The organism is Kitasatospora sp. NPDC098652, from assembly GCF_044760155.1.
Taxonomy (GTDB): domain Bacteria; phylum Actinomycetota; class Actinomycetes; order Streptomycetales; family Streptomycetaceae; genus Kitasatospora.
In genome coordinates, this window is record NZ_JBIWAQ010000005.1 from 57,672 (window position 1) to 114,878 (window position 57,207).

47 protein-coding genes and 2 pseudogenes (1 of these 49 cut by a window edge) are annotated in these 57,207 nt (G+C 73.4%); 31 read left to right on the forward strand and 18 right to left on the reverse strand.

Features of this window, described 5'->3' with window-relative positions; translation table 11 throughout:
- Positions 1-102 precede the first annotated feature (102 nt).
- From ACIQWA_RS13270 to ACIQWA_RS13320, 11 genes are all read left to right on the forward strand, one after another.
- Entirely contained in the window at positions 103-921 is an 819-nt protein-coding gene (locus tag ACIQWA_RS13270; RefSeq protein ID WP_402481719.1) for a hypothetical protein, read from the forward strand.
- 180 nt (positions 922-1,101) lie between these two features.
- A complete protein-coding gene (locus ACIQWA_RS13275; protein ID WP_402481722.1) occupies positions 1,102-1,860 on the forward strand; it encodes a YcnI family protein in 759 nt (252 codons plus the stop codon).
- Between the two features lie 74 nt (positions 1,861-1,934).
- On the forward strand, positions 1,935-2,606 hold the full coding sequence (locus ACIQWA_RS13280; RefSeq protein WP_360239575.1) for an SCO family protein: 672 nt from the start codon (positions 1,935-1,937) through the stop codon (positions 2,604-2,606).
- Positions 2,606-3,103, forward strand: a complete 498-nt coding sequence (locus tag ACIQWA_RS13285; protein ID WP_402481726.1) for a copper chaperone PCu(A)C — start codon at positions 2,606-2,608, stop codon at positions 3,101-3,103. The genes ACIQWA_RS13280 and ACIQWA_RS13285 overlap by 1 nt, the downstream gene beginning before the upstream one ends.
- A gap of 13 nt (positions 3,104-3,116) precedes the next feature.
- Entirely contained in the window at positions 3,117-5,156 is a 2,040-nt protein-coding gene (locus ACIQWA_RS13290) for a FixH family protein (RefSeq protein ID WP_402481728.1), read from the forward strand.
- Complete coding sequence (gene efeB / locus ACIQWA_RS13295; protein WP_402481731.1) at positions 5,153-6,433, forward strand: iron uptake transporter deferrochelatase/peroxidase subunit; 1,281 nt, start codon at positions 5,153-5,155, stop codon at positions 6,431-6,433. Before ACIQWA_RS13290 ends, efeB begins: the two co-directional genes overlap by 4 nt.
- A 137-nt stretch (positions 6,434-6,570) precedes the next feature.
- Positions 6,571-7,506: a prephenate dehydratase gene (pheA, locus tag ACIQWA_RS13300; protein ID WP_360239564.1), complete on the forward strand. Its 936-nt coding sequence runs from the start codon at positions 6,571-6,573 to the stop codon at positions 7,504-7,506.
- Between the two features lie 575 nt (positions 7,507-8,081).
- Positions 8,082-9,356, forward strand: coding sequence for a serine--tRNA ligase (gene serS, locus ACIQWA_RS13305; RefSeq protein WP_360239561.1), 1,275 nt, complete (start codon positions 8,082-8,084; stop codon positions 9,354-9,356).
- Positions 9,353-10,186 (forward strand): HAD family hydrolase, encoded by an 834-nt coding sequence (locus ACIQWA_RS13310; RefSeq protein WP_402481736.1) that lies wholly within the window; start codon positions 9,353-9,355, stop codon positions 10,184-10,186. The genes serS and ACIQWA_RS13310 overlap by 4 nt, the downstream gene beginning before the upstream one ends.
- A gap of 109 nt (positions 10,187-10,295) precedes the next feature.
- Complete coding sequence (locus ACIQWA_RS13315; protein ID WP_402481738.1) at positions 10,296-11,027, forward strand: FadR/GntR family transcriptional regulator; 732 nt, start codon at positions 10,296-10,298, stop codon at positions 11,025-11,027.
- 136 nt (positions 11,028-11,163) lie between these two features.
- Positions 11,164-12,432, forward strand: coding sequence for a CynX/NimT family MFS transporter (locus ACIQWA_RS13320; RefSeq protein ID WP_402481741.1), 1,269 nt, complete (start codon positions 11,164-11,166; stop codon positions 12,430-12,432).
- A 67-nt stretch (positions 12,433-12,499) separates the two neighbouring features.
- Here the strand turns inward: ACIQWA_RS13320 and ACIQWA_RS13325 are convergent, their stop codons facing one another.
- Genes ACIQWA_RS13325 through ACIQWA_RS13340 form a run of 4 tightly spaced genes read right to left on the reverse strand, consistent with a single transcriptional unit; the run spans position 12,500 to position 16,095 of the window.
- On the reverse strand, positions 12,500-13,216 hold the full coding sequence (locus ACIQWA_RS13325; RefSeq protein WP_360239550.1) for an ABC transporter permease subunit: 717 nt from the start codon (positions 13,214-13,216) through the stop codon (positions 12,500-12,502).
- 52 nt (positions 13,217-13,268) lie between these two features.
- The gene (locus tag ACIQWA_RS13330; protein WP_360239547.1) at positions 13,269-14,186 is read right to left on the reverse strand and encodes an ABC transporter ATP-binding protein; all 918 of its coding nucleotides are present in this window, start codon (positions 14,184-14,186) and stop codon (positions 13,269-13,271) included.
- Between the two features lie 9 nt (positions 14,187-14,195).
- Positions 14,196-15,095, reverse strand: a complete 900-nt coding sequence (locus ACIQWA_RS13335) for an ABC transporter permease (protein WP_402481744.1) — start codon at positions 15,093-15,095, stop codon at positions 14,196-14,198.
- Positions 15,079-16,095: an ABC transporter ATP-binding protein gene (locus tag ACIQWA_RS13340; RefSeq protein ID WP_402481747.1), complete on the reverse strand. Its 1,017-nt coding sequence runs from the start codon at positions 16,093-16,095 to the stop codon at positions 15,079-15,081. Before ACIQWA_RS13340 ends, ACIQWA_RS13335 begins: the two co-directional genes overlap by 17 nt.
- 222 nt (positions 16,096-16,317) lie before the next feature.
- Between ACIQWA_RS13340 and ACIQWA_RS13345 the strand changes: the two genes are divergently transcribed.
- The 4 genes from ACIQWA_RS13345 to ACIQWA_RS13360 are packed head-to-tail and all read left to right on the forward strand — an operon-like array spanning position 16,318 to position 20,126.
- Positions 16,318-16,758 (forward strand): hypothetical protein, encoded by a 441-nt coding sequence (locus ACIQWA_RS13345; RefSeq protein ID WP_402481748.1) that lies wholly within the window; start codon positions 16,318-16,320, stop codon positions 16,756-16,758.
- 13 nt (positions 16,759-16,771) lie between these two features.
- Positions 16,772-19,060, forward strand: a complete 2,289-nt coding sequence (locus ACIQWA_RS13350; protein WP_402481751.1) for a hypothetical protein — start codon at positions 16,772-16,774, stop codon at positions 19,058-19,060.
- Complete coding sequence (locus ACIQWA_RS13355) at positions 19,057-19,611, forward strand: hypothetical protein (RefSeq protein ID WP_402481754.1); 555 nt, start codon at positions 19,057-19,059, stop codon at positions 19,609-19,611. The genes ACIQWA_RS13350 and ACIQWA_RS13355 overlap by 4 nt, the downstream gene beginning before the upstream one ends.
- Positions 19,608-20,126 (forward strand): hypothetical protein, encoded by a 519-nt coding sequence (locus tag ACIQWA_RS13360; protein WP_402481756.1) that lies wholly within the window; start codon positions 19,608-19,610, stop codon positions 20,124-20,126. Before ACIQWA_RS13355 ends, ACIQWA_RS13360 begins: the two co-directional genes overlap by 4 nt.
- A 28-nt stretch (positions 20,127-20,154) precedes the next feature.
- Here ACIQWA_RS13360 and ACIQWA_RS13365 read toward each other — a convergent pair whose 3' ends face one another.
- The 8 genes from ACIQWA_RS13365 to ACIQWA_RS13400 form a co-directional block, all read right to left on the reverse strand.
- Positions 20,155-20,751, reverse strand: coding sequence for a hypothetical protein (locus tag ACIQWA_RS13365; protein WP_402481759.1), 597 nt, complete (start codon positions 20,749-20,751; stop codon positions 20,155-20,157).
- 184 nt (positions 20,752-20,935) lie between these two features.
- Positions 20,936-21,682 carry a nucleotidyltransferase domain-containing protein gene (locus tag ACIQWA_RS13370; RefSeq protein ID WP_402481762.1) on the reverse strand — a complete coding sequence of 249 codons (747 nt, stop codon included), beginning with the start codon at positions 21,680-21,682 and terminating at the stop codon, positions 20,936-20,938.
- Positions 21,683-21,728: 46 nt separating this feature from the next.
- Positions 21,729-24,107 carry an LD-carboxypeptidase gene (locus tag ACIQWA_RS13375; protein WP_402481763.1) on the reverse strand — a complete coding sequence of 793 codons (2,379 nt, stop codon included), beginning with the start codon at positions 24,105-24,107 and terminating at the stop codon, positions 21,729-21,731.
- A 1-nt stretch (position 24,108) separates the two neighbouring features.
- Positions 24,109-26,133 (reverse strand): threonine--tRNA ligase, encoded by a 2,025-nt coding sequence (thrS, locus tag ACIQWA_RS13380; protein ID WP_402481766.1) that lies wholly within the window; start codon positions 26,131-26,133, stop codon positions 24,109-24,111.
- 64 nt (positions 26,134-26,197) lie between these two features.
- Complete coding sequence (locus ACIQWA_RS13385) at positions 26,198-27,025, reverse strand: class I SAM-dependent methyltransferase (RefSeq protein ID WP_402481768.1); 828 nt, start codon at positions 27,023-27,025, stop codon at positions 26,198-26,200.
- Positions 27,016-28,101, reverse strand: a complete 1,086-nt coding sequence (locus ACIQWA_RS13390) for a hypothetical protein (RefSeq protein ID WP_402481770.1) — start codon at positions 28,099-28,101, stop codon at positions 27,016-27,018. Before ACIQWA_RS13390 ends, ACIQWA_RS13385 begins: the two co-directional genes overlap by 10 nt.
- A gap of 2 nt (positions 28,102-28,103) precedes the next feature.
- On the reverse strand, positions 28,104-29,105 hold the full coding sequence (locus ACIQWA_RS13395) for an amino acid--tRNA ligase-related protein (RefSeq protein WP_402481773.1): 1,002 nt from the start codon (positions 29,103-29,105) through the stop codon (positions 28,104-28,106).
- Between the two features lie 70 nt (positions 29,106-29,175).
- Positions 29,176-31,530, reverse strand: coding sequence for a lantibiotic dehydratase (locus tag ACIQWA_RS13400; RefSeq protein WP_402481775.1), 2,355 nt, complete (start codon positions 31,528-31,530; stop codon positions 29,176-29,178).
- Between the two features lie 287 nt (positions 31,531-31,817).
- Between ACIQWA_RS13400 and ACIQWA_RS13405 the strand changes: the two genes are divergently transcribed.
- The 10 genes from ACIQWA_RS13405 to ACIQWA_RS13450 all read left to right on the forward strand — a co-directional run bounded on the left by ACIQWA_RS13405 (position 31,818) and on the right by ACIQWA_RS13450 (position 49,977).
- Positions 31,818-32,873, forward strand: a complete 1,056-nt coding sequence (locus ACIQWA_RS13405) for a serine hydrolase domain-containing protein (RefSeq protein WP_360239507.1) — start codon at positions 31,818-31,820, stop codon at positions 32,871-32,873.
- Positions 32,874-33,007: 134 nt separating this feature from the next.
- Positions 33,008-33,865 carry an SDR family oxidoreductase gene (locus ACIQWA_RS13410; RefSeq protein ID WP_360239504.1) on the forward strand — a complete coding sequence of 286 codons (858 nt, stop codon included), beginning with the start codon at positions 33,008-33,010 and terminating at the stop codon, positions 33,863-33,865.
- A complete protein-coding gene (locus ACIQWA_RS13415; protein ID WP_402481779.1) occupies positions 33,858-34,820 on the forward strand; it encodes an ABC transporter ATP-binding protein in 963 nt (320 codons plus the stop codon). Before ACIQWA_RS13410 ends, ACIQWA_RS13415 begins: the two co-directional genes overlap by 8 nt.
- Entirely contained in the window at positions 34,817-35,584 is a 768-nt protein-coding gene (locus ACIQWA_RS13420) for an ABC transporter permease (RefSeq protein WP_360239499.1), read from the forward strand. The genes ACIQWA_RS13415 and ACIQWA_RS13420 overlap by 4 nt, the downstream gene beginning before the upstream one ends.
- Positions 35,581-36,384 (forward strand): ABC transporter permease, encoded by an 804-nt coding sequence (locus tag ACIQWA_RS13425; RefSeq protein ID WP_402481782.1) that lies wholly within the window; start codon positions 35,581-35,583, stop codon positions 36,382-36,384. The genes ACIQWA_RS13420 and ACIQWA_RS13425 overlap by 4 nt, the downstream gene beginning before the upstream one ends.
- The gene (locus tag ACIQWA_RS13430; RefSeq protein ID WP_402481785.1) at positions 36,381-37,256 is read left to right on the forward strand and encodes a thioesterase II family protein; all 876 of its coding nucleotides are present in this window, start codon (positions 36,381-36,383) and stop codon (positions 37,254-37,256) included. The genes ACIQWA_RS13425 and ACIQWA_RS13430 overlap by 4 nt, the downstream gene beginning before the upstream one ends.
- Complete coding sequence (locus ACIQWA_RS13435; RefSeq protein ID WP_402481787.1) at positions 37,253-42,709, forward strand: SDR family NAD(P)-dependent oxidoreductase; 5,457 nt, start codon at positions 37,253-37,255, stop codon at positions 42,707-42,709. The genes ACIQWA_RS13430 and ACIQWA_RS13435 overlap by 4 nt, the downstream gene beginning before the upstream one ends.
- The gene (locus ACIQWA_RS13440) at positions 42,706-47,841 is read left to right on the forward strand and encodes an amino acid adenylation domain-containing protein (RefSeq protein WP_402481790.1); all 5,136 of its coding nucleotides are present in this window, start codon (positions 42,706-42,708) and stop codon (positions 47,839-47,841) included. The genes ACIQWA_RS13435 and ACIQWA_RS13440 overlap by 4 nt, the downstream gene beginning before the upstream one ends.
- A gap of 81 nt (positions 47,842-47,922) precedes the next feature.
- Positions 47,923-48,243 (forward strand): acyl carrier protein, encoded by a 321-nt coding sequence (locus tag ACIQWA_RS13445; protein ID WP_402481793.1) that lies wholly within the window; start codon positions 47,923-47,925, stop codon positions 48,241-48,243.
- Between the two features lie 402 nt (positions 48,244-48,645).
- Positions 48,646-49,977: a helix-turn-helix domain-containing protein gene (locus ACIQWA_RS13450; RefSeq protein WP_402481796.1), complete on the forward strand. Its 1,332-nt coding sequence runs from the start codon at positions 48,646-48,648 to the stop codon at positions 49,975-49,977.
- Positions 49,978-50,156: 179 nt separating this feature from the next.
- Here ACIQWA_RS13450 and ACIQWA_RS13455 read toward each other — a convergent pair whose 3' ends face one another.
- Positions 50,157-50,393 carry a hypothetical protein gene (locus ACIQWA_RS13455; protein WP_402481799.1) on the reverse strand — a complete coding sequence of 79 codons (237 nt, stop codon included), beginning with the start codon at positions 50,391-50,393 and terminating at the stop codon, positions 50,157-50,159.
- A 190-nt stretch (positions 50,394-50,583) separates the two neighbouring features.
- Between ACIQWA_RS13455 and ACIQWA_RS13460 the strand changes: the two genes are divergently transcribed.
- The gene (locus tag ACIQWA_RS13460; protein WP_402481802.1) at positions 50,584-51,972 is read left to right on the forward strand and encodes an alanine--tRNA ligase-related protein; all 1,389 of its coding nucleotides are present in this window, start codon (positions 50,584-50,586) and stop codon (positions 51,970-51,972) included.
- Positions 51,944-52,123, forward strand: a pseudogene (locus ACIQWA_RS13465) (hypothetical protein); the annotation flags it as partial. The gene ACIQWA_RS13460 and the pseudogene ACIQWA_RS13465, both read left to right, overlap by 29 nt.
- Before the next feature lie 17 nt (positions 52,124-52,140).
- On the opposite strand, the gene ACIQWA_RS13470 reads toward ACIQWA_RS13465, so the two are convergent.
- From ACIQWA_RS13470 to ACIQWA_RS13485, 4 genes are all read right to left on the reverse strand, one after another.
- A complete protein-coding gene (locus tag ACIQWA_RS13470) occupies positions 52,141-52,302 on the reverse strand; it encodes a hypothetical protein (protein WP_402482462.1) in 162 nt (53 codons plus the stop codon).
- Positions 52,299-52,517: a hypothetical protein gene (locus ACIQWA_RS13475; protein WP_402481804.1), complete on the reverse strand. Its 219-nt coding sequence runs from the start codon at positions 52,515-52,517 to the stop codon at positions 52,299-52,301. Before ACIQWA_RS13475 ends, ACIQWA_RS13470 begins: the two co-directional genes overlap by 4 nt.
- A gap of 69 nt (positions 52,518-52,586) precedes the next feature.
- Positions 52,587-53,942, reverse strand: coding sequence for a hypothetical protein (locus ACIQWA_RS13480; RefSeq protein ID WP_402481806.1), 1,356 nt, complete (start codon positions 53,940-53,942; stop codon positions 52,587-52,589).
- A 33-nt stretch (positions 53,943-53,975) separates the two neighbouring features.
- Entirely contained in the window at positions 53,976-54,290 is a 315-nt protein-coding gene (locus ACIQWA_RS13485; RefSeq protein ID WP_402481809.1) for a hypothetical protein, read from the reverse strand.
- Positions 54,291-54,370: 80 nt separating this feature from the next.
- Here ACIQWA_RS13485 and ACIQWA_RS13490 point away from each other — a divergent pair.
- From ACIQWA_RS13490 to ACIQWA_RS13500, 3 genes and pseudogenes are all read left to right on the forward strand, one after another.
- A pseudogene (locus ACIQWA_RS13490) lies at positions 54,371-54,613 on the forward strand (LLM class flavin-dependent oxidoreductase); the annotation flags it as partial.
- A 65-nt stretch (positions 54,614-54,678) separates the two neighbouring features.
- Positions 54,679-55,275 carry an ArsR family transcriptional regulator gene (locus ACIQWA_RS13495; RefSeq protein ID WP_402481812.1) on the forward strand — a complete coding sequence of 199 codons (597 nt, stop codon included), beginning with the start codon at positions 54,679-54,681 and terminating at the stop codon, positions 55,273-55,275.
- A complete protein-coding gene (locus ACIQWA_RS13500) occupies positions 55,272-55,739 on the forward strand; it encodes a hypothetical protein (RefSeq protein ID WP_402481815.1) in 468 nt (155 codons plus the stop codon). Before ACIQWA_RS13495 ends, ACIQWA_RS13500 begins: the two co-directional genes overlap by 4 nt.
- Here ACIQWA_RS13500 and ACIQWA_RS13505 read toward each other — a convergent pair.
- On the reverse strand, positions 55,733-56,014 hold the full coding sequence (locus tag ACIQWA_RS13505; RefSeq protein ID WP_402481818.1) for a hypothetical protein: 282 nt from the start codon (positions 56,012-56,014) through the stop codon (positions 55,733-55,735). The genes ACIQWA_RS13500 and ACIQWA_RS13505 overlap by 7 nt on opposite strands.
- 419 nt (positions 56,015-56,433) lie before the next feature.
- Here ACIQWA_RS13505 and ACIQWA_RS13510 point away from each other — a divergent pair, with 419 nt between their 5' ends.
- A protein-coding gene (locus ACIQWA_RS13510; protein ID WP_402481820.1) for a hypothetical protein crosses the window boundary here: on the forward strand, positions 56,434-57,207 show its 5' portion. 72 nt of this gene lie beyond the right edge of the window; only the first 774 of its 846 coding nucleotides appear in the window; it begins with the start codon at positions 56,434-56,436; its stop codon lies off the right edge, out of view.

A 57,207-nucleotide genomic window follows, 5' to 3' on the forward strand; every position in this document is an offset into this window, starting at 1 on the left:
GGCGCATGCGGTGGGGTGCACGCCGCGGCCGAACGGGGCATTCGTAGGGATTTCCCACCCTGCCCGTGTCGGCCGTGTACGCGATGAGATGATGGCCCGGCCATGACTGCCCTCCCCGCCGCCCCGTTCCAGGGCACCCCCGTCGTCGATTCGACGCAGCCGGCCCGGCCGGTGGGGGCCGCCTGGGACCTGCGGCTTGCCCGGGCCGTCCCGTTCGCCCTGGTGTGCACGCTGATAGCGGCCGCCGGGCACGCGCTGGCGGGTGGCGGGAACGTGCCGCCGGTCGCGCTGGCGACGGGCTTCGCCGCGGTGCTGGTGCTCGCGGTGGCGTGCGGCGGGCGGGAGCGCTCGCTGGCGGGCATCTCCGGTGCGCTGGGCGCGGGTCAGCTGGGGCTGCACCTTCTGTTCCACGGCCTCGGCGGCCACCGGATGCACGACGGCATGCCGATGAGCGTGCCGCAGGCGGCCGGGCGGCTGATCTGCAACGAGGCCCGGCCGGGCACCCTGGTGGGCCTGCCCGCCGGCACCTCGCCGGAGCAGCTGGTCTCCTCGGCGGGGCTGGATCCGCACGCGTACGCCGCCGCGCCCTGGTGGCAGCAGGGCGGCGTGCTGGGGATGACGCCGTCGATGCTGGCCGGGCACCTGGTCGCCGCGCTGGTGGCGGGCTGGTGGCTGCGGCGCGGCGAGGCGGCGCTGTGGCGGCTGCTGCGGGTGGCGGCGTCGGCGGCCCGGGAGCACTGGGCGGCGCCGCTGCGCTCGGCCCTGGTGCTGGTGGCCGCGCTGCTGCGCGGTCTGTTCGGCGTGGCCGGTCCGGTCCGCCGGTTCGGTGCGGGCGGCGGCGGGAGCCGGCTGCCCGCGGGTGCGGTGCTGCGGCACAGCGTGGTGCGGCGCGGGCCGCCGTGCGGGGCCTTCGCGTACTGATCCGGCGTTGCGGCGCACCCCGAGGAGGGGTGCCGGCCGACCGGGTGCGGTGCGCGGTGTCCGGGCCGTTCCGTCCGTCCACGGCGACGGCGGCCCCTGGTCCTGCCCCCACGTCTGCGCGTGCAGCCCGCCGCCGAGAGCGGCGGTCACGTGCCGAGCTCCGATCGGAGACCCCCCATCATGCGTTCCCTTCCCACCCGCCGTCTCGCCGCCGTCGCCCTGACCGCCGCCGCCTCGGTGGTGGCGCTGGCCGGCCCCGCCTTCGCGCACGTCACCGTGAACCCGGGTTCGGCCGCGCAGGGCGGCTACACGGCCGTCGACTTCCGGGTGCCGAACGAGAGCGACACGGCGAGCACGGTGAAGCTGGAGGTCAACCTTCCGCTGGACCACCCGCTGGCCTCGGTCCGGACCCTGCCGCTGCCGGGCTGGACGGCCGCCGTCGAGAAGGCCAAGCTCGACAAGCCGATCAAGGTGCACGGCAGCGACGTCAACGAGGCCGTCTCCAAGATCACCTGGACCGCCGACCCGGGCACCAAGATCGCCCCCGGCCAGTTCCAGGAGTTCCGGGTCTCGCTCGGCCCGCTGCCGACCGACGCCGACAGCATGGTCTTCAAGGCCCTGCAGACCTACGACAACGGCGACGTGGTCCGCTGGATCGACGAGGCCGCGGCCGGCCAGCCCGAGCCGGCCCACCCGGCCCCGGCCCTCAAGCTCACCAAGGCCGCCGACGGTGACGGCCACGGCGTCTCCGCCTCCGCCTCCCCGGCGGCCGGCGCCCACGGCGGCAGCTCCGACCACGCCGCCGCCTCCGACGGCGACGCCAAGTCCAGCGACAGCACCGCCCGCACCCTCGGCGTGGTCGGCATCGTCGTCGGCGTGATCGGCACCGCCGTCGGCGTGCTCGGCCTGCGCCGCAAGAACAGCGGCTCCGCCTCCTGACCCCTCGCCGGCGGGGCCGTACCCCTCCCCGGTACGGCCCCGCCGGCGGTCCACCGCGTCCGATCGGATCCACCATGCCCCGCACCGCCCGTTCCACCCGACTGGCCGGCGCCGCCGCCCTCGCCCTGGCCGCCGCGCTGACCCTGTCCGCCTGCGGCTCCTCCGGCGGCGGTGGTTCCTCCGCCGCCAAGGTGACCCAGCAGAAGGAGGACACCCCGTACCAGGGCACCAAACTGGCCAAGAACTTCGAGAAGCCGGACCTCCAGCTGACCGACACCTCCGGCCAGCCGTACGACCTGCGGCAGCAGACCAACGGCAGGACCACCCTGCTGTTCTTCGGCTACACCAGCTGCCCGGACGTCTGCCCGACCACCATGGGCGACATCGGGGTCGCGATGAAGGCCCTCTCCGCGGAGGACCGCAAGAAGGTCAACGTCGTCTTCGTCTCCACCGACCCGCAGCGCGACACCCCCAAGGTGCTGCGCACCTGGCTGGACTCGATGGGCACCGACTTCATAGGCCTCACCGGCGACCTGGCGAAGGTGAAGACCGCCGCCAAGTCGCTCGGCATCATGATCGAGGACCCGGTGGTCAACGCGGACGGCACCGTGACCTCCACCCACGGCGCGCAGGTGCTGGCCTTCCTCCCCTCGGACGACAAGGCGCACGTGCTCTACATGAGCGGCACCGAGGAGAAGACCTACGAGCACGACCTGCCGCTGCTCGCCAAGGGGGTCGCGGCGTGATGTCGGCGAACCGACGGTTCCGCCGCTCGGCCCTGGCCGGGGCGGTGCTGGCGACGGTCCTCGGCGGCGGGGCGATACTCGCCGCCTGCGGGACGGGCGGCGCGGAGGGCGGCTCGGCGGACGCCGGTCCGGCGAAGCTGAGCGTGGCCGACTCCTACATCCCGCTGCCCCCGGCGGGCGGGATGGGCGCCGGCTACCTGACCGTCCGCAACGACGGCGGGCCGGACCAGCTGGTCAAGGTGACCAGCCCGGCCGCCGGGTCGGTCACCATGCACCGCTCGACCGCCTCGACCATGGAGCAGGTGAACAGCCTGGACGTGCCCGCGCACGGCGCGCTGCAGCTCGCCCGCGGCGGCACCCACCTGATGATCATGGACTGGCAGAAGGCCCCTTCCCTCGGCGACGAGCTGGAGCTCGACCTGACCTTCGCCAAGTCCGGCACCATCTCCGTCAAGGTTCCGGTCAAGGAGCTCACCTACCGCCCCGGCCAGAGTTAGGGGACCCGCCAGCATGGAGAAGGCCGCCCACCCCCGCAGCGCGTCACGGCCGCCGGCCGCACGCCGCCGGAGCGTCGCGCCGCGCGTCGCCGCGGCGCTGGGCACGCTCGGCGCGCTGCTCGCGCTGATGCTCGCCGGTGCCGCCCCGGCGTCCGCGCACGCCACCCTGGACTCCACCGACCCGGCGCAGAACTCGGTGGTCGCCACCGCCCCGCCGGCGGTGACCCTGACGTTCAGCGAGACGGTGTCGCTGTCGAGCGACTCCGTCCGGGTGCTCGACCCGGCCGGCAAGGCGGTGGACACCGGCAACCCGGGGCACGCCGACGGCAAGGGCAACACCGCCCGGGTCGGCCTGAACAGCGGGCTCGCCAACGGCACGTACACCGTCGCCTGGCGGGCCGTCTCGGAGGACTCCCACCCGGTCGGCGGGGCGTTCACCTTCTCCATCGGCGCACCCTCGGACACCTCGGTGTCCGCCACCGCACTGCAGGGCGCCAAGGCCGACGACCTGGTCGCCGCCCTGTACGGAACGGGCCGCACCGTCGCGTACGCCGCCTTCGCGCTGCTCGCCGGGGTCGCCGCCTTCGTGCTGGTCTGCTGGCCGGCCGGCGCCGCCCGGCGCCCGGTGCAGCGGCTGCTGATGACCGGCTGGACGGCGCTGCTGGCCTCCACCGTCGCGGTGCTGATGCTGCGCGGCCCGTACGAGCGCGGCTCCGGCATCGGCCAGGCCCTCGACCTCTCGCTGGTGCGCGCCACCCTGGACGAGCGGATCGGCACCGCGCTGGCGGCCCGGCTGCTGCTGCTCGCGGCGGCCGGGATCTTCCTGTCGCTGCTGGTCGGGCAGTTGGGGCAGCCACCCAAACCGGCCGCGCCCGCGGGCGCGGAACCGCACGACGACGACACCGAGGCCGCCGAACTGCGCGAGCTGGAGCAGCGGGCCGCCGAACGGCCGCAGCGCGAGGCCCGGATCGGCCTGGGCGTGGCCGGGCTGGTGCTCGCGGTGGCGCTCTCCGCGACCTGGGTCGGCGCCGACCACGCCTCGGTGGGCATCCAGGTCTGGCTGGCCCTGCCGTTCGGCATCCTGCACCTGATCGCGATGGCGCTCTGGCTGGGCGGGCTGGCCTCGCTGCTGGTCGCGCTGCGCGAGGGCGTCGGCGCCGAGGTGGTGGACCGCTTCTCCCGGATCGCCTTCGGCTCGGTGGCCGTGCTGGCCGTCACCGGGGTCTACCAGTCCTGGCGGGGCCTGGGCAGTTGGAGCGCGCTGACCGGCACCGAGTACGGGAAGCTGCTGCTGGTGAAGAGCGGCTGCGTGGTCGTGATGCTGGGCGTCGCCTGGATCTCCCGCAGCTGGCTGGCCCGGCTGCGCTCGGCCCCGGCCGAGGCGGCGGAGGTCGAACGGGCCGAGGTGCCCGAGCCGGTCGGCGCCGTCGCGCACAGCGAGGACCCGGTCCGGCGGGCCCAGTTGGAGCGGCAGCGGGCCGCCGCGCGCACCGCCGGCCGCGAGCGCGGGCTGACCCCGACCCGGGCCGGGCTGCGCCGCTCGGTGCTGGTGGAGGCGCTGGTCGCGGTGGCGGTGCTGGTGGTCACCACGATGCTCACCAACTCCCCGCCCGGGCGGGTCGCGGGCGAGGTCAGGGCGGCCGGGAGCGGCGCGACCGCCCCGGGCGCCGGGAACTCCGCCCCGGCGGCCCCGCAGACCGAACCCGGCCGCACGGTGGAGCTCAAGCTGCCGTACGACACCAAGGGCCGGACGCCGAACGCCAAGGGCACCGCGACCGTCACCCTCAACCCGGCCCGGACCGGACCGAACGAGGTCCGGCTCGCGCTGGACGGCGCGGACGGCAAGCCGGTGGACGTCCCCGAGGTGCAGCTGGCCTTCACCCTGCCGGACCGCGACCTCGGCCCGCTGCCGGTCGCGCTCACCGCGGCGGGCACCGGCCGCTGGAGCGGCACCACCCAGCTCCCGCTGGCCGGCACCTGGGTGGTCTCGGTGCAGATCCGCTCCTCGGACATCGACCAGACCACCCCGACCCAGCAGTTCAAGATCGGATGAGCGCGGTGGAGCACGACCAGACGACGAGCCCGGCGGGCTTCACCCGCCGGGCCCTGCTCGGCACGGCCGGCGCCGGACTGCTGGTCGGCGCCGGGGCGGGCGTGGCCGGGGCGGTCGCCTACGAGGACCGGCCGGGCGCCGACCCGAAGGCGTCCGGCGGCGGGGCCGGCGCGCTCGGCGCGGGCCGGGTGCCGTTCCGCGCCGAGCACCAGGCCGGCATCCTCGAACCCGCCCAGGCCCGCGTCCAGTTGGCCGCCTTCGACCTGGTCGACGGGGCCGGCCGGGACGGGCTGCGCGCCCTGTTGCGGCGCTGGACCGGGGCGGTCGAGCGGCTGACCGCCGGGGAGCCGGCCGCCGAGTTCGACAACCAGGTCGCCCTGGACGCCGGGCCCTGCTCGCTCACTGTCACGCTCGGCTTCGGCGCCACGCTGTTCGACAGGACCGGGCTGGCCGACCGCCGCCCGGCCGCCCTCGAACCGCTGCCCGCCTTCCCCGGCGACGCGCTGGACCCGGCGCGCGGCGACGGCGACCTGTTCGTCCAGATCGGCGCCGACGACGCGCTGGTGACGGTGCACGCCCTGCGGACCCTGCAGAAGCTGGCGGCCGGCACGGCGGCCCTGCGCTGGCAGTCGGCCGGCTTCTCCCGGACCCCCGGCGCGGCCGCCCGCCCGGTGACCGGGCGCAACCTGATGGGCCAGATCGACGGCACCAACAACCCCAGGCCCGGCGAGGACGGCTTCGCCGCCAAGGTGTTCTGCACCCCCGGCGGGGACCAGCCGGCCTGGCTGGCCGGGGGCTCGTACCTGGTGTTCCGGCGGATCCGGATGCTGCTGGACCACTGGGAGGAGCTGCCGGTGGACCGCCAGGAACGGGTGATCGGCCGGCGCAAGTCGGACGGTTCGCCGCTGAGCGCGCCGGCCGGCTCGGGCGAGGGCACCCCGGTGGACCTCGCCGCCCAGGGCCCGGACGGCGGGCTCGCCATCCCCGCCGACGCCCACGTACGGGTCGCCGCCCCGGCGGGCAACGGCGGGGCGACGATGCTGCGGCGCGGCTTCTCGTACCACGACGGGTCGCTGCCGGACGGATCGCCGGACGCCGGGCTGCTCTTCCTCGCCTTCCAGGCCGACCCGCGCAAGGGCTTCACCCCGGTGCAGCGCAAGCTCTCCCGGGGCGACGGGCTGTCCCGCTTCCTCCGGCACGAGGCCGGCGGGCTGTACGCCGTCCTTCCGGGGGTGCCGGCCGGGGGCTACCTCGGGCAGCAGCTGCTGGACGGGTAGCGCCCGCGCGGAAGGAGCGGTCCCGGCCACTGGAACGCGGTCCTGCCGGGGCCGCGGAATCGTTATGGTGACTGCTTCGGCACCACCGCTCGGGCAGCACCCGGCTCGGGCACCACCCCCCTGGCAACGGAGGCGTCATGTCGGCCACCCGCTACACCTACCTCGGCCCGGCCGGCACCTTCACCGAGGCGGCGCTGCACACCCTGCCCGAGGCGGCGACCCGGGAGCTGGTGCCGCTGTCCTCGGTGGCGCTGGCGCTGGAGGCGGTGCGCGCCGGGGAGGCCGCCGGGGCGTTCGTGCCGATCGAGAACTCGGTGGAGGGCGCGGTCACCGCGACCAACGACGAACTGGCCGCCGGCGCACCGCTGATGATCTACCGCGAGGTGCTGCTGCCGATCACCTTCGCGCTGCTGGTGCGGCCGGGCACCGAGCTGTCCGAGGTCAAGACGGTGACCAGCCACCCGGTGGCCCAGCCGCAGGTGCGCAAGTGGCTGGCGGCCAACCTGCCGGACGCGGTCTGGGAGTCGGCCGCCTCCAACGCGGACGGCGCCCGGCTGGTCGCCGAGGGCCGGTACGACGGGGCGTTCGCGGGCGAGTTCGCGGCGCCGATCTACGGGCTGGACCCGCTGGTCAAGGAGATCGCGGACGCGCAGAGCGCGACCACCCGGTTCGTGCTGGTCGGCCGACCGGGGCGGGTCTCCTCGCCGACCGGGGCGGACAAGACCTCGATGGTGGTCTGGCTGCCGGACGACCACCCGGGCGCGCTGCTGGAGCTGCTGCAGGAGTTCGCGGTGCGCGGGGTGAACCTGATGCGGATCGAGTCCCGGCCGACCGGTGAGGGGCTGGGCAACTACTGCTTCCTGATCGACTGCGAGGGGCACCTGTCGGAGCGGCGGGTGGCCGAGGCGATGATGGGGCTCAGGCGGATCAGTCCGCAGGTCCGCTTCCTCGGCTCCTATCCGCGCGCGGACCGGCAGGTGTCCACGCACCGGCGGCCGGGGACTTCGGACGAGGATTTCGCCGCGGCGGCGGACTGGCTCTCCCGGGCGCTCGACGGGCGCGGGGACATCTGATCCCCGAGCCTGATCCCCGACTCTGATCCCCGAGGTGGCCCGGCCCCGGACAGCTGAGCGTCATCGCGTGTCTTTCTGACCTTTTCCGACCGTTATCGACCGACCCGACCGAACGCGGCGGGTGACCGCACCGTCATCCACAGGAACCCCGGACTCCGGGGGCCGCTGTCCACAGGCCTCCCCGCTGTCCACAGCCGAAAGTTATCCACAGGCCTGGGGATGAGTCGACAAACCGGTATAGCCATTGCCCAGAACTGGTCGGACCATCGGTTTGCGTCATAGAGATGACTAATCGGACCAGAGTCACCCGCTTGCCTGCAAATCACCCGTGCGAGTGCTTCAATTCCCTCACTCGAGAAGGTTCATTGGGGTTTGAGACCTCAATTCCCTGGTTTTGATCAACGGATCTCCCTCCGCGCCCCTCATCCACAGGCCCGGGGCGGGCCCTGTGGATAACCCGCCCGCAGGCTGGGGGCGGAGAGTTCCCCACAGGAGTTATCCACAGGAGCCGCCGGGTTATCCCCAGGGGAAAACCGGTACCGGTGGAGGAACGGCCGCCCGGTACGCTTGGGCCTGTGATTGACCTTCGCCTGCTTCGTGAGGACCCTGACCGAGTGCGCGCCTCGCAGCGCGTCCGTGGCGAGGACGTCGACATCGTCGACGCCCTCCTCTCCGCCGACGAGCGGCGCCGGTCCTCGGGCAGCCGCTTCGACGAACTGCGCAACGAGCAGCGGGTGCTCGGCAAGCAGGTCGCCCAGGCCAAGGGCGACGAGAAGACCGCCCTGCTGCAGCGCACCAAGGAGCTGGCCGCCGAGGTCAAGGCCGCGGACGCCGAGCAGAGCGCGGCCAAGGAGGAGGCGGACCGCCTGCTCCGCTCCCTGTCGAACCTCATCGACCCGGCCGCCCCGGTCGGCGGCGAGGAGGACTTCGTCACCCTGGAGGAGATCGGCACCCCGCGCGACTTCGCCGCCGAGGGCTTCGAGCCCCGCGACCACGTCGAGCTGGGCCAGCTGCTGGGCGCGATCGACACCGAGCGCGGCGCCAAGGTCGCCGGTGCCCGCTCCTACTACCTGACCGGTCCCGGCGCGCTGCTGGAGCTCGCCCTGGTCAACATGGCGATCGCCCAGGCCACCGCGGCCGGCTTCATCCCGATGATCACCCCGGCCCTGGTCCGCCCGGCCGCCATGGACGGCACCGGCTTCCTCGGCCAGGCCGCCGAGAACGTGTACCACCTCCCCGAGGAGGACAAGTACCTGGTCGGCACCAGCGAGGTCCCGCTGGCGGCGTACCACATGGACGAGATCATCGAGGCCGACAAGCTGCCGCTGCGCTACGCCGGCTACTCGTCCTGCTTCCGCCGCGAGGCCGGCACCTACGGCAAGGACACCCGCGGCATCATCCGGGTCCACCAGTTCGAGAAGGTGGAGATGTTCGTCTTCACCACGCCCGAGGACGCGGAGAACGAGCACCGCCGCCTGCTCCAGTGGGAGAAGGACTTCCTCAACGCGCTGGAGCTGCCCTACCGGGTGATCGACGTCGCCTCCGGCGACCTCGGCTCCTCGGCCGCGCGCAAGTTCGACATCGAGGCCTGGATCCCGACCCAGGGCAAGTACCGCGAGGTCACCTCGACCTCCAACACCACCGAGTACCAGGCCCGCCGGCTGTCGATCCGGATGCGCGAGGAGGGCAGGACCCGCCCGCTCGCCACCCTGAACGGCACCCTGGTCGCCGTGCCGCGCACCATCGTGGCGATCCTGGAGAACCACCAGCAGGCCGACGGCTCGGTCGTCGTGCCCGAGGCGCTGCGTCCGTACCTCGGCGGGCGGACCGTCCTCGAGCCGGTCAAGTGACCTCCTCGACCCACCCGATCGGTGGCGACCTGCCCTACCGGCTGGTCGCCACCGACCTCGACGGAACCCTGCTCACCAGCGCGGAAACCGTCTCCGAGCGCACCCGCGCCGCGCTGGCCGCGGCCACCGGCGCGGGCGCGCTGCACATCGTGGTGACCGGCCGCTCGGCCGTGTGGGCCCGCCCGGTCTTCGACGAGATCGGCTACACCGGGATAGCGGTCTGCGGCCAGGGCGCCCAGGTCTACGACGCCGGCGCCCACAAGCTGCTCACCTCGCTCACCCTGGACCGCCGGCTCGCCGCCGTCGCGATCGAGAAGATCGAGGCCGAGACCGGCCCGCTGGCCGTGGCCGCCAACCAGGACGGCCTGGACGGCCAGGTGCTGGCCGGCCCCGGCTACGAGCTGCTGATCGGCTCCGACCTCCCGGTCGTCCGGGCCGAGCGCGGCGAACTCCTCGCCGCCCCGCTCAGCAAGCTCTACATCCAGCACCCCGGGCTGACCGACGACGGCCTCGCCGAGGCCGCCCGGCGCGCCGCCGGCGACCTGGTCGGCGTGGTGATGGCCGGCCCGGGCGTGGTCGAACTGCTGCCGCTGGGCCTGTCCAAGGCCACCGGCCTGGCCGTCGCCGCCCGCCGCCTGGGCGTGCGCGCCAGCGACACCATCGCCTTCGGCGACATGCCCAACGACGTGCCGATGTTCGGCTGGGCGGCGCACGGCGTGGCCATGGCCAACGCCCACGAGGAACTGCTCGCCGTCGCCGACGAGGTCACCGCGGGCAACGACGAGGACGGCGTCGCGGTCGTCCTGGAGCGCCTCTACCCGGCGCGCTGAGCGCCCCGGGACTCGTTCACGGACGGTTCACACCCAGTTGTAGGATGACCGGGCAAGCGGTTGTAGGATGACCTACGACCGATGAGCGGTGTGCGAAGGGAGGCCCGGCATGAGCGGCGACGGAAACGGCCTGCAGGCGGCCGGACGGCGTTCCCTGGTGGACACCGCGATCGACCGGCTGCGCGAGCAACTGGCCGGCGGGGCCTGGCCGGTGGGATCGCAGATCCCCACCGAGCACGAGCTGGCCGAGCAGCTGGGGGTCGGCCGCAACACCGTGCGGGAGGCCCTCCGGGTGCTGGTGCACGCCGGGATGCTGGTCTCCCGGCAGGGCGAGGGCACCTTCGTACGGTCCACCAGCGACCCGGCGGCGGTGCTCCGCGGCGTCCAGCGCTCGGGCATCCGGGACGTCCTGGAGGTCCGCGCCGCACTGGAGACCGAGGCCGCCCGGCTGGCCGCGCTGCGGCACACCCCCGAGGACGTCCGGCGGATGCGGGCCGCGCTGGCCCGGGAGGCCGAGGTCTTCGCCCGGCACCCCGAGCGGGCCGGCCGCGAGGCCACCGTCGAGCACGACCTGGAGTTCCACACCGCCGTCGTCGAGGCCGCGCACAACCCGGCGCTGGCCGAGGTCTACCGCTACTTCGGCGCCTCCGTGCGCGAGTCGATGACGGCCGCCTTCGGCGACCACGAGATGCCCGAGGCGGTCGTGGCCACCCACGAGGCGCTGGTGGACGCCGTCGAGAGCGGCGACCCGGACCGCGCCGAGACGGCCTGTCGGGCGCTGCTCGCCGAGCCCACCGCGGCCGTCGAGCAGCTCCTCGCGGCCATCGCGGCCCGGAAGTAGGACGGCGCAGGCCCCGCTTCCGCACGCAGCCCCGCTGCTTGCCCACCCCCCGTCCTGTCCCGTCCTGCCCGCGGCCGGTGGAGGCCTCCTCCCGCCGTGCCCGCGCCACCCCGAGCCCGGAGAGAACAGCACACCCATGGCCGTCACCCGTGCCCCGCAGCCGGTTGTCACCACCGCCGCCCCGCTCACCGTCCGCAGCCGGCTGGCCCACCCCGCACTGCTGCTGACCGGCATCCTGCTGGTCGCGCTGAACATGCGCGCCTGCCTGGCCGCGATCTCCCCGATGGTCGGCGAGATCCAGCGCACCTTCGGGCTGTCCGCCACCGCGGGCGGGCTGATCACCACCGTCCCGGTGCTGTTCCAGGGCGTCGGCGCCCCGCTCACCCCCCGGCTGACCAGGCGGTTCGGCGCCGAGCGGGTGGTGCTCGGCGCGGTGCTGGTGCTGGGCGCGGGCGTGCTGCTGCGGGTGCTGCCCTCGGTGTACGCGCTGTACGCGGGCTGCGTGGTGATCGGCGTCGCCATCGCGGTGCTGAACGTGTCGATGCCCGGCCTGGTCAAGCGGGAGTTCCCGGACCGCGCGGCCACCATGACCGGCGTCTACTCCACCACCATGCTGGTCGGCGCCACCCTCGCGGCCGGCTCCTCCGTCCCGCTGGAGCACGCGCTCGGCGGCGGCTGGCGGGCCTCGCTCGGCGCCTGGTCGCTGCTGGCGCTGATCGCCGCGGTGGCCTGGCTGCCGCAGGTGCTGCGCTCCCGGCAGGAGCAGGCCGCGGTGGCCGCCGTGCCCGCCCGGGACGCCCGGCCCACCCGGCCCGCCCCGGCCGACAGGCCGATCGAGGGCATCTGGAAGTCCCCGCTGGCCTGGCAGATCAGCCTCTTCATGGGCATCTCCTCGTTGCTGGTCTACACCCTGGTCGCCTGGATGCCGACCATCCTGTTCGACCACGGCATGGACCGCGGCCAGGCCAGCCTGGTCTTCGCCTTCTCCAACCTGGTGCAGGTGGCCGGCGCCTTCCTGGTGCCGCTGATGGCCGGCCGGATGACGAGCCAGCGCGCCCTCGCCGTCACCATGGCCGCCCTGAACGGGCTCGGCATCGCCCTGCTGCTGGTCGCCCCGGTCTCCGGCGCCTGGGTGTCGGCGACCATCCTCGGCCTGGCCCAGGGCGGCTCGCTCGGCCTCGGCCTGGCCTTCATCGTGCTGCGCACCGGCACCGCGGCCGGCGCCGCCCAGCTGGGCGGCATGTCCCAGGCGATCGGCTACCTGGTCGCGGCGGCCGGCCCGGTCGGCGCCGGGGCACTGCACCAGCTCACCGGCGGCTGGGAGGCCACCCTGGTGCTGATGCTGGTGCTGGTCCTGGTGGTCGGCGCGGCCGGCTTCGGCGCCGGACGGAACCGGACGCTGTAGGACGCCCGCGGAACGCCGACAGGGCCCGGACTCCGTGGAGTCCGGGCCCTGTCGCGCGGGGCGCGGTCTACTCCTCGGCGGCCAGGGTCAGCCCGGCCAGCTTCACCGAGGCCAGCACGGTCGCCCCGACGGCGACCACCAGCAGCAGCGGGACGGCCGCCCCGAGCGACACGTCGGCGCCGATCGCGTTGTCCCCGGCGACCGCCTCGGCGACCGCCCGGCCCCACTGCTGGACGCTCAGCGTGCGGGCGCCCTCGACGAAGTTGCCGATCAGCGACTCCCAGATCAGCGCGTAGGCCAGCCCGGCCACCACCGCGTGCCGGGTGACCACACCGAGCAGCAGGAACAGCGCGCTGTACACGGCCCCGGCGACCAGCACCGCGACGGTGTAGCCGAGCGCCACGCCGTCCTTCGTCCCGTACAGCAGCAGCCCGGCGAGCAGCGTCGGGACGGCCGAGAACACCCAGGTGGTGCCGATCGCGACGGCCAGCTTGGTGGTGATGATCTGCCGGCGCGGCAGCGGCTTGGCCAGCAGGTAGACGATCGAGCCGTCGTCGATCTCGGTGGCGATCACCCCGGTGCCGATCACCAGGCCGAGGATCGGCAGCAGGGTGCCGAGGTCCAGCTGGCCGAGGATCTTGACGGTCAGGCTGTGCGCGTCGCCGCTCGACCCGGCGGCGATCGCCGCGACGATCAGCAGCAGCGCCGGGGCCACCAGCAGCAGCGCGCCGCGGCGGCGGCCGAGCAGGCCGCGCAGGGTCAGCCTGGCGACGGTCGGGTTCATGGTCGGTCGACCCCTTCCTGGGTCCGGTGGGTGGCGCGGGTGGGGCCGGGGGTCATGCCGAGACCAGGTAGGAGAAGACGCTCTCCAGCGACTCGTCCGCCGGCGACACGGTGTACAGCCGGATGCCGGCCTCCCGGGCGACCCTGGGCAGCAGGGTGGTGAAGCCCTGGAAGTTCACCGCCTCGATCCGCAGCGCCCGTTCCCGCTCGTCCACCTCGATGCCGGTGGTCGAGCCGTCGGCGATCAGTGCGGCGGCGAGCCGGCGGTCGTCGCTGGAGCGGACCAGGTAGCGGTGCGGCCGGTCGGTCATCAGCCGCCGGATCCGCCGGAAGTCGCCCGAGGCGGCGTGCCGTCCGGCCACCACCACCTCGATGTGCCGGGCCAGTTGCTCGACCTCCTCCAGGATGTGGGAGGAGAACAGCACCGTACGGCCGTCCGCGCCGAAGCGGCGCAGCAGCTCCATCAGCTGGAGCCGCTGGCGCGGGTCCATGCCGTTGAAGGGCTCGTCCAGCAGCAGCACGGCCGGGTCGTGGACCAGCGCCGAGGCCATCTTGACCCGCTGCTTCATGCCCTTGGAGTACGTCCCGGTGCGGCGGTCCTTGGCGGGCGCCATCTCGACCAGGTCGAGGGCGCGCCGGGCGGCGGCGCCGGGCTGGGGCAGGCCGTGCAGTTCGGCGTTGGCGAGGACGAACTCCCAGCCGGTCAGGTAGTCGTACATCGACTCCCGCTCGGGCACCAGGCCGATCTGCCGGTAGACCTGCTGGTTGCGCCAGATCTGCGCGCCGTCCAGGGTGACCGCGCCGCTGGAGGGGGCGAGGAAGCCGCTCATCATGTGGATGAGGGTGGACTTGCCCGCGCCGTTCGGCCCGAGCAGGCCGGTCACGCCGGGGCCGATCGACATCGAGATGTCGTTGACCGCGACCACGTTCCCGAACCAGCGGGAGACCTTGTCGATGGTGATGGTGGCCATGCCGCCCTCTCAGACCTTCTCGTAGCGGCGCAGCAGGAGGCGGTAGGAGCCGGCCACCATCGCGACGGCGACGAGTGCGAACACCAGGGTGCCGAGCGCCCCCGGGGCGTGCCGGCGGTCGATCCCGGACCCGAGGTCGAACACCTCGTTGACCAGCGCCTCCACCAGGCCGTTCGGCGAGATCAGCGAGGTCCACTGGGCCGCGTCGGAGCCGCCCGGGCCGGGGTTGCTGATGCCGACCACGACCGCGGCGAGGGTCGAACTCACCACCAGGTAGCCCATGATGGCGGCCACCCCGAAGCCCCGGCGCGGGGTGCTCGCGGCGATCACCAGGGCCACCGAGGTCGGCACCAGGGCGTAGAGCACGGCCGCCACCAGGCCGTAGAGGAACTGGCCGGTGTTGTGCCCGAAGTCCATCCCGGCGAGCAGCGCGCCCGCGTACAGCACCAGCAACGGGGCTGCCATCAGCAGGAACTGGGCGCAGGCCATGGCGCCGAACTTGGCCCGGACGTAGTCGGCGCGGGTGATCGGTCGGGAGAAGTACAGCGGGACGGTGTGGTGGCGGAGGTCCCGGGAGAGCAGCACCGGCGTCTGGGCGGCGAGGAAGATCGACACCACCAGGCCGAGGCTGGAGAGGTAGCCGGCGTACTCGACCGGGAGTTCGTCCCGCTTGAGGTAGACCGCGCCCGCGACGAAGATCATCGCCGGGACGGTGACCACGCCCAGCAGCAGCATCGGCAGCACCTTGGACTTGCCGGAACGGCCCAGGCCGTAGGCGGCGCGCAGGCTCTGGGCGAAGAGCGAGCGGGTGGCGTAGGCGCGGCCGAGGCGCGGACCGGTGTAGCCGCGGTAGCCGATGTCGTGGATGACACCGGTGTCGGCGGGCCTGGTGTCAGGAGGCTGCGGCATCGTCCGTCCCTCCCCTGGTGCTCCGGTCGGCGCCGCCGTGGTACGCGTCGTACTCCGGGGCGTCGGCTTCGTCGTGGTCGGTGAAGAGTTCCGCGACCCGGTGCCGGCGCTGCTCCAAGCGGACCAGGCCGAGGCCGAGTTCGGCGACCGTGTCGCGGATGGTGTCGTAGGTGGACTCGCCGTCCAGCCGGACCAGCAGCAGGTGCGAGCCCTCCGCCCGGACGTCCAGCCCGCCGGCGGCGAGCCGCTCCCGGACGGTGGCGCCGGGCTCGGCGGCGGCCTCCTGCGGGAAGTCGGTGACCTCCACCGCGAGGACGGCGGTCGCCTCGGTGAAGGAGGCCGTGGAGGAGGAGCGCAGCAGCTTGCCGCCGTCGATCACCACCAGGTGGTCGCAGGTCCGCTCCAGCTCGCCGAGCAGGTGGGTGGTGACCAGCACCGAGATGCCGAAGTCGGTGTGCACCCGGCGGATCAGGGCGAGCATCTCGTCCCGGCCGGCCGGGTCCAGACCGTTCGTCGGCTCGTCCAGCAGCACCAGCTTCGGGTCGTGCACCAGCGCCTGGGCCAGCTTCACCCGCTGCTTCATGCCGGTCGAGTAGCCGCCCATCGGGCGGTACCGCTCCTCGTACAGGCCCACGTGCCGCAGCGTGTCCGCGGTGCGCTCCCGCGCGGCGGTCGCGGGCAGCCCCGCCATCCGCGCCATGTGCACCACGAACTCCGTCGCCGAGACGTCCGGTGGCAGGCAGTCGTGCTCGGGCATGTAGCCGACCTGCTCGCGGATCTCCGAGCCCCGGGTGGCGATGTCCAGGCCGAGCACCTCGCCGCGGCCGGACGTCGCCGGGGCGAGCCCGAGCAGGATCTTGATCAGGGTGGACTTGCCCGCCCCGTTGGCCCCGACCAGCCCGACGACCCCGGGCCGTACCTCGACGGTCAGCTGGTCGAGCGCGGTGACCCGGGGGAACCTCTTGGTGAGGCCCTCGGTCTTGATGACAGCAGTGGACACGCCCTCAACGTAACGTTCCCGCGCCGCAGGGGGCATGAGCTGGAATGACGAGGCTTCGCGGGGCCTTCTGCTGCTGCGGTATGACGCCGGGGCCGCTCTCCCCTAAGGGTCGGGTAAAGGACGGCCCTTGGAGGCCACTTGTAATCTTGTCGGATTCTTAGCGAGCAGCGTCACCAGCGAAGGTGCCGCGCACCGCGTGGACACCGAAGGAGGACGGACCAGATGTCCGACCGGGCAACCGAGTTCGACCGGATGATGAATCCGTGGGCCTACGACGCCGACGGCAACCTGACCGACCGGGCCCGTGCGCAGGAGGCCGCCCGCACCCAGCTCAACTCGGCGAAGTCGCAGGCCGGGGACGGCGGCGGAGGCGGCGGCTTCACCGTCGACGCCAACGCACTGGGCACCGCCGCCACCAACTCCGACCAGATCCACGCCCGGCTGAACACCGACGGGCGCGGCGCCGACGAGGCCACCGCCAAGGTCAGCACCTCGCTCGCCAACTGGAGCACCGGCAAGGCCGCCAAGAGCGCCGCCGACACCTGGGACCAGTGCGTGGCCGCCCTCGGCCAGACCATCGGACAGACCACCCAGGCGCTGCGCACCAGCGCCACCGCCTACCAGCAGCACGAGCAGACCGTCCAGCACGACCTGGGCGCCTGAGGAGGACCGGGACATGGTCGACTTCCACGAACTCAGCACCGCCGACTTCGGCTCCCTCGACGCCGCCGCGACCGCCTGGACCACCGTCGCCCAGAAACTCAAGTCGATGGACGACGACTGGAACAACACGGTGATCGCCCAGGTCAACTCCGAATGCTGGGTCGGCAACGCGGCCGACCAGGCGAGACCCGGGCTCAAGCGCACCAATGACCAGTTGACCGACGCCACCACCGAGGCGAACGCGCTGGCCTCGATCTTCGGCGACGCCGCGACCGAGTTCAAGGCCGCCAGGACCAAGCTGGACAAGGCCGTCCAGGACGCCCGGACCGCCGGACTCACCGTCGGCTCCGACGGCACCGTCTCCTGGCCCCCGGCCGACTCCGCCACCCGGCACGACCCGGACGGCCTCAAGGACTACCAGAAGGAGTGGCGCGGCAAGGCCGACACCGCCCGCGCCGCGATCGACGCCGCCGTCGCCGAGGCCACCGCCGCCGACGAGCGGATCGCCTACGCGCTGACCTCCGACTCCGGCACCGACAAGGACCACTCCTTCAACGGCAAGGCCATCGGCGGCGGCCCCGAGGCCGACGGCACCCGCGCCGCCCAACTCGCCCGCAAGGGCGGCGACATCAGCGACGCCGAGCTCACCGAGCTCAACTCGCTGCTGTCCTCGCACCAGGACGACCCGAAGTTCGCCACCAAGTTCTACCAGGACATCGGCCCGGACGGCCTGATCAAGTCCTGGAACAGCATGGTCGGCGACCCGGGCCACTACCGCGACCCCAAGGACCCGCGCTGGAAGGCCTACCAGGACCTCCAGAAGAACCTCGGGCTCAACCTGGCCACCGCCACCCGGCAGAGCAACCAGCCGCACCTGTCCGACGAATGGGCCGCCGCCCTGCGCAAGGCCGGCGCCCAGCCGGTCTGGGACAAGCCCTACCGGGCCTCCGGCCTGGACTACCAGCCGTACGGCTACCAGGTCCTCTCCGGCATCCTGATGAGCGGCAACTACGACCCGCACTTCATCGACCCGATCGCCCAGCACGTCACCCAGCTCGACACCAACCGGGAGAAGTACTGGCCCGCCCCGCCGCAGGCGGTCGCCGACCGGGTGCACGGCTTCAACCTGCTCGGCGGTGACGGCGGCCTCGGCTTCCAGCCCACCACCGCGGTGATGCAGGCCCTCGCCCACAGCCCGGCCGCGGCGACCCAGTTCTTCACCGAACAGCCCACCGCGTACAACGAGGACGGCACGGTCAACCCGGGCGGCAAGGCCAAGCCCGCCGACTACCTCACCTACTACTCGCACGACAAGGACTGGCTCCCGGACACCAACTCCCTGCGCGACCCGAACGCCCTGGACCAGAGCAGGCACGCCGGGCCCACCGCCTTCGGCCACGCCCTGGAGGCGGCCACCACCGGCCACCCGTACGACGTCCCGGCGGACGTCCCGCCGAAGCCGCACACCGCCGACCAGGCCAACCTGATGCAGCGGGTGGTGGACACCTTCGGCACCCACGGCGACAACGGGGCGCTGGACGACATCAAGGGCGACGGCAAGTTCTCCACCATGCGGACGAGCCTGGGGCACATGACCGCCGAGTACATCGGCGACGTGCAGAACTCGGTGGTGCACAGCGATGTCCTGCCCGTCAACGGCGCCCCGGCGCACCTCAACGGCGCCGCGGTGCACGGGCTGCTGGACGCCCTCGGGCGGGACCCGGAGGCATACGGCTCGGTGGTCAACGCCGACCAGGCGTACACCACCGCCCTCGTCCGCGGCCACCTGGACGGCTCGACCGACTTCCCCCGGCTGGATGCGGACATCAGGCACGACGCCTTCGCCGGCGGGATCGTCAACGGCATCCTCAACGAGGCCCGGATCGACGAGGTCCACAACCAGCACGCGGCCGACGACAAGGCGTACAACGACGCCCTGGAGAAGAACGTCGGCTATGCCAAGGAAGCCTTCAACGCCACCATCGGCAAGGTGACGGAGAAGATTCCGCTCGGCAGCGAGCTGTCGGGCCAGTTGGTCGACTCGATCACCGAGAGCGTGATCGAGGCCAACCAGCGGGACACCACCGAGGACGGCCGCCAGGAGGCCCGCAACTACTCCTCCGAAGCCCAGCAGTACGCGGCACAGAGCATTCAGCAGGCGATCGCGGACGCCAGCCAGACCTCCGGGCTCAGCAAGGCGGACCTCGACCGCATCTCGGCGGACGCCACCGACAACCTGCTCACGGGTTACGCCGCCGGTGTCTCGAACAACAGCAACGTCAACTCGAAGGGCAGCTCGTGAACCGGTCCTCGGGCCGCCGATGGCCGCTGCCCGCCGCGCTCGCGGTGCTGGTGGCGGCCGCCGGGACGGTCGGCTACCTGGACTGGCGCGGGCACCAGCCGGTCGAGGAGCCCGGTCGCGCAGCGCACCTGTGCGGGGCGCCCACCGGGAAGGACACCCCGCTGGGGCGGCTGCTGCCGGCGGGCAGGCAGGACGTGGAGGAGACGACCGACGGTCCCCCGGACGGCCCGGTGTCGTGCACGGTCAGGGTGGACGGACGCGCCGCCCTCACCGTCACCGCCGCCCACTTCGGCGGATCACCCGTGCTCCCGCCCGAAGCGGCCCGGCACCCGGACGCGCACGCCTTCACCCAGGACGGTCCGTCCGCGTCATGGACCGGCACCGCCACCCTGGCCCGGACCTGTCCGCCCACCGAGCCGCCCGCGTTCGGCTACGTCGTGCTGTCGCTCACCGCCGGTGAAGCCGCCCGCACCGACGGAAACCGGCAGGTCGATCTCGAACAGGTCGCCCTGGCCGCGTTTGCGAGCCAGTCGAAGGGAGTCTGCCGGTGAAGCACATCAGGACCCTGACCGTGGGCGCGACGACGCTGGTAGTGCTCGGCGGCGGGCTGCTCGGCTGGCACGTGTACCTCGACCGCACGGAGTACCGGCCGCCGGCCGTCTCCCTGTCGCACGGGGAGTGCGAGGGCACCCTCGACGACCCGGGTTTCGCCGCGCTGCTGGGCGCCACCCCACGGGTCTTCGTCGACACCGACTTCCGCACCGGGACCACGGACCTCAAGCCGCGCCTGCGCTGCTCGGTCCAGGGGCAGGGTGAACGGCGGGTGCTCGCCTACGCGTTCAACACCGATGAGGCCACCGTGACCGCCCCCGGGGAAGCCACCTTCACCTGCACCCTGAACGGCAAGGCCGAGCTGTACTGGGCCGCCCTCCGGCCCGACAGGCAGTTCCCCCAGGCCGACCTCCCCGCCCCGGACCGCCGCGACGCGTTGCTGACCGGCTTCGCCCGGAAGGCGGCCGGGAAGCTCGGATGCGCCAACGGCGCCGAGTCGTTCACCATCACGTGAGCGGCCCGGCGCCGTGCACGGCGTCACCTCAGGAGCTGGGGCGCTCCCACATCTCGACGACCTTGCCGGAGGCGTCGAAGGCGACCTTGTAGTCGCCGCTCGAACAGGGGTAGGAGCCCTTCTGGTTGCCCGGCGTGGCGATGCACTCGTTGATGTGCTTGGCCAGGTCGGCCGCGTTGACGTCCTTCGGCGCGGCCACGACCGACTTGAGGTGGCCCTTGGCGTTGGGCGCGAACTGCGCGGTCCTGTCGGCGCCGACGGGCTCGTGGGCGACGTCGTTCACGCCGCAGGCGTCCTTGGTCTCCTTGTAGACCAGGGCCGTCGCGGTGGTGCCCTTCGCCACGTCGACCCACTTCTGCCCGGCGGGCAGCGGGGCGCTGGTGCAGAAGCCCTCCGGGCCGCCGTCGGTGGGCTTGCCGGTCGGGGCGGGCTTGCCGGTCGGGGCGGGCTTGCCCGTCCCGGTCGCCGGGGCCGCGGTGGGCGAGCCCTCCCCACCGGTGGCCGGGGCGGTGGTGGCGGCGGCGCCGGCCCCCTGGGTCGACGGGTCGTCCGGGCCGCAGGCGGCGAGGCCCAGCGCGGCGGTGGCGACCAGAGCGGCGACGAGCAGACTCCTGGATGCAGACATGACGAAAGAACCCCCGTTTAACGCATGATCAGATAAAGGTGCGGCGCACAGATTAGCGCCTCCCCCGACCGCACCCGTCCTGACGGCCGCCGTGGCCCACCCGGGCGAAGGTCTCCGATCACGACGAAGGGCGCCCTCCCGCAGGGGAGGACGCCCTTCGTCGTGCTTCGGGGGACATGGGTGCTCAGCGGCCGACGCCCACGGCGACGGAATCGATGACGCCCTGCCAGGCGCGGTGGTAGCCCTCGCGGAGCGGGCCGCCGGCGAGGTCCAGGACCTCCGTGCCGGCCTCGACCAGGGCTGCCGGATCCCGGGTGGCGGCCAGCCGGGTGTAGGCGTCGAGCAGGCCGGCGCCGCGCACCGGGTCGGCCTCCAGGAGGCGCCGGGGCAGCCACTTGCCGCTGCCCGTCCAGGCCCGGTGGTGGTCGCACAGCAGGTCGGCGGCGGTGTTGACCACCACGCCTGCGATGAACAGCAGTTCGGCCGGGTCGGTGGCGTCGCGCAGGTCGTCCAGCGCGTCCGTCAGGCCGTAGCGCTTGGTCTCCACGGTGTCCGGTTCGAGCGCGGGCGGGCCCTGGCGCAGGTCCTCCTCCGCCAGCGCGCGGGCCCGGCCCGCCTCCCCGTCCACGTCGACCAGCACCAGGCCGGTGGCGTACATGCTCTGCAGGACGGCCCGGCGGGTGGCGACGTCCACCGCGAAGAGGTCGCGCAGGCCGGCCCGGGTGTGGACGAACAGTTCCACGACCCGGCCCTCGAAGCGGAGCGTCTCCCGGTAGGTCTCGCCGCCGCTGGGCACCAGGACCGCGAGGTCCAGGTCGCTGGTCGCGCCCGCCCGGCCCGAGACGGTGGATCCCGCCAGGACCACGGCGAGCGCCCCGGGGAAGCGGTCCCGGACGAGGCGCCGCGCTTGGTCGATCGGATCAGGTTGCATCCGACCACGGTCCCACAGCGCCCGGGGCGGTCGCCCGCCGGGGCCGTCACGCCTCCGGCGACACCTCCGCCGCCGGGTCGCGGTAGAGGGAGGCGCCGAGCGCGGGGAGCCGTTCGACGGCGTCGACGTCGAACCCGACCGCGGCGGGGAGGGCGAGGGCGGCCCGCAGTGCCTCCTCCATGGCCACCTGGGCGATGCCGGCCCCGAGGCAGAAGTGCCGCCCGTGGCCGAAGGCCAGCGAGGTGCCGGAGCCGCGCGGGGTGCCGGGCGCCGTCCCGCCGTCGTTGCCGGCTTCGACCGAGGCGGCCCAGGCCAGGACGCCCACCACGCGTTCCCCCGCCCCGATCTCCCGCCCGTGGAAGGCGATCGGGCAGCCGGAACGGCGGGGCGCGAAGTGGAACCCGGTGTCGTGGCCCAGGCACAGCTCGACCAGGGCGGCGAAGTCCCCGGTGGCGGCCAGCGCCCGGGCCTGCGGCGAGTGCCGGACGAACCGCAGCGCGCCGATCAGCGCGTGCGAGGTGGGATCGAGCGCGCCGGTGACGACCTGCATGTAGACGGCGGCCAGTTCGCGCCGGGACAGCTCCACCCCGGCCGCGTCCAGCTCGGTCAGCAGCCAGTCCTGCCCGCCCCGGCTGCCGCGCTCGGCCAGCCACTCCTCCAGTTCGCCGATCCGGTCCAGGGCGGCGCGGGCCATTGCGACGTCCTGACCGTCGTTGGAGAGGTAGCCGATGGTCGCCGCGGTCATCGAGCGGAGCAGGTCGACCTCGTCGGCGGTCAGCCCGAGCAGCAGCGAGAGCATCGCCTCGCTCACCGGCCGGGCGAAGGTGGCGACCGGCCGGTGGCGGTCGGCCCGCTCGACGATCCCGGTGAAGGCGGTGCGGAAGGCCGGCCGCAGCTGCTCGGCGCGGGCCCGGGAGAAGGACCGGCGCAGCGCCTGGCTGGCGGTGCGCTGGACGGGGGCGTCCGAGAACACCGGCCAGCAGCCGAGGAAGGCCTCCAACTCCTCGACGGCCTCCGCCCCCGGGGCGCCGACCAGCGCGGGCTCCAGCGGGGAGGCGCCGCGGGCGACGAAGCGGCGGTCGGTCAGCATCTCCCGCACGTGCACCGGATCGGTGACGTACCAGGAGCGGGTCGGCTCGTGCCAGGTGGCGGCCTCGCCGGCGGCCCACAGCATCGAGTAGGCCCGGTACGGGTCGGTGGTGAGCAGGCCGTCGACGTCGCCGTGGGCGGGGCAGCGGGCCTCGGCGGGCTCCGCCGGGGCGGGGCCGTGCCCGTGGGCGGGCGGGCGCGGGGTTCCGGACATGGGGTGGGCGAACCTTTCTGGCTGTGCTGCTGCTTCCGGCCGGGCCACGGGGACGTCCCGGGCGCCGTCCCCGGGACGGTCGGCGGGACGGTCGGCGGGGGAGTCCGCGAGCGGGTCCCCGAGGGCGTCGAAGCGCAGGGACACCCGGCCGCCGGCCTCCGCCGTCAGTTCGGCGGTCCGGCGCAGGGCGATCGACATGATGGGGTCGACGTGGCCGAACGGGAGGTCGGCCACCACCGGGATCGCCAGCGGGCCGGTCACCTCGCGCAGCCGCTTGAGGACCGTCCCGGCGTCGATCCCGATGCCCCGCGGGATCCGCCCGAGGGCGAGGCCGCGGAGGTGGCCGAACTCCTCCTGCTGGCTCAACTGGTGCACCAGCCGCAGGGCCTGCCATTCGAGAGCGCTGTCGGAGATCTCGACCAGCAGGATGCGCCCGGAGAGCCGGGGCCAGTACCGCGTCCCGGCGTGCGACATCAGCGTCTCCAGGTTGAGCGCCAGGACCTCGCCGCGCCCGACCCCCTCCCTGATCACGACGGGGGCGGGGGCCCGCACCTCGGCCCGCCGCACGCCGTCCTCGGTCTCCCAGCGCAGCCGTTCGTCGACCCGGGTGTCGGCCCAGGACGCCTCGTACGCCTCACGCCTGGTCGCCTGCAGCAGCGAGTCCAGCGCGTACTGGCGCACGCCCCCGACCTCGCCGAACTGCGGAAGCACGGCCGGACCGTAGACGCTGGCCAGCCCGGCCCGTTCGCTCAGCAGCAGGTGGAAGGAGCTGGTGTCGCTGTAGCCGATGAACCACTTCGGGTTGGCCCGGACCAGCTCCAGGTCGACGGAGTCCAGCAGTTGGTGCGAGGCCCAGCCGCCGATCGCCGACACGATCGCGGTGACGCCCGGGTCGGCGAACCCGTGGTGGAGGTCGGCGAGCCGGGTGGCGACGGTCTCCAGGCCGGGCCGGCGGCTGTCGCTGACGTGGGCGCCCAGCCGGACCTCGAACCCGCTGCGCTCCAGCTCCCGGACGCCCCGGCGCAGCCGTTGGCCGAACCGGGACGCCGTGTTGGAGGACAGCGACACCACCAGGATCCGGTCGCCGCGCGCCAACGGCGGTGGAAAGGTGACGTCCCGCATGTCACCCGTCGCTGCTCGGCCGCACGACGGCGGTGGGGCTGTCGGTCTCCCGGGAGGCGATGGTGGCGAGGATCCGGTCCGCGATCTCCGCGAGCGGGACGTCCGACTCCTGCGAGCCGTCCCGGAAGCGCAGCGACGCCGTCCCGGCGGCCACGTCCCGGTCGCCGGCGACCACGACGAAGGGGGCACGCAGGCGCTGGGCGTTGAGGATCTTCTTCGGCAGGCGGTCGCTGGACGCGTCCAGCTGAGAGCGGACCCCGGCGTCCCGCAGGCCGTCGAGGAAGTCCGCCAGGTACTGGGTGTGGCCCGCCTCGGCGTCGGCGCGCACCGGCACGCCCGCCACGTGGACGGGGGCCATCCAGGCCGGGAACTGGCCGCCGTAGTGCTCGATGAGCACGCCGAGGAAGCGCTCGAGGGAACCGAACAGGGCGCGGTGGATCATCACCGGGCGGACCCGGGAGCCGTCCGCGGCCTGGTAGGACAGCTCGAACCGGGCCGGGGTCTGGAAGTCCAGCTGGATGGTCGACATCTGCCAGTTGCGGCCCAGCGAGTCGCGCACCTGGACGCTGATCTTGGGGCCGTAGAACGCCGCGCCGCCCGGGTCCGGCACGAGCTCCAGACCGGTCGAGTCGGCGGCGGCGACCAGGGCGGCGGTGGCGTTCGCCCAGTCCTCCTCGCTGCCGATGAACTTGTCCGAGTCGTCGCGGGTGGAGAGCTCCAGGTAGAAGTCGCGCAGGCCGAAGTCGCGCAGCAGGTCGAGCACGAAGGCGAGGACCGTCTTCAGCTCCTCCTGGATCTGCTCCTGGGTGCAGAAGATGTGGGCGTCGTCCTGGGTCATGTTCCGCACCCGGGTGAGGCCGTGCAGCGTACCCGAGCGCTCGTACCGGTGCACCGAGCCGAACTCGAAGAGCCGCAGCGGCAGTTCCTTGTAGGAGCGGCCGCGGTTCTTGAACACCACCGCGTGCATCGGGCAGTTCATGGCCTTGAGGTAGTACTCGCTGCCGTCCACCGCCATGCCGGGGAACATGCCGTCGGCGTAGTACGGCAGGTGCCCGGAGCGCAGGAACAGCTCCTCCTTGGCGATGAACGGGGTGTTGATCAGCGTGTAGCCGGACCGGCGGTGCTTGTCGAGCGAGTAGCGCTGCATCTCGTCGCGGATCGCGGCGCCGTTCGGCAGCAGGATCGGCAGGCCCGGGCCGATCTCGTCGGCGAAGGTGAACAGCTCCATCTCGGAGCCGAGCCGGCGGTGGTCCCGGCGCGCGGCCTCCTCCAGGAAGGCGCGGTGACGGGCCAGGGCCTCCTCGTCCGCCCAGGCGGTGCCCTTGATCCGCTGGAGGCTCTCGTTGGCCTCGTCGCCCCGCCAGTAGACGGCGGACGAGGACTCCAGCTCGAAGGCGGTCAGGTAGCCGGTGTCGGGGGCGGTCACCTCGGTGCCGATCCCGGTCCACAGCGGCTCGGCGCCCTGCGGGCCGACCGACTGGCGGAACGCGCCCCGGGCGTCCCGGCCGGGCTCGTCCTGGCCGAACGCCTCCTCGGCGATCTCCCGCAGGAAGCGGTTGCCGTCGGCGGCCCCGGCGGCCTCCTCGGCGGAGGCGAGCCGGAGCGCGTCGATCGGCAGACGGCGCTTGGTGATCCGGCGCATCCGCTTGTCGAGCCGCTTGAGCACCTCGGGGGTGACCGGCGCCAGGTCGGCGAAGTCGACGTGGAAGCCGTCCTCGGTCAGGCCCGAGCCGGCTGGCAGCGCGTCCGGGAACTCCTCCCGGACGGCCATCGCCAGGACCAGGGCCGCGGTGGCCCGCAGCACCCGCAGGCCGGCCGCGCTCCCGGCGGTCAGCACCCGGGCCTCGCCCGCCTCGGCGAACGGCTGCCGCAGCGGCTCGGTCCGGCCGGCCGCTTCGACCGCGACGGCCGTGCCCGGACGGCCGATGGTGCGGGCCTCGCCCTGGAGCAGGGCGAAGGGGGAAGCGTCGGCTTCCACGGAGAGGGGGAGGTGGGGGTCCTGCTCCAGGACCGGTGCTTCAGCCATTGTTCTGTGACTCCGTCGCGGTGGCTTGACTTGTCGTTGGGTGCGGGCTCGCCGCTGCTCGCCGCTACTTGCGGACGAGGTGGAACACGAGGTCGCCCGGGTACTCGCCCTCGCCGAAGGGGGTGCCCCGGTAGTCCGAGTCGATCCGGACCACCTCGAAGCCCGCGCGCTCGACGAGCGGGACCACTTCGCCGAGGAAGTAGTAGCGGGTGTGGTAGTGCCAGTGCAGGTCGTAGGTCTCGCCCTCGGGCGTGGTGACCGTGTAGTCCTCCTCGACGAACTGGGTCTGCCGGAAGTGGTCGCGCTCGTTGACGTCGACCACGCGCTCGATCCGGTTGCCGTCGCCGTCCTCGAAGACCTGGGAGACGATCCGGCCGGTCTTGGCGAGCAGCGGAACCGAGGGGTTGAACAGGTCGAAGACGAAGACGCCGCCCGGCCGCAGGCTGCGCGCGACCCGGGTCAGGCAGGCCTCGAACTCGGCCGGGTCGGTGACGTGCTGGAACACCCGGAAGGGGGCGATCGCCATGTCCAGGCCTTCGGCCTCGAAGTCCTGGATCAGCCCGCAGTGGGTCTCGACCGTGTCGATGCCCCGGGCGCGCAGGCTGTCCGCCAGGACCTCGACCTCGTCGGCGTCCATGTCCACCGCGACAATCCGGGTGTCGGGCAGGCGCTCGGCCAGCTTCAGGGTGACCCGTCCGGTCCCGCAGCCGAACTCCGCCAGCCGGCGCGGTGCGGCCTTGACGACCTGCTCGACGTAGAACTCCACGTCCTCGGTGCGGGTCTCGTAGACGAGGTCGTAGACGGCCGCGACGTTCTTGTACGTGCGGGACCGCGCGGCGGCGTCGTTCGGCGCGGCGGTGTCGTGCGTCGGGGTGTCGTGCTTCAGGTCCACAGGTTGTCCTCCAGGTGTTCTGACCAGATGCCGTCGAGGTCGGCCGGCGCGAAGCCCTCCGCCGCGTAGAGGCCGGCCAGCCAGGCGCGGAGCTCCGACCGGCCCAGGCCGGACCGGGTCACGGCGGCGCGGCAGGCCTCCAGGTACTTGCGCAGGAGCTTGGTCCTGGCGTCCCGGTTGCACGGCCGCAGTCCCTCGTTCCAGAGCACCGCCGAGACCAGGAAGGCGTCCTGGAGGTGGCGGTCGGTCCAGCGGTCGGCGGTCGGCCCGGCCGGGAACGGGAAGGCGTCCAGGACGTGGTCGAGGCCGAGCTGGGCCCGCAGGATGGTGGTGTCGCCGAAGCCGACCTCGGTGAACGGCTCGGTGATCGGTGCGGTGTCCGGTGCGGTGTCCGGTGCGGTGTCCGGTGCGGTGTCCGGTGCGGTGTCCGGTGTGCCGGCGGGCACGAAGTCGATGTAGTTGCCGACGTCGTCGTACTCGCCGGTCACCGGGTGCCGCAGCGCGACGTTGAAGTTCACACCGTGGACGCCGGGGATGCCGACGGTGTGCGTGTAGTAGCGCGGCTCCCGGCTGTCCCACTCCACCCGGACGTGCTCCGCGAACACCCCGACCGCCGGGAACAGGCCGGGGTGTTCGCGGCTGGCCCGGACCAGCACGTCCGCGGGGGCGAACCCGCAGTGGTCGAGGAAGAAGGCCAGCGTGCGCTCGGCCGGGGCCGTGCCGGAACCGGCCGGGAGCACGATCGAGAAGTTGGTGAAGTGGCCGCCCCAGCCGAACGGGGTGACGCAGTCGCCGAGCGTCCTGAGGTTCTGCGTCCGGACGGCGGGCTGGACCGCCAGGATCCCGCCGTCCGGAATGCCCCCGGGGATCCAGGGCTTCAACGCGCTGATCGACGATCCGACCAGGTGGACCGAGCGGTCCGCACCGGAGGTGATGCGCACCGCCGGAACCTGCCGGGCCTGCGGGTGGGCGGCCACGAAGCCGTCCGCGATCCGCCGCCGCAGCGCCGTGGTGGACGCGGTGTCGCCGTCGGCCCCCGCTCTGCGGGCGGGGGCCACGAGAACGGACCCGGCCACGACTAGGGAGCCAGGGTGAGGCCGTTGAGGCGGGGCACCAGCTGGAGGTCGCGGATGTCGTCGTGGCGCAGCAGCCACATCAGCCAGCGCTCGACGCCGAGGCCGAAGCCGGAGGTGAGCATCGGGCGCTCGGACTTCATCCGGACGTACCAGTCGTACTCCTCCTCGGCGACCTCGTGCTGGGCGAGCGCCTTGCGGGTCTGCTCGCCGTCGACGTGCCGCTCGCCGGCGCCGACGACCTCGCCGATGCCGAGCAGCAGGTCGGCGCAGCGGGCCTTGTCCGTGCCGGGCTCGTAGGCCTGGTAGAAGGGGACGGACAGGTGGTCGAAGTGGCTCAGCCACAGCACCGGGCTGATCTCGTCCATGAGCCGGCGCTCGCCGGCCCGGGTGATGGTGCGGAAGCCGGCCGGGTCGTGGCGCACGCACTCCGGGTCGTTGCCCAGGTGCTCGACGGCCTCGTCGACGGTGAGCTGCGGGATGACCTCGGTCTCGGCCATCCGGACGATGTGGTCGACGGTGCCGGCCACCGCGGCCAGCTCGCTCTCGAACTCGCGCAGCGCGGCGCGGGCCAGGGTGCGGGTGTACTGGCCGACGACCTCCTGGACGTCGGTGAGGCCGCCGATGATCTCGGCCTCGCTGTGGAAGAACTGGTTGAGGTGGGTCTTGTCGGCCTCCTCGCCGCGGAAGCTCGGCATCAGGTACCAGGCGCCCTCGGGGGCGATCCGACAGCCGTACTCGAGCAGGAACTGCATCGAGTCGGCCAGGTACACCTTCTCGCCGAACAGGTCGATCTGGACCGGCAGGCTGTCGCTGCCCAGGCCCATCGGGCTGGAGACCGAGCCGGTGGTGATCGGCAGGTGCAGGTTGAGCGTGCGGCGCTCCTTCCAGAACTCGGCCGTCGTGTGGAGGAGTTGGTCCTGCAGGCGGACCAGGAGCTGCATGGCCGGGTCGTCGAGGATCTTGAGGAAACGGTCCGGGTCGGTCACCGCGGCAGTGGGCTTCATTCCTGAGGCACCTTTCAGGTGAGGTTGCGGGAACAGTACTCAGAATTTGACTCAATGGTCAACGGATTAGTCACAAAGTCTTGTCGACGGCCACGACGCGGAATTCAGCGGTGTATCCGTCGCCGTCCGCGTCGCGCAGCCAGGTGTCCGGCAGGTCGGGCAGAAGCTCCGTCAACCCGATGGTGCTGGAGGGGAGTTCGGCGGCACTGCGGACGGTGCGGGCGAACAGGTTGACGAGTGGGAGGCTCTCGAAATCGAGGAACGCCGGCTTGTCCTCGGTGGGCGAACGGTAGAAAACCCGTTCCGGCAATTCTGCCGAGGCGCGCCAGGCCCGGGCGGCCAGGAATCGTTCGGACTCGTCCTTCACGGACGTCCAGGTCAGATCCGCCGCCGCGAAGGCCCAGGACTCCCGGGCGACCACCAGCCGGTCGACGACCACCCTCGGCCGGTGCGCGGCCGCGGCGAACGGCTTGAAGCTGTTGACCGTCACCCCGGACAGGACCTCGCCCAACATCTCCAGCAGGTCGCAGCGGAAGCCGCCGTCGGCCGACCGGACGACCAGGGCGCCGTCCTCCCGGTGGACGGACAGGTCGGCGAGCGCCAGGACCGGGCCGGCCGGCTCGACGCTGGGCGAACGCAGCGTCCAGTACGTGTAGTCGGGCGACAGCAGCGCGGACGGCGGCGCCAGCCGGGAGGTGACGGTCGGCCAGTCCTTGGGCGGCACCAGGTAGACCCGCCGGCCGGCGTGGTCGGCCGCGTCCGCGGCGCGCAGCCGGTCCGGGTCGGGATGCTGTTCGACGAACACCCGGCTCTCCAGGGTGTTGAGCGCGGTGTGCAGTTCGCCGAGCACGGCCAGCCAGCGCCCCTCGGCGACGTCCGCCGCACTCGGCGCCGCGAGCATCAGGTCCGGGGAGTGGTGGACGGCGGCGGCCCAGGGCAGCGGCGCCGCCGGGAACTCGCGCGCGAACCGCTCGGCCAACTGCTCGCTGGTGAAGAGCCGCGGCCCCGGACCGTCCGTCTCGCCGAGCACCCGGGCCCACCGCTCCTGGAGCTGGGCGACGGCGGTCCGGACGGGGGCGGGCAGCGCCCGGGCGGAGTAGAAGAGGTGCGGCGTGGCGGCGGCCAGCAGTCGGGCGAGCGGCATGGCGGTCTCGCCGCTGCGGGCCGACCAGCGGTCGTACATGCCCAGGAACAGCGTGCGGTACTCGGCGGCGATCCGGCCCACCAGCCAGCGCGCGCTGTCCAGCACCAGCCCGAGCGGGGCGGCGAGTTCGTCGCGCAGCTCGGTGCCGAGCCGGACCTCGACGTCCCGTACGCAGTCCTCGTAGACCAGCGTCCGGCCGGCGTAGTTGCGTCCGTGGTGGCGTTCGGCGGCCGCGCCGGTGGCGCTCAGGAAGGCGGCGTTGAGCCCGTCCATGGCGGTGGCGAGCGCCTGCGCGTCCCCGGCCGCCGCGGCGACGGCGTCGCGGGCGCGGCAGATACCGTCCAGGACGGCCAGCGCGCGTGCGCGCACCGCCGGGTCGTCGATCCGGTCGAGCTTGGCCCGCAGGGTCAGCTCCGGCCGGGCCTCGATCGGGCCCTCCAGGTCGAGGGTGATCAGCTCGCGTTCGCGCAGGTCCGCGAGCAGGGCCAGGGTGTCCGCCTCGGCGCCGGCCGCCTCGGCGGACAGCGCGGCGTGCACCTCGCGGGCGGTGCGGCGGCCGTCGCACCGGGCGAGCACCGCGTGCTCCCGTGCGGTGAGCGGTTGCTCGCCCTTCCCCGCGCGGTGCAGCACGCCGTCGCCGAGGCGGTCGGCGGCCGAGCGGCGCGGCGTCAGCCAGGGGGCGAGGTCCGGGTCGGCGGCGAGGGCCCGGGCGAGCGTGTCGATCGCCCAGGACTCGAAGTAGACGGTGCGGTGGGTGAGCATCCCGGCCCCGTTGCCCGGCCCGTTGCCCGGCCCGACGCCCGGCCCGCCGCCGGTCTCGACGGCGATGGCCTGCGGCCGGTCGTCCCAGCGCGCCCAGCCGACCGGTCCGAAGAAGCCGATGGTGTCGTTCTTCAGCGCGTACCGCTGCAGGTAGCTGGTGACGGTGAGTTCGTGGGAGCGGCCGCGCGCGTTGCGCGGCTCACCGGCGGCGGCCTTGTCCAGGCAGTCGGCGACCAGGCGCCGGTTCTGCCAGGTGACGGCCTCGCGGAAGCGCGGCTCGCCCGCCGTGGCGCGCACCGCCGCGGACAGCCGCGCCGTCGCCTCCCGGTAGGTCTGCCGGTACTCGTCCGGGCCGATCGTGCCGGCGAGGGCCCGGTCGGCGGCGGCCGCCAGCTCGGGGTCGGCCAGCGCCCGGATCCGGCCGGCCGAGAACCCCGCACTGCGCAGCACCGCGTCCCGCCACAGGCGCCAGCCGGTACGGCCGAGCGGAACGGTGTGGTCGGTGGGTGACTCGGCCATGTCGGTCCTCGCAGTCGGAGCGGATGGATGGCGTCGGGGCGTGCGGCGCAGGGCGTGCGGCGCCGGGCGTACGGCGCGGGGCGTACGGCGCGGGGAGTGCCGCGTGGAACCTGCGGCGGGGCGCCCCGGCTCCGCGACCCGGCAGGCCGGAACGATACGCAGAATGTGACTCGGTGGTCAATAAACTCTGTCAAGCTCCTTGAGAAGACTCTCCCGGGCTGGCATCGTGAACGCCCGCAAGGCATTCGACAGCCACGAGAGGACAGGCTTTGAAGGCGATCGGGAATGTGCGCGACCGAGCCCTGGCGGCGATCCAGGAGGGCACCCACCTGGGCATCCAGCTCCAGGTGTCATGGCGCGGCGAGGTGCTGCTGGACGAGGCGTACGGCGAGGTCGAGCCCGGCGTCCCGCTGACCACGGACGACCTGCTGCCGTGGATCTGCTGCACCAAGCTGCTGGGCGCGCTCGCGATCGGGCAGCAGCTGCGGGCGGGAGCCGTCGCCCCCGACACCCCGCTGGCCGAGCTGGTCCCCGAGTACGCGGTGGCCGGCAAGGAGCGGGCGACGCTGGCCCACCTGATGTCGCACGCGCTGCCGTTCCGGCCGGAGAGCGTCGACCGCCCGTACTCGGGCCTGAGCCACCGGGAGGCCTTCGAGGCGGCCTGCGCCGTCGAGCTGACCGGCGAACCCGGCAGCGGCGGCTGGTACAGCGCCATGGAGTCCTGGGTCGTGCTCGCCGAGATCGTCCAGCGGCTGACCGGCCGGGACTACGCCGAGTACGTGGCCGAGCGGGTGCTGCGGCCGCTGGGCATGACCCGCACGGTGTTCGCCGCGGCCGGCACCCCGGCGGCCGAACCGCCGCGCGCGGTGGGCCTGTTCGAGCAGGTCGACGGCCGGCAGGTGCCCACCGGGCGGGTCTCGGCGAAGGTGCTCGCGCCGCACCTGCCCGGCACCGGCGCCTGGGGCCCGGCCAACGAGCTGGCCCGTCTGGTCGACTGCCTCGCGGCGCCCGAGCGGTGGCCGGACCTCGGCCTGGACCGCGCGACGGTGGACGTGCTCGCCGCCGACCACCGCTCCGGGCTGCCCGACCGCAACTTCGGCGACCTCGACCTCGCCTGGGGCCTGGGCATGTGCACCGACCGCGCCTGGTACTCCGCCCCGGCCGGCGCCCGGGTCGCCGGGCACACCGCCTACGGCTGCGGCATGGTCGTCGCCGACCTCGACCAGGACCTGACGGTGTCCTTCCTCTCCAGCAGCGTGGTGCCCCCGGGCGGCAGCGGCAGCCGGCTGGAGAACCTGATCGTGCGTGACCTCGGCCGGGCGGTCCGGTCCGGCGCGGCCTGAGCCCGCCGGGCGCCACGCGGCGCCCGGCCGTCCCGGAAATCAGCCCGGAACGCCTTGACCGAAGATATTGACTGGTCAATATGACCGTTTGTAATGTCTACCCGTCATGAACTGATCGGAAGTGGGCCTGCGTCATGCCTCATTTCACTGCCGGCCTGTACGACTCGCAGACCGTGCTCATCACCGGGGGAGCCACCGGAATCGGCTTCGCCATGGCCCGGGCCTTCGGCCTGCACGGCGCCCAGGTCGTCCTCGCCTCCCGCAACGCCGAGCGGCTCGCCGCGGCGGCCGGGCGGCTCACCGCCCTCGGGATCGAGAACGACACGGTGGTGTGCGACGTCCGGGACGAGGCGGCGGTCAAGGCGGCCGTGGCACGCGCGGTGTCCCGGTTCGGGACCATCGACGTCCTGGTCAACAACGCCGCGGCCAACTTCTGGTCGCCCGCCGAGACGATGTCCGCCCGCTCGTTCCGGACGGTCGTGGAGATCGACCTCTACGGCACCTTCCACACCACCCGCGCCGTCGTCCCGCACATGATCGAGCAGGGCGGCGGCGCGATCCTCAACGTGGCGATCACCGACCCGCAGCGCGGCCTGCCCTACTTCGCCCACGCGGCCGCCGCCAAGTCCGGCGTCGTGGCCCTCACCGCCACCTGGGCCGCGGAGTGGGGCCGGTACGGCATCCGGGTGAACGCCCTCGGCCCCGGCCCGACGCCCACCGAGAACGCGGTCGGCGGCATGGCGGTCGGCCGGCCCGACCACCCGCCGTCCTTCGAGCGCCAGCGGCTGCGCACCCCGCTGCGTCGGCTCGCCACCCCCGAGGACTCCGCCTCCGCCGCGCTGTTCCTCTGCTCCGACGCAGCCGGGCACATCACCGGGGTGAACCTCCCGGTGGACGGCGGCATCTCCCTCCCCCTGCCCAGCGGGGACCTGAACTTCGACCACGCCGCGGCGACCCCGCGACAGCACGAGGAGACGACCAAGAGTGAGTAGGGCGATCGAGGTCCGGGGACTGACCCGGACCTACCCGAAGGGCCGCCGCCGCGGCGAGGCCGGCCAGGTCGTCACCGCGCTGCGCGGCCTGGACCTCGACGTGGAGCGCGGTGAGATCCGCGGGCTGCTCGGCCCCAACGGCGCCGGGAAGACCACCCTGGTCAAGATCCTCTCCACGGTGCTGCTGCCCACCGCCGGCACGGCCACCGTGCTCGGACTGGACGTCGCCGCCGACGCCCGCGCCCTGCGCCGGCGGATCGGCATCGTGTTCGGCGGCGAACGCGGCCTCTACGGCCGGCTCACCGCGCGCGAGAACCTGGACTACTGGGCGGCCCTCTACGGGGTGGCCGGCCGCGACCGCGCCGCGAAGGTCACCGCGCTGCTGGAGCGGGTCGGCCTCGGCGACCGCGCCGACACCCAGGTGGACCGGATGTCCCGCGGCATGAAGCAGCGCCTCCACCTGGCCCGCGGCCTGGTCGGCGACCCCGAACTGCTCTTCCTCGACGAGCCCACCGTCGGCATGGACCCGGTGGCCGCGCGGGAGTTCCGCAGCCTGGTCGGGGAACTGCGCGCCGAGGGCCGCACCATCCTGCTGACCACCCACGACATGCACGAGGCCGAGGCGGTCTGCGACCGGGTCACCCTGGTCGACCGCGGCCAGGTGATCGGCACCGAGGCCCCCGCCGAGGTCGGCCGGTGGATCACCGCCCACGAGCGGGTCGACGCCCGCGACGTGCCCGCCGGGCTGCGCCGGGCCATCGCCGAACTCGACGGCGTGGCCGGCATCGAGGATCTGACCGACGGCTGGATCCGGATCGCCACCAGCGCCGCCGGCGCCGTCCAGCCGGTGCTGCGCGCCCTGGTCGAGGCCGACGTCACCACGGTCCGCACCTCGCTGCCGACCCTGGAGGACGTCTACCTGCACGTCATCGGGGACCGGGGGCTGACGGTATGACCGAGATCCTCACCGGCGCCCGGCTGCAGCTGCGGCTGTTCCGCCGCAACGCCGGCCACCTGCTGGTCTTCGCCACCATCCCGTTCTTCACCGCGATCTTCCTGTCCTCCGTCCGGCAGGCCGACCGGCCCGACCTGGAGGCCTACGCCGTCCTGGCGCCGGCCCTGATGGGCCTGTGGCTGGTCTCGCTCGACCTGGCCGGCTCGGTGGTCGACGACGAGAAGCGCGGCGGCACCCTGGAGCTGTTCCTCGGGTCGCCGGCCGGGCTCACCCGGCTGGTCACCGGCCGGGTCGCCACCATCGCCGTCCTCGGCGTGGTGACCTTCGCGGAGTCCTGGTTCACCGCGACCGCCTTCTTCGGCGTCTCGCTGCCGGTGCACCACCCCTGGCTCCTGGTCTGCACCGTGGCCGCCACCGCGCTCGCCACCCTCGGCACCGCGACCGTCCTGGCCGCCGTCTTCGTCACCGCCGGCTCCGCCCGGCGCTACGCCAACGCGCTCGGGTACCCGTGCTACGTCCTCGGCGGCGTCCTGGTGCCGGTCAGCCTGCTGCCCGGCTGGCTGCAGCCGCTCAGCAAGGTCGTCTACCTCTCCTGGGCCGCGGACCTGCTGCGGGCGGCCACCCGGCCCGAGCCGGTCGCGGACTTCGGCTGGCGGCTCGCGGCGCTGCTGCTCCTCGGCGCCGTCGCCTACGCCGCCGGCACCGTCCTGGTGGACCGGATGATCACCCGTCTCAAGTCGGAGGGCACGGTGGGACTGTCGTGAACGCGCTCACCCGGTGGGGCTCCGTCGTCACCACCGCTTCCCGGATCGGCTTCCGCGAGCTGACCACCTTCTACACCTGGCGAACCTGGCTGTTCGGCTGGTTCCTGCGACTGATCGCCCAGGTCCTGTTCTTCGGCACCATCGGCATGCTCTCCGGCTCGGACGACCGGGTGCGCTACCTCGCCGTCGGCAACGCGGCCGTGGTGGTCTGCATCGAGGCCATGGTGGTCATCACCACCACGGTCCGCGAGCGCGGCCAGGGCACCCTGGCGCTCCAGGTCGCCGCGCCCGCCGACTTCGCGCTCAGCTACCTGGCGCGCGGCGCCTACTGCCTGGTGGTCGGAATCGTCAGCAGCACCGGTGTGTTCGCCGTCGCGGCGCTGGTCTTCCGGCTGTCCATGCCCTTCCCCGAGGTGCTGCTCGTCCCGCTGTTCCTCGCCGTGGCCGGCTGCTCGGCCTACGGGCTGGGCACCGCGGTCGGCGCCCTCGTGCTGCGCCGCCCCGGTCTCCAGTGGCTGGCGCTCAACACCGGCTACATGTCCCTGATGACCTTCTGCGGGGTGAACGTACCGGTCGACTACTGGCCCGCTCCGGTCGCCGCGGCGGCCCAGCTGCTGCCGCTCACCCACGGCCTGCAGGCGCTGCGCGACCTGCTCGCGGGCGCGTCGGCGCCGACCGTGCTCGGCGGCCTCGGCTGCGAGGTGCTGGTCGGCCTGGCCTGGACCGTCCTCGGCGTCGTGCTGCTCAAGCAGGCGGTGGCCGGCGAGCGGCGCCGCGGCACGATCGAGCTGTCGGCATGAGCGCCGCCGCCGCCACCGCCGCCACCGCCACCACCGCCGCCGCCACCGCCACCGCCGCGACCGCCCGTCCGGTCCGCCCCGCGCTGGTCCGCTTCCCGGCCGCCGCGACGGCTTCGGTGCACCTGGTCTGCTTCGCCCACGCCGGCGCCGGAGCCGCCCCGTTCGCCGGCTGGCCCGGCCTGCTCCCGGAGTGGACGGCGGTCAGCGCCGTCCGCCTGCCGGGCCGCGAGAGCCGGCTGCGCGAGGCCCCGCTCACCTCGGTCGACGCCATCGCCGCGGCCGCCGCCCGGGAGGTCGCCGCGCTGCCCGGCCCGGTGGTCCTGTTCGGGCACTGCTTCGGCGCGGTGGCCGCCTACCGCACCGCCCGGCTCCTGGAGGCGGACGGCCGGACGGACGTGCGGCGCCTGATCGTCGCCGCCGCGCCGACCCCGGACGCCACCGTCGGCGGCACCACCCACCTGCTGGACGACGCCGCCCTGTTCGCCGACCTGGTCCGCTACGGCGCCGTCCAGGACACCCCGACCGCCCGGTCCCTGTTCGCGCTCGCCGAACCGGCGATCCGCGCCGACTTCCGGGCCCTGGAGACCTGGACCGTGCCCGAGCCGGCCGCCCGCCCGGTGGCCGCACCCGTCCTGGAACTGCGCGGCGACCGCGACCGCGTCCTCGACCCGAACGGACCCGGGTGGTCCGGCTGGACCACCGGCGGCCACCGCCGCGACACCCTCCCCGGGCCGCACCACCTGCTCGGCCACGCCACCGAACCCCTGCTCACCGCGATCGCCCGGCAGCTGGCGGACGACCTCGCGCCCGCCCCCGCCGATCGCTCCTGCCCGCCGCCCACGGCGGCACCCAGTCCTGGAGGTATCCGATGAACCGCGTCGCGGACGACGACCGCATTGCCGTGATCGGGATGGCCTGTCGCCTCCCCGGCGCACCGGACGTCGAGAGCTACTGGTCCAACCTGCTCACCAACACCGTCAGCCTCACCGAGCTGTCCGACGACACCCTGCGCAACGCGGGCGTCCCGGAGTCCGCCATCGCGGACCCGAACTACGTCAAGCGGGCCCCACTGCTGGACGACGTCGCGGGCTTCGACGCCGGCCTGTTCGGCTTCACCCCCCGGGAGGCCGAACTGCGCGACCCGCAGCAGCGGATCTTCCTCGAAGTGGCCTACGGCGCCCTGGAGGACGCGGGCGTGCGCACCGACGGCCCGACCTCGGTGGGCGTCTTCGCCGGCGGCGCGACCAACCGCTACGCCGAGCTGAACGTCCGGCGCAACGCCGCCGCCGTGCGCAACTACGGCGAGGTCGGCATCCAGGCGGGCAACCACAACGACTACATCGCCACGATCGTCTCCTACAAGCTCGACCTGCGCGGCCCCGCGTTCACCGTCGCCACCGCCTGCTCCACCTCCCTCGTCGCGCTGCACCTGGCCTGCCAGGCGTTGCGCAACGGCGAGTGCGACGTCGCCGTCGCGGGCGGCGTCCAGCTCGAACTGCCGCACGGCGGCGGGCACCGCTGGGTGGACGGCGGGATCTTCTCCCGGGACGGCCGGTGCCGCCCCTTCGACGCGGCGGCCGACGGCACGATCTTCGGCGACGGCGCCGGCGCGGTCGTGCTCAAGCCGCTCGCCGACGCGCTGCGCGACGGTGACCGGGTGCTCGCCACCATCCGCGGCTCCGCCGTCAACAACGACGGCAACCGCAAGGCCGGCTTCGCCGCGCCCAGCGCCGAGGGCCAGTTCGCCGCCGTGTACGAGGCGCTGGCCGTCTCCGGCGTCGCCGCCGACCAGGTCGGCTACCTGGAGGCGCACGGCACCGGCACGGCCATCGGCGACCCGATCGAGGTCCAGGCCCTGAGCCGCGCCTACCGCGCGCACACCGACCGCACCGGCTACTGCCTGCTCTCCTCGGCCAAGGGCAACATCGGCCACCTCGGCCCGGCCTCGGGCATCGCCGGGTTCATCAAGGCCGTGCTCGCCGTCAACCGCGGCATCGCCCCCGGCACCGCCAACTTCACCGAGGCCAACCCCCTGATGGAGCTGGAGCGGACGCCGTTCACCGTCCGCTCCCAGGCCGGACCGTGGCCGATCGAGGGCCCCCGGATCGCCGGCGTCAGCTCCTTCGGCATCGGCGGCACCAACGCCCACGTCCTGATCGAGCAGCCGCCCGCGGCCGCGCCCGTCGCCCCGCGCCCGCAGCGTCGGCGCACCGTGGTGCTCCCGCTGGCCGCCGCCTCCACCGCCTCGCTGCGCGGCATGGCGGAGCGGCTGTCGGCCCACCTGGCCGAGGAGGAGGCCGACCTTCACCAGGTGGCCCGGACCCTGCAGCGCCGTCCACTGCGCCACCGCCACCGCCTCGCCGTGGTCGGCGAGGACGGCGCCACCCTCGCCGACGCCCTCGCCGAGCTCGCGACCCGCGGCCAGGAGCCGGGCACCCCGGCCACCGGCGCGGTCTTCATGTTCCCCGGGCAGGGCACCCAGCACCCCGCCATGGCCGCCGAGCTGTACGCCCACGAGCCGGTCTTCCGGGCCGAGTTCGACCGCTGCCTGGAGCACTTCGGACCGGCGGTCGCCGACGCGCTGCGTGCCGTGCTGCTGGAGGGCGCGCCCGACGCCGCGGCCCGGCTGCGCGACACCGCGCTGACCCAGCCCGCGCTGTTCGCGGTGGAGTGGTCGCTGGCCGGGCTGTGGGCCTCCTGGGGCGTGCGGCCGGTCGCGATGATCGGCCACAGCGTCGGCGAGATCACCGCGGCCGCGCTCGCCGGAGTCTTCGAACTCGCCGACGCCGCCCGCCTGGTGGTGCGCCGCGGCGAACTGCTCGCGGCCGCGCCGGCCGGCCGGATGGTCGCGCTGGCGATGCCCGCCGCCGAGGCCGCGCCGCTGCTGGAGGGCCGTGACGTCTGGCTCAGCGCCGACAACGGCGAGCGCAGCTGCACCGTGGGCGGCTCGGTCGAGGCCGTCGAGGAGCTGACCGCCCTGCTCACCGCGCTCGGCCGGCGCTGGGTGGCCCTCGACGTCGAACGGGCCTTCCACACCCCCGCCACCGACCGAGCGGCCGAGGAACTGGCAGCGTTCGTCGGGCAGTTGACCCGCAACCGGCCCGCCGTCCGCTGGGTCTCCAACGTCACCGGGGACTGGATCGACGACGAGCAGGCCACCGACCCGCAGTACTGGGCCGAGCAGCTGCGCAGCCCCGTCCGGTTCCGCGAGGGCGCCGAGCGCGCCGCCGCCGTCGAGGGCGCCGTGCTGCTGGAGGTCGGCCCCGGCCAGGCGCTCACCCAGCTGGTGCGCCGGGTCCGGACGGCCGCCGGGCACCGCCCGCTGGCCTCGCTGCCGCCGAGCGGCGAGGACGTCCCGGCCGCCTCCGTCCTCTACCGGGCGGTCGCCGCCCTCTGGCAGGCCGGACTCGACGTCGACTGGCGCGCCCTGCTGGAGCACGAGGAGATCACCCCGGTCGCCGTGCCCGGCTACGTCTTCGACCGCGGACGGTACTGGATCTCCCCCGACCCGAAGCCCGCCGCCCCGGCCCCGGCCCCGAACGCCGGGCCGCGGACCGCCGAGGAGGCCCCGGCCGAGAACGACCGGATCACCGTCCCCGGCTGGGTCCAGGCGCAGCCCGCCGAGGCGCGGCCGCTGCCGGCGGACCGCCGCTGGCTGGTGCTGGCCGACGACGCCGGGCAGGCCGCGCCGGTGCTCGACCGGCTGGCCGCGGCCGGGATCACCGCCGACCTGGTCAAGGCCGACGACGTGGAGCCCAAGCGGCTCAGCGCCGCGCTCCGGCCGCACCTGCGCGACCACCGGGAGCCGCTGGAGATCCTCCACCTCTGGCTCACCGGCCCGGCCCCGGAGGGCGCCGGCGCGGGCGGGGCCGCCCGGCACTGGCTCGACCGGGGCTTCCGGGCGACCCAGCGGATCGTCCAGGACGTCGCCCGGCACTGCCCGGACCGCCCCGTCCGGATCACCGTGCTCGCCGACCAGCTCTGGGACGTCTCCGGCACCGAACCGGTCGAACCGGCCAAGGCGCCCGTCTCGGCCCTGCTGCACAGCGCCGTCCGGGAGCACGAGCAGCTGCGCGCGCGGGTGGTCGACGCGCCCGCCGAGGCGCTGAGGGGCGAGGACCGCGTGGCGGCCGAGGCGCTGCGGGCGCTGTTGGACGGCGACGACGGCGCCGAGTTCACCCGGGTCGCGCTGCGCGGGCGGCGCCTCTGGCACCCGGCCTTCCACAGCGTGCCCGAGCCCGCCGCGCCCGCCGGCGGGACCGCTCTCGCGGACGTCGGCGACGGCGCCTGGCTGATCACCGGCGGCTTCGGCGCCCTCGGACTGGTCGCCGCCGAGCGGCTGGCCGCCCGCGGCGCCGGCGGGATCGCCCTGCTCGGCCGCTCCGGCCTGCCGGACCGCGCGCAGTGGACCGACGTCGGGGCGCTGACCGAGGGTCAGCGGGCCGCCGTCGACGCCGTGCGCCGGATCGAGGCGACCGGTTGCCGGGTACTGCCGCTGGCCGCCGACGTGGCCGACCGGGCCTCGCTGACCGCCGCCGTCGAGCAGGCCAGGAGCGCCCTCGGCCCGATCCGCGGGGTGATCCACGCCGCCGGGCTCGCGGGCGGCGGCATGCTCGCCGTCAAGGACGCCGGCGCGGCCGAGCAGGTCCTGCGGCCCAAGGTCAACGGCACCCTGCTGCTGGACGAGGTGCTGGGCGACGAGCCGCGGACCTTCGTCCTGTACTCCTCGGTCGCCGCCGTCACCGGCCAGTTCGGCCTGTCCGACTACGGCGCCGCCAACGCCTTCCTGGACGCGTTCGCCCACGACCGCTCGCGCCGCCGGCCGGGCCGCACCCTGTCGGTCAACTGGCCGTCCTGGGACGGGGCCGGCATGGCGGTGGAGGCCGCCGCCCGGCACTCCCGCTTCCACGTCGACCGCCCGAACCGGGAGCCGGAGCTGACCGCCGCCCCGGCCGAGGGCGAGGGCCGCGCCTTCACCGTCCGGCTCGCCCCGGACGTCTGGATGGTCGACGAGCACCGCATGGGCGAGACCCCGGTGCTCCCCGGCACCGGGTACCTGGAACTGGTGCTCCGCGCGGTCCGCACCTTCCACCCCGGCCCGGTGCGGCTGGCCGACGTCGCCTTCACCGCGCCGCTGGCGATCGCCGAGCCGCTCGACCTGACCATCGCCTTCGAACCCGCCCGCACGGGCTGGCGGTTCCGCGTGCAGTCCCGGGCGGACGGTGCCCGCACCGCCGTCCAGCACGCCGGCGGCACGGTCACGCCGTACGAGGACACGGCGCCGCGGCACGACCTGGTGGCGCTGCGCGCCGCGCACACCGTGCCGCTGGCCGGGCCCCGGCTCAACGACGGCTCCGGACTGATGACGGTCGGCGCGCGCTGGCACTGCGTCGAGCGGGTCAGCGGCGGCACGGACACCGTGCTGGCCGAACTGGCCCTGCCCGCCGCCCACCGCGGCGACACGGCGGCCAACCTGCTGCACCCGGCCCTGCTCGACTGCGCCACCTCCTTCCTGCTGCCGCTGCCGGAGGGCGTCAACGCGCTGCCGTTCAGCTACCGCGAGCTGGTGGTCCGGGGCCCGCTGCCGGCCCGGGTGACGGCGCTGGTGCGGCCGTGGGCCGAGCAGCCCAAGGGGGCGGTCGTCCGCGACATCGCCCTGATCGACGAGGGCGGCCGCGAGGTGGTCACCGTCACCGGGTTCACGCTGTGGCACGTCGACCGGGCGACCGTGGCGGGCAACATCCGCTCGGCGGGCGACGCGGCGCGCAGCGCCCCGCTCAGCTCCTCGGGAGTCACCCAGGACTCCTTCCTGGGCGTCGCGGCGGGGGCGGCCCTGCTGGAGGCGTTCCTGGCGACCGACCTCGGCCCGCAGGTGGTCGTCGCACCGGAGGGGCTGCGCGAGAAGCTGCGCCGGACCAGCCGGTTCACCGCAGCCGCCGTCCGTTCGGCGGGCGGCGGAACGGCGGCACCCGACACCGCGGCACACGACACTGCGGCACAGGGCACGGGGGCACCGGGCACGGGGGCACCGGGCACGGGGGCGCAGGGCACGGCGGCGCCGGACGCGGCGGTTCAGGCCGGCGCACCGGCCGCCGGCTCGGGCCGGGGCAGCCTCGACGAGCGGATTACCGGCCTGTGGGCCGAGATCCTGGGCACCGAGGGCGGTCCGGACGACGACTTCTTCGAGTCCGGCGGCGACAGCCTGGCCGCCGTCCAGCTGGTGGACCGGATCCGCGGCGAACTCGACGTGGAACTCCCCATCTCCGCCCTGTTCGACCACCCCACGCTGTCCGAGCTGGTGGCCGCCGTGGGGAGCAGGGGGTGACCGCCGTGCCGCAGCCGTTCGTGCCGGGCGAGCCGTCGCCCGGCCCGGCCCGGACCCTGCACGCCCTGGTGGCGGAGCAGGTCGCCCGGACCCCGGAGGCCGTCGCGCTGGAAGGCGCCGACCGCAGCCTGACGTACCGTCAACTCTGGTCGGAGAGCGGACGGACGGCCCGCGCTCTGGTCGCGCACGGGGTGCGCCCCGGCGATGTCGTCGCCGTCCTGATGCCACGCGGTGAGAACGTGCTGGTCGCCGTGCTCGCCGTGCTGCGGGCCGGCGGCGCCTACCTCGCGCTCGACCCGGACCAGCCGGCCGCGCGGCTGCGCGGCATGCTGGAGGACTCCCGGGCCCGCCTGGTCGTCGTCGACCGCGCAGTGCCCATGGCCGCGGTCCCGCCCGGCCTGCCCGCGCCGGACCTCGACGCGCTCGCCGCCACCCCGGCGGGCGCCGTCCGGCTGCCGGAGACCGGCGCCGGGGACGCCGCCTACGCGGTGTTCACCTCCGGCTCCACCGGCCGCCCCAAGGGCGTGCTGAACGAACACGGCGCGATCGTCGACAAGATCCGCTGGCTGGCCGAGCACCTGCCGCTGGACGGCGGGGACGTGGCCCTGCACAAGACCGCGTACGCCTTCGACTACTCCGTCGCCGAGGTGTTCTGGCCGCTGGCCTGCGGCGCCCGGCTGCGGGTGGTGCCCTCGGGACTGCACGCGGACCCGCTCCACCTGGTGCGGGAGATGCGCGCCGCGAACGTGACGGTGGCGCAGTTCGTGCCGTCGATGCTGGCCGTGCTGATGGAGCAGCGGGACTTCCGCGCCCTCGACGGCCTGCGGATCCTGGTCGTCGGCGGCGAGGCGCTGCCGCCCGCGCTGCTGGCCGACCTGCGCGGCTGGTGCACCGCGGACGTCGTCGACCTCTACGGCCCCGCGGAGTGCTCGGTCTTCGCCACCTGCGCGATCACCCGGGCCGGTGACCCGCTCGGGCCGGTCAGCATCGGCCCGGCGGTGGCCGGCACGGCGGTCGAGGTGATGGACGAGGAGGGCCGCCCGGTCGTGCCCGGCACGGTGGGCGAGCTGTGGATCGGCGGCCCGGGGGTGGGCCGCGGCTACCTCGGCCGGCCCGACCTGACGGCACGCTCGTTCCTGCCCGACCCGGCCCGGCCCGGCGGGCGCCGCTACCGGACCGGTGACCTGGTCCGGCTGCGCCCGGACGGCGAACTGGAGTACCACGGCCGGATCGACGACCAGGTGAAGATCCGCGGCCAGCGGATCGAGCCGGAGGAGGTCCGGTCACAGCTGGCGGCGGCGCTCGGCGGCGGGCCGGTCGCCGTCCTCCCGTTCCGGGACGCGGCCGGGGCGACCCAGCTGGCGGCGTTCCTCACCGACCCCACCGGGGCGTTGCCGCGGGTGGCGCAGATCCGTGCGGCGCTGGCCGAGCGGATGCCGCCGGCCATGGTGCCGGCGCGGATCGTGCCGGTGGAGCGGCTGCCGCTGGCGCCGTCCGGCAAGCTCGACCGGGCGGCGCTGCTCGCCCGGCTGGCCGACCGGGCGGCTCCGGAGCCCGGGGGGCCGGCGCAGGCTCCGGCCTCGGCGGCGGACACGCCGACCGGGCGCGCCGTGGTGGAGATCTGGCGCGAACTGCTGGACGACCCGGCGGTCGGGCCGGACGACGACTTCTTCACCCGCGGCGGCCACTCGCTCGTCGCGGCGCGCATGCTCGTCCGCGTCAAGGAGCGGCTGGGCGCCGAGATCAGGATCGCCGACCTGCTGGCCGAGCCGACCGCGCGCGCCCTCGCGGCGCGGATCGACGCGCTCGGCGCCGGGCCCGACGCGCCCGACGCCGGACCCGATGCGCCCGGTCGGCCCGCGCGCCCCGACCGGCCCGAGCCCGGTGCGGCGCCCGTCCGGGAGGCGCCACTCGCGCCGACCCAGCGCCGGCTGTGGCTGATGGAGCAGCTGGCTCCGGGCCAGGTGGACTACAACGTCGTGGACCTGTGGTCGCTGACCGGCCCGCTCGACCGGACGGCCCTGGATCGTGCCGTCACCGACGTGCTGGGGCGCCACGACGCGCTGCGCACCACCTTCCGGGACGGCCCGCACGGCCCGGTCCAGGTCGTCCACCCCCGTCCGATGGCCGGCCTGGAGGTGCTCCCCGGCCCGCTGGGCGAGGAGGCCGCCCGCGAGAGCGCGGAGCGCCTGGCCCGGACCCGGTTCGACCTCAGGTCCGGCCCGCTGGTCAGGTGCGTCCTGCTGCCCACCGGCCGGGACGCTCACCAGCTGGTCCTGGTCGCGCACCACCTGGTCCTGGACGGCTGGTCGGTCGAGGTCTTCTGGGCGGAGCTGTCGCACTGCTACGCCGCCCGCGCGGCGGGCCGCGCCCCCGAGCTCGCGCCGGTCGCCCTCGACTACGCGGAGTTCAGCGCCCGCGAGGCGGCCCGGCCGGTGCCCGCCGAGCAGGCCGGGTACTGGCGGCGCGTCCTGCGCGACGCCCCGCCCGCTCCCCGGCTGCCGCTCGCACCGCCGGGCGGCGAGCCGCGGGTCGAGCGCCGTTCGGCCACCCTGGACGACGACCTGGCGGCGGCGGTCGGCGAGCTGGCCCGCAGCCTGCGCACGACGCCCGCCACGGTGCTGCTGGCCGCCTTCGGCTCAGTGCTCGGCCGGTGGGGCGACCGCTCGGAGCTGGTGGTCGGCGCCCCGCTCAGCGGGCGCACCACCGCCGACACCACCGACACGGTCGGCTTCTTCAACGCCACTGTCGCGCTGCGGCTCGACGTGTCCGCGGACGGCTCCCCGGCCGACCTGGTGCGTAGCGCGCACCGGGCCCTGACCGAGGCCCAGCTGCACCAGGACCTCCCGTACGACGAGGTGGTCGCGGCGCTGGCCGCCGAGCGCGGCGGGCCCGCCGGGCCGCTCTTCTCGGTGTGGTTCAACGCGCTGAGCTTCCCGGTGCGCGGCCTGCGGCTGGACGCCGTGGCCGCCGAGCGGCGGCGCGCGCCGCTGCCGGGCCTCCCGTTCGACCTGTCGCTCTACGTCGACCAGCGGGCCGGCGGCCTGACCCTCGACCTCGCCTTCGACGCGGCCCGCCTGGAACGGCCGTGGGCCGGCGAACTGCTCGACCAGGTGGTGCGGACGGTGGCCGGCTGGACGGCGCGGCAGCTGCCCGCTCCGGCCGTCCCGCGCCGGAGCCTGCCGGAGCCGGTCCGCCCCGGCCCCGGGGGAGCGCGGGGCGCCCTGCTGGAGCGCGTCCTCGGTCACCCCCGGGACGCCGTCGCCCTACGGGACGAGCGGGGTGCGTGCAGCTACGGCGAGTTGGCCGACCGGGTCGACGCCCTCGCGGATCTGCTGCGCGGGGCCGGGCTGGGCCCCGGCGAGCTGGTCGAGCTGCGGGAGGCGCACGGGCGCGACCTCGCGGTCGGTCTGCTCGGCGTCTGGCGGGCCGGCGGCGTGGTGCTGCCGGTCGACCCGGAGCACCCGCGGGCCTGGCGGGAGGACCTCACCGCGCTGGCGCGCCCGCACTGGGCCGTCCACTGCGAGTCGGACGGCCCCCGGGTCGTCCCGGTCGACCGCACCGCCGAACTGCCCGTCCGGCGCGTGCCGGAGGCCGGGCGGGCGGGCGGCGAGCCCTGCTACGTCCTGCCGACCTCGGGTTCCACCGGCCGGTCGCGGCTGGTGCTGGGCACCGACGCCCCGCTGCTCGCCTTCCTCGACCGGTGGTCCGCCTGCCACGGGATCACGGCCGGGGACCGCTTCAGCGTGCTCTCCGGGCGTTCCCACGACCCGCTGCTGCGCGACCTGCTGCTGCCGCTGTGGAACGGCGGCACCGCCGTCGTCCCGCCCGCGCGGACCCGGCTCGACGCGGACCGACTGGTCCGCTGGTTGGCCGACGAGCGGATCACGGTGGTGCACGCGACCCCGCTGGTCGGGGCGATGGTCGCGGGCGCCGCCCGGGTCCACGGCCTGAGCCTGCCCGACGTCCGGCTGGCCTGCTTCGGTGGCGACCTGCTGACCGACGCCACCGTCGAGGCCTGGCGGGCGGCCGCGCCCTCCTCCCGCGTGCTGACGGTCTACGGCACCACCGAGACGCCCCAGGTGGCGAGCTGCCACGAGCGGGAGCCCGGCCGGCCGAGCGGCCCGGAGCCACTGCTCGGCGCCGGCGCGGTCGAGGCCCAGCTGCTGGTGCTGGACCGGGACGGCAACCCCGTGCAGCCCGGCCGGATCGGAGAGATCGCGGTCCGCGGGCCGCTGCTCACCCTGGGCTACCTGGACGAACCGGCCGCCACCGCCCGGGCCTACCGGCCGGATCCGTGGGGCGAACCCGGCCACGCGCTGTTCCGGACCGGCGACCTCGGCCGGCTCCGCTGGGACGGCACGGTCGCGTTCGTCGCCCGCAGTGCGGCGATCGTGAAGGTCCGGGGCAACCGGGTCTCACCGGCGCAGGTCGCCCACGAGCTGCGACTGGTGCCCGGCGTCGACCAGGCGGCGGCGGGCGCGCTGACCGATGCGTCGGGGCTCTCCCGGCTGGTCGCCTGCGTCGTCCCGGCGCCGGGGGCCGCGCTGACCGAGGACGCCGTCGCGGCGGAACTCGCGCGGCGGCTGCCGGCCGGCCACCTGCCGGAGGAGGTCCGGATCGTCCCGGCGCTGCGACTGACGCCCAACGGGAAGGTCGACCTGCGGGCGAGCGCCGCGCAGGCCGCGGTCCCGGCCGTCCCCTCCGCCGTCCCCTCCGCCGTCCCGTCCGCCGTCCCGTCCGCGGCGGTCGTACCGGCGGCTCCGGCGCTCGGTAGCGGCCCGTCCGCCGCCGACCGCAACAGCCTGCGGCAGGAACTGGTCCGGCTCTGGTGCCGCGTCCTGGAGACGGAGCGGGTCGGCCTCGACGACAACTTCTTCGACCTCGGGGGCAGCTCGCTCGCGGCCGTCCGGCTGCACGCCCTGATCAGGACCGAACTCGGCGCGGACGTCTCGCCGTTGATGGTCTTCCAGCACTCGACGGTCCGCCGACTGGCCGAGGCGCTGGCCGAGTCCTCTTCCCCGGGCGTCACCGCCGTCCGGCCCGCCGTTCCGGTGGCGGCCGCCGGCGACGCCCGTGCGCTGCGCCGGGCCGCCCGGGCCGGGATCGGCGCGCTCCCGGTCGGTGCCTGAGCCGTGGCCGGGCCGAAGACCCCTCCCCGCACCGCGGGAACCGACCCCTCCCACCCCGTCCCCTACAAGGAGCCCGACCTCATGGACCACACCCACGACGCCGTCGAACAGCGGATCGCCCGCCAGGTCCGGCGCATGCTGGACCTGCCCGACACCCTGGCCGACCGGGAGCTCGCCCGGGCCGACCTCTTCGACCTGGGGCTGACCTCGAAGAGCGCCCTGGGACTCACGGCATGGCTGGAGACGGAGTTCGGCCTGGTCATCAGCCTGCGCGACGTCTTCGCCGATCCGTATGTCGAAACGCTCGCCGAACTGGTCGCCGAGCGGGTCGCCAATGCGCCGGCACCGGAAATCGCCGATGCCGCCCCGGCCATTAATTCGGTGGGATCCGAGGTAGCTTGACAGCTTTCTTGACTAGCTGGTATCTTTATGCTTCGAATCTCAGGCGAATGCGGGGGCTGCACGGTCAGGGAAGGCGTGGGCGGTCATCATGCAGGCGAAACCAGGGTGCTTATCAGCGAGCCCGGCGCCACTTCGGACCGACCCGTCGACCGGCGCATCACCCCCTGAACCACCGGTGACCGGTGGCCCGTTCGCCCCATCGGGCGTTCGGGAGCCAGTCACCGCAGCGGTCCCGGCGCGAACCGCCGCCGCTCGAACCGCCACCCGCCGAAACGGCCCGGCCCCCGGAATGCCAAGCCACTGCCGCCGCTCGTTTCCCGGGAATCCGACCCGGATTCGCGAAAAGAATCCACAATTCTTCCACGACCTGCCTTCGCAGTGCTCTGAGCCGAGGAGTGAATCGTGAACGACAAAGACCTGGGCGTACGCGTGGCGCGGCTGCGGCGGGCCGCCCGCATGTCCCAGGCCGAACTCGCCGGCCCCAAGCTTTCACCGAGTTACGTCTCGTTGCTCGAAGCCGGCAAGCGGACGCCCTCCGCCGACGTCGTGCAGTACCTGGCCGGCCGGCTGAACTGCGAGGTCGCCGACCTGGTCGGCGTCACCGAGTCCCGGGCCGAGGAGATCGACCTCGCGCTCAAGTACGCCGAGATGACGGCGCTCAACGGCGAGCCGGAAGCCGCCCTGGCCGAGTACGAGCGCATCCAGGACACCATCGACCGCGACGAGCAGCCGGCCCTCTGGCTCGCCGCCGAGACCGGGATCGCGCAGTCACTCGAACGGGTCGGGCGCCTGGAGGAGGCCGCCGCACGGTACGAGGGGCTGCGGACGGCCTCGGAACGGTCCCGGGACTTCGTCGCCGGGCTTCCCGTCACCGTCGCGCTCTGCCGCTGCTACCGCGAGCTGGGCGACCTCTCCCACGCGATCACCATCGCCGAAGAGGCGGTGACGGAGATCGAGCGGCTGAACCTCGCGCCCACCCGCCCGGGGATCGAACTGCTGTCGACGCTGGTCGGCCTGCACTGCGAGCGCGGCGACCTGCACCGGGCGAGCTACCTGGCCGCCCGGGCGATCGAGAAGGCCGGCCAGGTCTCCGACCGGAAGGCGCTCGGCGCCGCGCTGTGGAACGCCAGCGTCGCGATGCACCGCAACGGCCGGACGGCGGACGCGGTGGAACTCATCGAGCAGGCCCTGGCGATCTACTCGGAGGGTGACGACACCCGGGCGCTGGCCCGGCTGCGCAACGCCTACGCCGCGGTCCTGCTGGAGTTCGAGGAGCCGGACATCGCGCTGGCCGAGGGCCTGTTGACGCAGAGCGCGAGCGCGCTGTCCGACGTGGGCAGCGACATCGACCTCGCCTACTGCGAGACCGCGATGGCCCGGGTGAAGCTGCGCGGCGGCGATCCGGCGGCCTCCGTCGAACACGCCGAGAAGGCGCTCGGCCTGCTCGGTCCGCTGCACCGGCTGCAGAGCGCGAGGACTCTCCTGGTGCTGGCCGCCGCCCGGCTCTCCCAAGGCGACCAGGTCGCGGCCCGGGAGGCGTACGAGCGCAGCGCGCTGATGCTGGAGGCTTCGTCGGCGGGTCGGCAGGCGGCCGCCGCCTGGTCCGAGCTGGCCGAGATCCTGGAGGCCGCCGGGCAGCCGGAGCGCGCGATCTGGGCGTACCGGCAGGGCATGCGGTGCCTGGGCCAGCACGGCCGGATCCTCCCGGCCGGGAGCCTGCTGCCCCGGGCCTGACCGGCCGACGGCCGCTGACCCGCGAGCACTGACCCGCGGCCGCTGACCCGCGGGCCGCTGCCCACCACCCGCCGACCACCCGCTGGAACCGCCACCGCAGGGGCGGACCGTCCTCGACCGACGGTCCGCCCCTGCGGCTTTTCCCATCCCCGGACGTCAGTCCGTGCGTCCGCCGCCGCTCAGCAGCAGAGCGGAATGTCGGCGGCGACGGCGGCGGAGACGACGGTGCCCGCCACCGGGTGCGTCCCGGCCGCCTCGGCCGGCACCACCGTCACCGCCATGAAGGCCGCAATCACCAGAAGAACAGTCGAAAGAGCCTTGCGCACGATCTTTTCCCCACTTGCAAAATGAAAAGAATTTCCATCGGCCAGATTTAGCTTGAGGTGATATTGACAGCACTCGACAAGAGCTGTCAAGAGTTCGGGTCAAGCGGTGATTGGTTCTGCTTTCGGCCTGCTTGTCCTGTTTTGCCACTCCGGCCGCGACCGATGATTGGGCGATCTGTGCAGGTCGGTGGCGTTTTGAGTGGGCGATGAGAGGAAACTTGACAGCCAGTCATGTAGTTAGTCACCATTGTCAATAAAGTAGTCACAAGGTGGGGGTGGGATGTCGGCGAGCGAGTCGGAGACGCCGTGGGTAGCTCAGTCCCTGATGCACGGGCTGGCCCGGCGCGGGTATCGCCGCGCCGTTCCGCGGGCGACGCCGCCGCTCCGCCGTGGCGGCGTCCCGTTCAGCACTCCGTCCGCGCCCGACTGGCCGGAGCACCTGCTCTCCGCAGCGCCCCGGCAGGGAGGCGGCGCGGCCACCCTCGCCTGGTGCTTCGACACCAGCCGGATCGACGCCCTGCCGATCGCCTCACCCCCGTCCGCGCAGCGCGTCGTCGGTGCGGTCCACACGGAGGGACGGTCGCGGGCGTGGCGCCTCGACGAGGTGCTCGGTGCGCTGGAGGAATGCGGCGTGGACCGCGGCTCGCTCGCCGCCGGGATCCTGCCGGGCCCGCCGGACGAGGGCGGCGCCGAGCCGCTACCGGGCGCCCTGAGCGAAGTCGGCATCCGCGAGCGAGCCGTCGTCGACCGGCTGCCGCCGGGGACGCCGCGGCGGCTGAGCGCCCGGTCGGGGCCCTGCTTCACCCTGGAGTCCCCGGTCGGGCCGGGCTGTTCCGCGCACTGCCGGCCCGGCTGCTCCTGCGGCCGCTACGTGCTGCTCGGCTACGGCCGCTTCGGCGCTGGGCGGTCCGGCGCTGGGCGGTCCGGTGACGGGCGGTCCGGTGACGGGGAGTCCGGGCCGGGGCGGTCCGCCGCACGGCCGGGACGCGAGGTCTTCGAAGCGGTGCTGCTGGAGCACGCGGTCGGCTGCGTCCTGGCCGGCGTCCGGTCGTCGCTCGAACTCCCGGCGCTGCGGCCCCTGGTCGACGGCATCGACGGCGCCTTCCCGGAGCTGTCCGCGGGACCGCGCGGTCGGGCCGCCGTCGAGGTCGTCGCCGACCACCTCTGCACGGTGGCGCTGCTCCTCGGCGGCGGCATCGCTCCCGGGCCGCGCGGTGCCTCCCACGTCGTGCGCCGACTCGTCCGACGCGCGGCCACCGAGGTCCTGCTGGCCGGCGGCCGCCCCGAGGGCCTGGTCGCCGCCGCCGCGCTCGCGGACGCCGCGGTCCGCGCCCCGCTCGGGCTCGCTCCGCTCCCGGCCGACGCGCTGGCCCTGGTCCACCGCGAGGTCGTGGCCCTGCGGGCCGGTCTGGCGACCGGCCGGCGCTGGTTCCTCCGGCGTGCCTCGGACACCCGGCCGGACGACCTGCCCCAGCTGGTGTGGCGCGCCCGACGTGAACGGGGCGTGCCGATCGCCATCCTGCTCGCCTGGTGCGAGGAGCGTTCGCTCCCCGTCCCGCTCTCCCGCCTCGCCGCCCTCGACCCGCCCCACCCGCCCCACCCACCGGCCTCGTCGCGCGGCGTTCGGCTCAGCCTCGCGACTGGGACGAACGGGATGTCATCCGGCTAGGGTCGATGCCATGCGTCTCAGCACAGTGATCCTCCCCATCCACCGGTGGGCCGAGGGGCAGAAGATCTGGCGGCGGGCCGAGGACCTCGGATTCCACGCCGCGTACAGCTACGACCACCTGTCCTGGCGGTCCTTCCGGAACGAGCCGTGGCCCAGTCCCGAGCAGCATCAGAAGGGGCTCATCTCATCCAGGACCCGCTCTGCGAGCTCGATGATCGCCGTGACCTTCGGTGCGTCACCAGCCACTTGCTCCCGGCTCGCGGGTACACGCTCCAGTTCCTTCCGCGAAAGCATGCCATCGACAGCGGATCGGCCCTGCTGCCACTTCATTTCCTGAGCTTCCCTTCGAAGGCTTCGAGCCGAACAACCGGCCGGCTTTGGACGCCTGTGAGGAACGGATCCGTGCCGGGTTCGCGCCAGCGAGCGGGCGACACCCGGTGGACGTTGACTTCCCGGCCGAGGAGGCGTTCGGCCCGGCGCGCGGCCTCATAGAGCTCGTCCTCGTCGGGGCTGCCCACCACGAGGACATCGACGTCATTGGGCACTCCGCCACGCTCACCTGAGTAACGGGCCGCCCAGGAGCCGTAGATGTGGGCTTCCTCTAGGGGCCAACGTCAACGGACGTCTGGCCAGCCCGCTGACCGAGCTGTTCGCTCTGACGTACGGCCCGATCGCGGTGCTCGGGGATCTGTTGTTGCCACTGGCCGGTGCCCTGCGGATGCAGGTACAGCCAGGCCAGCAACGTGCCGCATTGACCTTGCCCTGGTGAACCTCTGCCGCCCGGTACCGGCGGCGAGCTCGCTGAGGCGCTTGCCGATCACGGAGACGCCGGGGCGCGGCTCGTTCTCGTAGTATCGGGGCTTGCGCCGGCGCAGCAGTTCCTCACCGTGTTCGCCCCACGTGAATCCGGGCTTCCGCAGCAGCTTCCGGAACACCGTGTCGACCGTCGTCGGGTGGGCGGCGGCCAGTCGACGGATCGGCAGTGGCGCGATCGACTCCTCGCGCAGGTACACCCGCAGCAGGTCCTGGTGCTGCCTGCGGCCGGCGAGGGCCGGGTCGGCGAAGAGGTCGCGCAGCATCCCGTAGTCCGGGTAGAAGTTGAGCCCGTCGACCTCGTCGTAGATCACGCCGACAGTGTCCGACTCCGCAAGGCCCTGCGGTAGTTCGAAGGCCGGAAAGTCCCGGCCGGGGAGCCGCCGGCCCCGGGCACGGTCGGGGTGCTCGGCGGCGGCGGCCTCCTGCCGGTGCCGGTAGTAGGCGTTGAGTCGGTCCTCGGCTTCGGCAGGGGGAAGGACCAGTTCGTCGCTGCCGCAGAACTCGATGAACGCGGCCCGGTCCTCCCGCATCGACTCCCATCCCTGCTCGATCTTCGCGGGGTTGTGGAAGACCAGTTCGGGGTGGCTGGTGGCTAGTTGGAGCGCGACCTGGGCGATCTCGGTGGAGCTGGACTTCGGGTAGTGCGACATCATTCCGGAGATCAGCCATGCCCCGTCGACCGGGTGGACGGGCACCAGGCTGGTGTGCAGGAATCCCCCCTTGGACACCGCGCGGAAGGCCGCCCGCCCGACGTTCGAGTACGTGCGGTACTCCAGGTCGTCGATCAGGTTCAGCAGGACGACGGCATCCCCGTCCTTGCGCCGGATCTCGAAAATTCCCTCAACCGGGTCACGCCAGCCGAGCAGCATCTCCCGATCTGCCTCGGTCAAGCCCCGCCGCCCGGCGACGAACCGGTCCACCACGGTCGAACCATCCGGCAGGCGGTACCGGAGGATGAAGTTGTCGATGATCCGGATCGCGTCGGCCTCGGCCAACTGCCGCTCAGGGCCTGCCGACTCCAGGAGGAGAGGAGTCAACCACCGGTCGAAGCGAGCGCTCTGGGCGAACTCGACCAGTTCGCCCTTCAGTTCGGCACAGCGCTCGATCACGCCTCGCAACGACGTCTCGTCCTCGCTCCGTACCCCGACAGCCATGCGAGCCCTCCCGGCCCTTGAAGGTTGCGACGCTCACTGCACCCAGTAGTGGCGGTATGCCTCGACCCACTCCACTCCGTCCGGAGCCGGGTCCGGCAGAGGGAGGTCCAGCAGCCCGATCACCTGCCGGAACTCACGACGAGTGCACAGGGCGACGATCCTTCCGTCCCGTGAGAGATCGACACCGCGCACGGTCACCTCGACGCCCAGCACCGAGGTGCTGAACGGCACTGCCAGGTTTTCCTCGACCGCGGTGAACAGAGCCGACACCTTTTCGTACTCGTCATAGGTGTCGACCGTCGCTTCCTCGACCAGTGCGGCCAATTCTCGCTTGCTCAACGCGCCCATGGCGTAACGCTAGCCGACCTACTCGTGCCATCTCGCGAGCAGTCCGGAGCTCCACCGATTTGCCTCGGTATCGTCGGTGCATGCGCTTGAGTACCGTTATCCTCCCCATCCACCGGTGGAGCGAAGGACAGAAGATCTGGCGGCGGGCCGAGGAGTTGGGCTTCCACGCCGCGTACACCTACGACCACCTCTCCTGGCGGTCCTTCCGCGACGAGCCGTGGTTCGGGTCGGTGCCGACCCTGACGGCGGCGGCGTGCGCGACCGAGCGGATCCGGCTGGGGACGCTGGTCACCTCGGTCACGCCTCGTTCACCTGTCGCAGTCCGACCTGCGCAGTAGTCGTATTTTACGAGGAACATCTGCATTACGCGCATGCTATTGTGCGCTTGATGAAGATGTCGGCGCCCTCGCTACTACCGCTCTTCCGATCCCAGCTGCAGGGAGACCTGCTGGCACTCGTGCTGTTGCACCCGGATCGCAGTTGGACGCTCACCGACCTTGCCAGGGAGCTGAAGGCCTCGCACACTGCCGTCCTCCGAGAGGCGGACCGGCTGGTCGGCGCGGAGATCCTCTCAGAGGAACGGGTCGGGCGGACCCGAGTCATCACAGCCATGACCGGCACCGTCCTGTACAAGCCGCTGTGTGACCTGCTGCTTGTGACGTACGGGCCGATGCCTCGGCTGAGTGCGCTCCTGTCCGACCTGGACGGCATCGATGAGGCGTACATCTACGGCTCCTGGGCGGCCCGTTACAGCGGCGAACCGGGCCCGATCCCGGCGGACATCGACGTCTTGGTCATCGGGCGGCCCGACCCGGACGATCTCTTCGACATCGCGGAGCGGGCCTCAAGGGAGCTGTACCGGGATGTCAACGTCCACCGTGTCACTCCGGAGGCATGGGCCTCGCCGAGCAATGAACCCTTCCTGACCTCGGTTCGCGGGAGGCCACGGGTTCGTCTGGCACTACGTGAGGAGAGCGGCGAATGAGTCGCTGGGAACAGGGCCGCACGGTCGTGGATGACCTGATCCAACGCCGGGAGGTCGAGAGGGTGCCGGCTTCGGCGGAGCATGCCGAAGCGGAACTGGCCCAGGCTCGGCAACACGTGGAATCCGCGAAGCTGGTTCTCGATGTCGACCCGGTCGGCGCCTACAGCCTTGCGTACGACGCTGCTCGCAAGGCACTTGCGGCGGTCTTGATGAACCAGGGGCTTCGCGCCACGAGTCGGGGCGGCCACGTCGCGGTCTACGAGGCGGTCAAGGCACAGCTGGACCCGCCACTCGGAGGCATCCTGCGACCGTTCAGCCGCATGCGTGTCCGCCGGAACGAGAGCGAATACCGGTCTGCCGAAGCACCGCCGGTCACCCCCGAGGAAGTCAGGGGAGATCTGCCGAAAGCACAGGCGATCATCGATCTGGCGGAGAAGGCGATGCCACACATGGGCCGTTACTGAAGGCCGATATCCGCTCCCGCCGTGTGGTCGGGCTGGCTCGGTACGCGCCGCGTCCTGGTGAACTTCTGCCGCTGGGCGCCGCGAGCGAGTTTGCTGAGGCGCTTGCCCATCACCGAGACGCCCGGACGGGGCTCCTGCTCGTAGTACCGGGGCTTGCGACGGCGCAGCAAGGCTTCTCCGTGCTCGCTCCAGGTGAATCCGGGTTTGCGCAGCAGCTTTCGGAACACCGTGTCGACGGTCTGCGGGTGGGCGGCGGCCAGTCGGCGGATCGGCAAGGGCGCGATCGACTCCTCGCGCAGGTACCTGGTGCTCCCTCCAGCCCGGGAAAGCCTGGGCGGTTAAGAGATTCCCTCCGCATCCCGTGGGGCGCGTAGCAAAGGCTATCTCGTCGACCTCGTCGTAGATGACGCCGACGGCGGCTGGCCGAAGGCCCTGCAGGGCCGGGGTCATGGTTGCTGGCACGGTTCGCGCCGCCGTCCATGCGGTCGGTTCTCGTAGCGTACAGAGTCAGATCTAGAGGCAGATCGATCAGAAATCAAATAAGTGCCGTCTTATTTTATCCCTATCAAGCAGTTGGTGGCCCTACTCGGAGGGCGAGGCTAGAATTTCCGACGGAAATTTCTCGCACCCTTTGCAGTGGAGTGATTTTTTGTCGACAGTAAAGCTCCCGCCGCTCCCCGATGGCCCGTCCTACATGATCATCACCCCTCACATGGCGGATCTCTGGCTCACTCACTGCAATCCGGAGCATAATCGCGTTCTATCCGACACGGTTTACGAACGCTACGCTCGAGCTATGGCAAGGGGTGAGTGGAGGACAACTCATCAAGGAATCGCGTTCGATACCACGGGCAAGCTGCTTGACGGGCAGCATCGACTGAAGGCGATCAAGCTCTCAAATGTCTCGGTTGAGATGCTTGTTATTCCAAACTGTCTCGTCGAGACGTTTGACGTTCTCGATGCAGGACATAGGCGCCAAGCGGCTCAGCTCCTGAAGATCCCGCACCGTGTGATCGTGGCGGCCGCAGCCCGAATTATCGGCCAGCTCTATAAGATGTGGGATCCGGTGACGCTGTTTGACGGCTTCTATGACACCAAGGCGACAACTTCCGACATTCTGAGGGCAGTGGCTGCCTGGCCGGAGCTGGTCAACCTGGCCCCTCTAGCCGCCGCTTCCTATAGGGCGGCAGGAATTAACCAGCCCACTCATCTGGTGGTTCTGGCCCAGGCGGCTCGCACGGAGTACGCCGATAGAATTGAAGACTGGGCCAACGGATTGATTTCTGGCGCCAACATGGATCAGAAGGATCCACGCCTTGTTCTGCGGAATCGATTTTTTCGCGACCGAGTACTCCTTGGGACCAGCGCCGGGCGCAAGAGCTCCTATAACCTGATTGCCAAATCATGGAACAGCTGGGCCCAGGGCAAACTCCTGGGGACACTCAAATCCCTGGATGGCGAAGGAGTG

Excerpts from the sequence above, each read along its gene's own strand:
- ACIQWA_RS13330 (WP_360239547.1), bottom strand. The coding sequence starts at position 14,186 with ATGGCCACCATCACCATCGACAAGGTCTCCCGCTGGTTCGGGAACGTG.
- ACIQWA_RS13495 (WP_402481812.1), top strand. The coding sequence starts at position 54,679 with ATGAAGATGTCGGCGCCCTCGCTACTACCGCTCTTCCGATCCCAGCTG.
- ACIQWA_RS13435 (WP_402481787.1), top strand. The coding sequence starts at position 37,253 with ATGAACCGCGTCGCGGACGACGACCGCATTGCCGTGATCGGGATGGCC.
- ACIQWA_RS13275 (WP_402481722.1), top strand. The coding sequence starts at position 1,102 with ATGCGTTCCCTTCCCACCCGCCGTCTCGCCGCCGTCGCCCTGACCGCC.
- ACIQWA_RS13375 (WP_402481763.1), bottom strand. The coding sequence starts at position 24,107 with ATGCGGGACGTCACCTTTCCACCGCCGTTGGCGCGCGGCGACCGGATC.
- ACIQWA_RS13445 (WP_402481793.1), top strand. The coding sequence starts at position 47,923 with ATGGACCACACCCACGACGCCGTCGAACAGCGGATCGCCCGCCAGGTC.
- ACIQWA_RS13400 (WP_402481775.1), bottom strand. The coding sequence starts at position 31,530 with ATGGCCGAGTCACCCACCGACCACACCGTTCCGCTCGGCCGTACCGGC.
- ACIQWA_RS13325 (WP_360239550.1), bottom strand. The coding sequence starts at position 13,216 with ATGAACCCGACCGTCGCCAGGCTGACCCTGCGCGGCCTGCTCGGCCGC.
- ACIQWA_RS13320 (WP_402481741.1), top strand. The coding sequence starts at position 11,164 with ATGGCCGTCACCCGTGCCCCGCAGCCGGTTGTCACCACCGCCGCCCCG.
- ACIQWA_RS13500 (WP_402481815.1), top strand. The coding sequence starts at position 55,272 with ATGAGTCGCTGGGAACAGGGCCGCACGGTCGTGGATGACCTGATCCAA.
- ACIQWA_RS13335 (WP_402481744.1), bottom strand. The coding sequence starts at position 15,095 with ATGCCGCAGCCTCCTGACACCAGGCCCGCCGACACCGGTGTCATCCAC.
- ACIQWA_RS13315 (WP_402481738.1), top strand. The coding sequence starts at position 10,296 with ATGAGCGGCGACGGAAACGGCCTGCAGGCGGCCGGACGGCGTTCCCTG.
- ACIQWA_RS13485 (WP_402481809.1), bottom strand. The coding sequence starts at position 54,290 with ATGGGCGCGTTGAGCAAGCGAGAATTGGCCGCACTGGTCGAGGAAGCG.
- ACIQWA_RS13395 (WP_402481773.1), bottom strand. The coding sequence starts at position 29,105 with ATGAAGCCCACTGCCGCGGTGACCGACCCGGACCGTTTCCTCAAGATC.
- ACIQWA_RS13410 (WP_360239504.1), top strand. The coding sequence starts at position 33,008 with ATGCCTCATTTCACTGCCGGCCTGTACGACTCGCAGACCGTGCTCATC.
- ACIQWA_RS13365 (WP_402481759.1), bottom strand. The coding sequence starts at position 20,751 with ATGTCTGCATCCAGGAGTCTGCTCGTCGCCGCTCTGGTCGCCACCGCC.
- ACIQWA_RS13460 (WP_402481802.1), top strand. The coding sequence starts at position 50,584 with ATGTCGGCGAGCGAGTCGGAGACGCCGTGGGTAGCTCAGTCCCTGATG.
- ACIQWA_RS13430 (WP_402481785.1), top strand. The coding sequence starts at position 36,381 with ATGAGCGCCGCCGCCGCCACCGCCGCCACCGCCACCACCGCCGCCGCC.
- ACIQWA_RS13470 (WP_402482462.1), bottom strand. The coding sequence starts at position 52,302 with ATGAAGTGGCAGCAGGGCCGATCCGCTGTCGATGGCATGCTTTCGCGG.
- pheA (WP_360239564.1), top strand. The coding sequence starts at position 6,571 with ATGTCGGCCACCCGCTACACCTACCTCGGCCCGGCCGGCACCTTCACC.
- ACIQWA_RS13350 (WP_402481751.1), top strand. The coding sequence starts at position 16,772 with ATGGTCGACTTCCACGAACTCAGCACCGCCGACTTCGGCTCCCTCGAC.
- ACIQWA_RS13290 (WP_402481728.1), top strand. The coding sequence starts at position 3,117 with ATGGAGAAGGCCGCCCACCCCCGCAGCGCGTCACGGCCGCCGGCCGCA.
- ACIQWA_RS13285 (WP_402481726.1), top strand. The coding sequence starts at position 2,606 with ATGTCGGCGAACCGACGGTTCCGCCGCTCGGCCCTGGCCGGGGCGGTG.
- efeB (WP_402481731.1), top strand. The coding sequence starts at position 5,153 with ATGAGCGCGGTGGAGCACGACCAGACGACGAGCCCGGCGGGCTTCACC.
- thrS (WP_402481766.1), bottom strand. The coding sequence starts at position 26,133 with ATGGCTGAAGCACCGGTCCTGGAGCAGGACCCCCACCTCCCCCTCTCC.
- ACIQWA_RS13420 (WP_360239499.1), top strand. The coding sequence starts at position 34,817 with ATGACCGAGATCCTCACCGGCGCCCGGCTGCAGCTGCGGCTGTTCCGC.
- ACIQWA_RS13480 (WP_402481806.1), bottom strand. The coding sequence starts at position 53,942 with ATGGCTGTCGGGGTACGGAGCGAGGACGAGACGTCGTTGCGAGGCGTG.
- ACIQWA_RS13370 (WP_402481762.1), bottom strand. The coding sequence starts at position 21,682 with ATGCAACCTGATCCGATCGACCAAGCGCGGCGCCTCGTCCGGGACCGC.
- ACIQWA_RS13345 (WP_402481748.1), top strand. The coding sequence starts at position 16,318 with ATGTCCGACCGGGCAACCGAGTTCGACCGGATGATGAATCCGTGGGCC.
- ACIQWA_RS13280 (WP_360239575.1), top strand. The coding sequence starts at position 1,935 with ATGCCCCGCACCGCCCGTTCCACCCGACTGGCCGGCGCCGCCGCCCTC.
- ACIQWA_RS13270 (WP_402481719.1), top strand. The coding sequence starts at position 103 with ATGACTGCCCTCCCCGCCGCCCCGTTCCAGGGCACCCCCGTCGTCGAT.